Genomic DNA, 57,671 nt, shown 5'->3' with positions numbered 1-57,671 from the left:
CAAAGCCCAGTAAGCGGATCCGAAATAGACGATCGTACAGATAAAGCCCCACGTGTAGAAAAAACCGACGTTGCGTTCGTACGCAACCATATCACCACTGGCGAACATCACGATCAGGGCCAGAACCAACGTCACCGCCAAAGCGATCCAGGCAACCCCTCGCAACACTTTTGACATCAACGAATCGTCGTGAATGGGTTCCCCTTCCGAAAGGGCTTGTTCTGATTGAAATTCCCGGATCGCGTTACTCAACTCTCGCTCGGCGGCTTCTTCAGCCGGGTAGCTTCGTGCCGCGCCGTATCGACTTGCCATGATTGTGTAGAGGACGATCGTGAAGGCCCAAGTCGGAAGGAACAGATAGAAGAACGACATGACTTGCAAATAGTTCAGTCCAAACCCGAGCGCCAAACCAGCCGCCCAGGAAGCGATCGCGGGCGTGCTACGCGTTAGACCGCGATACTTAACCCAATATCGAGTCAACCCGATGCGTGGAAAGAGGAAGTGTTCCGCGAAGACGATTCTACCGACGGGAACGACCAACAACCCAGCGTAGGTCAACAGGGGCAAGATCTGCTTGTAAACAAGGGGGAAACAGGCGATCACAACAGTCGCGACGCCGACAGCGAAAGTGACCTGCTTTCGTGGATGAAAGATGGCTTGGGCGGCCAAACCGGCTCGGTAGAGGTTCGCATTGGCCGTCGTCCATCCGGCAACGATCACGATGACGGAACCCGACAATCCTAACGCTCGATAGGTAACATCGCCGGGGTCGAGTTCAACGATGGTGGATTTGAGCAATACCGCCGTTCCCGCGCCCATAATGCCTGCGGCGATCCATGCGATGTCGTGGCCGAACAGCATTCCCGCACTGGTGCAGAGCCCGTAAACCGTTTTCTTGGCGTACCGCAAGAGTGCCATGTCATCGCGGCGGAGATCACCGTAAAGATCAGCACGTTGGCCGCGTTGTAAAGATCACTCATCGAGTCGCCCGCGATCTTGTGCAGATACGTGTAGAGACTCAGTCGCGTCTGTACGGCGATCGGCGTTGTGATCAGCGTCCAGCTTAGGATCGCAAGGATGTTGCCAATCAGCAATCCGACCAAAATATCCGTCGTCGTTGCACCCAACGCAACAAAAGTCGCACCGATCACGAACTCCGTCGCCGCCACATGTTCGCCCGCGTACAACCCCGCAAAATGCGTCCAGCCGTGCAGTTGTCGGGAGAAACGGAGTGGAGCTCTGCAGAGGTGCAACTTGACAAGGGATATCCCGGTCGACGGTGCGCCAAGGGTGCTACCGGTTCCCGGCGGACGACCGTCCGTCGGGGACTCTTTTCTAAGAGATCATTGGACACCGGAGCCATACCTCCAAAAAACCTCGGGTCTGGGTTCCGCGCGCTTCCGTCGGATGAGCCATATTTATTTACCCCAGTTCGCCCGCTTTCATGCGGAAAAGAAAGACCATTCGAACCACCGTTTTGCACGGTTACCGATAGCAAACGGAGGCGAGCGGCAGAAAAGAACTTACGGTATCGACGGCAAGACGCCACCGACACATTGGCAAACGAATTACCGCTGCTCGCCTCACCAGTCGCCCTCGATGACTTCCCGACCGTTTCGCGTTCCAAGTGCCTGCCAAATGTGCAGGTCGATTGACTCGGTGATTGACGAAACACTGCCATCCAGTTTAGACACGTTCACCAATCCAGTGTGATAGCTTCGCGACGTGATGATCGCGTAAGTCGGGTTGCCCGCAATACCGTTCTTGCCTTCTTGCCAAGAGTTGAAGTCCATCTCTTCGTGCAATTGGCCGTCGTTGGAGAATTGCACTTTGCTGTTGGGAGCAAGCGTCACGGTGAACCCCGTGTGGTGAACACGACCGTCGGGCCATTCCGTGTGACCGGTATTCTTGAATTGAGCACCACTGGCCACGATCGCTTCAACTTCACCCTTGTTGATTGGCATCGCAACGGATGGCGGTCCGCCGTTGCGTTGGTAGGGAGTCCAGGCTTTCACTTCGCCGACGAGCAACGTTTGGCTGGTCCCGTCTAAACAGTCACGAAAGCTCAAGAATGAATTGGGATAGAACATCCCATCGCCGCTCCTTCGGTTGGTCGGGTTGAAGACGAACCAACGGCCAAAGTTGAAACCATAAGTCGTTGGGTACAGCGAAGGCCGTCCGTCGCCAAACACGCGAACTTGATCCGTTCCAGGGTCGCTTGGGCAAGCATAGGTCGGGATTTTCAATCCGTCGATCGAGATTTGATTGTCCCAGGCCAGCGACAGGTCAACCGTCTCGTAGACGTTACCTTGCTCAAGGTAGGGAAGGATGCGGCCATGGACGCCCCACGATCCGTTATTGCCCGTACTGGTGACACTCAAGTCAACGATCGCTGATGGCGGAAATTTCTTAAAGGCACTTTGGTAGTTGTGACATGCCAGCGCGATCTGTTTCAAATTGTTGCTGCACTGCATCCGTCGAGCGGCTTCCCGTGCGGCCTGAACCGCAGGAAGCAGCAAGCCGACGAGAACACCAATGATGGCGATGACAACAAGTAATTCGACAAGTGTGAACGCGGATCGTCTGTTCGGCACGAAGCTCCCTTTCAAATCTGGTTTCTCGATGCGCCGCTCACGCAACTTTCCCGAACCACCATCGCAGGAATCGTGCCAAGGGTCAGCGATCGGCTTCGAGCAACCGTTTTCCGGGCAATGCAAACGGTCCCGTCCAATCGCTTGGCGTTTCTTCCATCGCATGCGACGGATTTTCCATCGCGGCTGTTCTCGCACAATGGTGGTGTGAATCCTTAAACGCACCGCAGAACGCTACGTGAACGTCTTCGTGCTTACGGTATTGATGACGACTCGTAGAATGCACCGGCTAAGTGGCACAGGCTTCCAGACCGTGAGCGGGTGACACACAGGATGGAAGCCTGTTCCACTTACAAACACACCCTCATTTGATTGCTGGTTGTTTAAAAACGGAAGCTGCTTGTTGCGCAAGAGTCAATCGGCAATGATTTGAATTCAAAACGAAGTTTCCCCTCCACACAAAGAAGGAACCAACATGACAAAAGCCGAGACAATCAAGAATCTACAAACAGCACTCTCAATGGAACTCACGGCGCTGCACCAATATCAACTGCACGCTTGTGTGCTCGACGATTGGGGGATGGAGTTGTTGGCAAACAAGATGCGAGAAGAAATGCAAGAGGAACTCGGGCATTCGGAAGAATTCTTGGTCCGTATTCTTTTCTTACAGGGCAATCCAAAACTGGAACTTCAGAAGACACCCGTTAGAGCAAACTCACTGAAGGAGATGTTCGAGACAGATCTATCGGATGAAAAAGAAGCGATTGAGTTTTATACGACCTCATCCATTCAAGCGCATGAGGATCGTGATATTGGCACACGACAGATCTTTGAGAAAATCGCAGTCGACGAAGAGGGGCATGCGAGTTGGTTGGAACTGCAACTCGATCTACTCAAGCGGATGGGGGAGCCAGCGTACATCGCCAAGCACATGCCATCCGCATCCTCATGAGCATGCTGTCCTCCACGCCGCTCACGTTTGACGCTGCGCACTGTCCGATTTCGTGGCATAGGCTTCCGGGCGTGTGGATTCAAAATCACAGGCTGGAAGCCTGTGCCACGGCACAACCCCAGATGTCCACAAGAGTAGATGCGTTGCCGTTCGAGTACATCATCTACGTCGGCGACTTCTTGAAACATCGGTTCAAGGAATAGGCTCGTCGCACATTTCGCCGAAGCAAAAATCAAACGCATCAATGTCTTTTGCCTTCATGCGGGTATCATCCGACGTTGGTACGATGATGGGTTGTCGAACGCGTTGTTGTGAATCGGTCTAGTGTTTTGGCGTTTTGCTATACTTTCTTTCAAGAATACCGGCAGAAAGATCCCAGGAGACGAACTGATACGGAAGGTGTAGCGTATTCACGATCGTGGCTTTGGTCGGACCGCACTGCTTTTTGCTTGCATCTCCCCCACTTGGGCGATTTCGTCGTGGCCCTGTTCCGATATCTATCGATTGCGCTGTTTTGCCTTATGCTGGTGCTCGGGCATGCCCCTGCGTGGTGGCATGTAGTGGAGTGCAGTGAGGGTGTTCACGGACCATCGCCTGGAGGGTTCGAGAGCACGCCCACATGCTGTTGTCATTCGCATGCTTCCTGTTTCGAGCGTCCTGGGATCGCGGACACGAACTCGGACCCCAAGAGTCCTCAGCGATCTGACAAACCGCACGATTCGGATTGCTGCCCGATCTGCCAATCGCTGAGCGCGGCAAGTGGATTTCTATGCCGGCTCGAGTGTTTGCAACAGCAACAGCCCTGTTGTGATTTGGTCGTTGCCGTTTTCTTGTTAGGTGACGTTGTATCGCCACTTTCTTTGCCGCCCCAGCGTGGGCCCCCTGTGATCGCGGTTTGATCTGCAACTCGTAGCCTAGGCTTCCCGCCTGGGAACCCCACAGCACCCCGGCTGGAAGCCTATCTATTGGCTTTGCGGGTGTGTGCGCGTTTGCACGATACACGGTCCGACCAAACCTCGTATCGACGACTCGTGCGCACTCCGCAAGGCTCTTCATCACGCCAGCATTAGACGCTGTCCCCCCACCGAACAAACGATCACACGTACCATGAAAACCATTGAAGAGAAACAGAGAATCCGATCTATCCAACCTCGCTCCGGCTTTACGCTCGTCGAGCTACTGGTGGTGATCGCGATTATTGGCATCCTTGTCGGCCTGCTGCTGCCTGCGGTTCAGGCCGCGCGCGAGGCAGCGCGTCGCATGTCGTGCTCCAATAACATGAAGCAAATTGGCCTCGGCTTGCAAATGTATCACGACGTGTTCCGAAAATTGCCTGCCGGATGGCGTGGCTACGAAGTTGGCTGTGACACATCCCACTGGTTCGGCGTCCCAGGCTGGTCTTGGAGTGCCGCGATCTTGCCTTACCTGGAACAAGCTGCCGTTCAAGATAGCTTGATCCACCCCGAATATCCCATCTCGGACCCGATCAATGATGAGGCACGAGTCGCAATGATTGCAACATACCGTTGTCCATCGGACATTGGCGACAAAACGTTTCAACTGAACGATGGGGGACCGTCGGTCGTGACCGGTATTTCCTTTCCGATTGAGATGGCGACCGGCAACTATATCGGCATGTTCGGCACTGAGGAATTTCACTTGACCTGCAATCCCAGCAGTCCGAAGTACAACGGCGGTGAAGGCAACGGCACTTTTTTTCTGAACCGCCAATGTCGATTTGCCGATATCCTGGACGGTTTGAGCAACACAATCATCGTCGGCGAACGCAGTTCATTGTACGCGCCATCCACCTGGGTGGGTGTCGTCAGCGGTGGAGAACATGGGGTTGCACGAGTCGCGGGGGTCAGCAGCTATCCGCCGAACTCGAAGCAAACGCCAGCACAGTACTTCCATAACTTCAGCAGCCTGCATCCTGGTGGAACGCATTTCCTAAGGGCCGACGGCAGCGTCCGCATGATCACGGAGTTCATTGACGAAGTGGTATTTCATGCGATCAGCACCCGAGCGGGACATGAAGTGTTTACGGAACCTTAACTTACTGGGGCAACACTTCCAGCGTGGCAGCATAACCTAGGCGACGGGTTTGTGCTTGTGGGATCTTTGTTGCCTTATCCTCCGTGCTGGTTTCGATCCCGTACATTCCCGGGTCGGGCCAGTCGATGGAAAACTCGCCGTTCTTATCTGTGGTTAGCCGCATCTCGTCTTGAGTGTTGCGGTGGCGTGTTTCGCCAAGTTCCTGTTGGCCTCTCGCTTGATCCGTTTTGCGATGATCGGCTGGCCAAGTGAAGGGGATTTTGACCAAATAGGTTCTTGTCTACCATGTTTGCCGTCGAGAAGAACTAATCTGATGTCGCATTGCTCTGTGCTAACGACGGACCAGGTTGTCGCGGCACAAGCTCGTTGCGGCGCACCGCGACACTGATGGGTGCGTCGATGCCGATGCTCACCCGTCCGCCCGCGACTCGGGTAATGATGATTTGAACGTCGTCGCCGATCGTGATTCGCTCGCCGACGGTTCGTGATAGCACCAACATGGTTTCTTCCTTGAATGGGGTTTCGCTAAACGGTTTGTAACATAAGTTCTGACGATTGACGCTTGAGTTGAGGGTCATCGCTTGCAGTCCGAGTTGAGCTTGGTGATTGCCAGCCCTACTAACAGACAATGCGCCGTATCATGACATGAGGGGACAAAGGAAAACGAGAGTTTCACGAAATATCCACCTACTCGGATTGCGAATTCATCGGTCGAGCGATCAGATTCAGCGACGCACCGCGGACTTGATCGACGTTCGGCCTCAATGGTGAGGGGATGCCGACAATGGCTTGCGATGCTTCGTCGTGGATCTGCAACGCCTCGACGAGGTCGCTCCAAAGTGTCGATCCATTTTCCTGCGGATGCTCGCGCAATACATTGAGAACGTCACGGATCAATTCACCCGAGAGATCAAGTGCCCGCTTCGCCTGTTCGCTCTTGCCGCTGTAATGATAGGCTAGTGCTAAAGGTGCCTGTACCAGGTATCGGTCTGGCCAACGAGGGTCGGCATCTGCTTCGCGAAGCAGGTTGAGTGCTGAATCAAAATTCTTGTCGCGCAGTTCTGCTAATGCCGAGACGTATTGACACATGTTTCGTGGCAAGCTCTCGCGTGGTCGCCCACCGTCCAAGCGATCCGGTGGCGGACCTTCGCGCCAACCCGGCGGACCGTTGGACTCTGGGCCGGGTGGCCGACCAAAACCGGGCGGGCCATCAAGACCAAGTAGCTCATCAAAACCAAGTAGCTCATCAAGCCCGGGCGGCGGTCCAGGCGGCGGCAGCGACAACCAACTTCGCGCCAGCTCAGCAAGAGCCTGCCGATCCATCGACTCATTGTTTTGATCACTGACGACCAATCCACGTAGCGTCAGCCACTTGGGCTCATCGGGATCCTGCAACAGATGCTGTTGATACTGCTTGCTCAGTCGAGCGAACGCATCATCGTGCCCGGTGTAGAGAAACAAAGCTGGCACTCCCCACCACTGTGGCTGTGAAGTCGAAGCGCCGGTATCCAATGCGAACGCATAATCCCGGGCAGCTTCTGGCAAAAGGTAAATCCGAGCGTAAAGCTGACCTCGTTGCACGCGCGGCAGGAAGAACGTCGGCTGGATCGCAACGGCGGCGCCATAGTCCCGCGCCGCTTCACTCCAGCGACCCGCATCGGCGTGCGTCTGACCGCTAGCGACCAGAACACTGGCCTGCGTCAAGTTCGCTGCGAACTGCTCGACTTCCTGTTTGGCCGCGATCGCTTTCGACATCTGCCACAAGCTTGCGGCAGTACCCACGATCATCGAACAGCCGACCAGAGCAGCGGTGATGATAACGACGCGGTGACGGCGAGCAAACTTCTGGAATTGATACGCTGTGCTGGGCGGTCGCGCAGTGATGGGGTCGCCATCGAGGAAACGACGAATGTCATCGGCCAACGATGCTGCCGAGTCGTATCGCCGTGAACGGTCCTTTTCGAGCGACTTCATGACAATCCAGTCGAGATCACCGCGCAGAGTCGACGTCAATCGTCCCGGGTCAATCCGGCGTTGGTCGGCGATCGTGGAAAGCGTCTTGTTGAGCGTCGAAAGTCGGGTACTGGGTCGTGGCGGCTCTTCTTCGCGGATGATACGGCGCAGTTCATCGAGCCCTGCGGAATCCAGACGATTGCGGTCGAAAGGCGTCGTGCCGGCAAGCAATTCGTACAGCAAGACACCGAGCGAATAGATGTCGCTGCGTGTGTCGATATCGAGCCCGCTCATCTCCGCCTGTTCCGGGCTCATGTAGAGTGGTGTGCCGATCATCGAGTGAAAACGGGTGTAGACGGTTTTGTCGGTCAGCCTTTGTCCAATCGCTTTGGCGACGCCGAAATCAATCACTTTCGCAACAGGCTTTCCGTCGTGCAGCGTGACCATCACGTTGGACGGCTTGATGTCGCGGTGGATGACACCCTTCTGATGCGCATGATGGACGGCAGAGCAAACGTCAATGATCAGATTTAATCGCTCGCGGAGATCCAGTTGCTTCTTGTCGCAGAACTCCGTGATGGGCAGTCCCCGCACGAGTTCCATCACGAAGAAGGGCCGATGGTCGGTGGTGACTCCGGCATCGAATACCTGGGCAATGTTGGGATGGTTCATCATCGCAACGGCTTGGCGTTCGCCCTCAAAGCGGGCAATGACCTCTTTGGATGCCGCGCCCGGCTTGACGATTTTCAGCGCCACTCGCCGCCGAACCGGTTGCTCTTGTTCAGCGACAAAGACGAGACCAAAACCTCCCTCACCAATTTGCTCCATCAGCTTGTAAGGGCCGATCTGCATCCCGATATGCTCGAGCGGACCCTCGCTGAGTTCGCTGGAAAATGCAAAACGGCTCCGGTCACCGCAGATGGGATGATCCAAAAGCGCGGCCGGTCGCTCATGCGCGGCTAACAGTGCTTCGACCGATCCACGCAGAGATGCATCGTCACCGCAGGCGGAATCCAAATAGGCCAGACGCTCATCGAGGTTATCCTCGTCGAGCGCTTGCAGAAAGATCGCGCGTTCAGTGGGATTGGGCATCAAAGTATTCTACAAGAAATGGTAGCGGAAGTCGTGATGACTTTCGATTGTGACTCGAAACTCTTGACGAGTTCCGCTACAGAAACGGTCGAGTCATTGTGGACGTTGCGGCCGTCCCTCTTCGTCTTCGTCAGCTCCGGCTTCGGCATGGTCGGGGCCATGCGGTGGTCGATAGTTTTTGAGTTGCTCTTCTTGCTCGTCTGTTAGCATCGCAGCGAGACGTTTGTCGACGTCGGCTTGCAGTGCGGCAAGGATACGCTTCTGTCGATCGGTTAGGTTAAGCGACTGAGCGACGGATTCGGGCAAGACTTGACCGGGCGTTGGTGGCGGACCCTGAGGACCACCGTCTTGCGGCGGTTGATTCTGAGCTTGCTGGTTGGCTTGTCCGAAGTTGCCAGCTTGCGGAGGCGGGCCACCACCACCGAATGGATTGCCACGACTTTGGTTTTGCAGAACCGCCGTCAATTCCGCCTTCGTCACGCTGCTGTCTCTATTGACATCCGCCAGTGTGAACAACTGAATGATCATCTCCGTAGGCGGACCTCCTCCTTCACGCATCCCAGGAGGTCCACCTCGTCCCGGAGGTTGTGCAAATAGCAGGCTTGAGCTAAGTGCGAAGCCGACGACGACTGAGAATTGAAAGGCACGATTCATGGTTCGATTCCTCGGACAGATTTTCCATGGGCAACAAGTGGTTGACGCTCGATAGACGACCGCCAGCTTGTTAATGCGCCAACGGCAAGGGCAAAGGGCCACGCTTTGCAGAAGTTTTTCGTGAATACTTGAAAAGCCCACAAACAATTAAAAATCCAATGATTTTCAAACGAAACGGGCAAGAGTTTGGCAGATGATGCCCGACAAGTAGTCTGCCGCAACTCCGTTTTCCAGTAGCGGAATTCGTCAGAAGTTTCATCCAACCACTCAGTTTACCGGTAGCGGAACTCGCCAAGATTTTCGGCCAATACGAATTCCCGAAAGTCTTGACGACTTCCGCTACCGCCACGCTTAGTCCCATCTCACCAACACAACAAACAGCGATCCGTCAAAATGAACATTTCCAACTCAATGGCGTCGTTCTCCAGCCAAGCTTCGTCCTCCAATTCGCGGCCGCAAGGTCCGCCGCCAAAGAACGACGAGAAACTCGCATCAGCATTGCAGTCCCTTGGCGTGGATGATTCGACGGCCGCCAATGTGCTCGAACAAGTTGACGAAGCGATCTCGTTACTGAGGTCGGAGTCGTCGTCGGGGGGGACAAGCCGTGCAGCGTTTAAGTCTGTAGTTGATGATGTTCTCGAAGCCAACGGTATCGATTCGGGAGAAGTCGAGGAAGCGATTCAAGCGAGTGGTGTGTCAGGTGCGGGAGGTGTGACGGGCGCAAGCAGTGTGTCAGCTGCGGGTCGGCCATCGGGTCCCGGCGGGCCGTCGGGGGCGGGCCGCCCAAATGGACCACCGCCACCACGCCGAGAAGAGGAGAGCGAAACTAGTGCCGTGGAATCGGCTCTAATCTCCGCTGGCCTGGAAGAGTCCTCGACCGATGAGCTGATCAGCCAGATGATCGAGACCATTCAGGAGTTGACTGCCGAAGCGGGTAGCGATGTTTCCCAAGACGAACTTCGCTTGGCCTTGACCAGTCTATTCGAAGAGAATGGTGTTGATTTTAGTGAATTTGAGCAATCGCTTGGCGAGCAACTCGGATCGGCTGGATCGTTCCTCGACCGTATTGCGTGATCTCATGCATCCAACCAACGTCAACAGACGATTCGGTGGACAAGCCAGGGTCCTGCAGTCACTTCCCAAGTTGCGATCGAGTGAAACCGCCTGAAGGTCTATTTATTCTCGGCTTTGTCAGCAGCGGAAATCGTCGAGTTTAGGAACGCGGGTCGCTCGTCTGCAAACCTCCGTAGCGACATGGAGTGATCCGAGGACGGCGTCTCAGGATCCGTTGCCGCTTGAAAGGCTTCATACGATGTCAACTTTCGCGTATCCGCTTTGACGAGCGGTTCGATGAGTTGTCGATAGTCCTCGACGACCGGACCTAAGTTCTCCCAGACAACCGATTCGCTCGCGATTTGCTGAACGTATTGAAGGTAGCGCTGTTGCAATTCGGGCACCCCCAGCAATCGGCTTCGCAGCGGCATGCGATCGCTATTGATGTCGACCAGCGGATCGACGTCGACTTCGCCGCGAAGAGGACCACCGCCGTGGCCACCCACAAGACTTCCGAAGAAGTCACGGATGAAGCCCGGTTTGCCGCCGGGACCGCCAGGACCGTGCGGTCGATCATCGGGACCCCGTCGACTGTCAGGTCCGGGGCCGGACAGCGCAAAGGCTTCGTTCATGTCGTGCGGCAGGACATGGAATATGCCTTCGTGATCGCGGAACAGGTTGTAGTCACTCGCCCGCGTCCAGTAGCCGTCGTTGTTGGCGAGTACGATGTCGAGCGCGAGGAACTTCAGGGTTTCGTCAATATCAAGCATCGGCTCCAGTGCGGACTCCAACTCTTCGCTTGGTGTCTCGTTCAATGTCTTGCATAACTGCACAAGTGCCGACCAAGCCTTCTTGCCATCGCTCGACTTCATCTCAAACCGCAACTTGTACGGATCCAGATCATCCCCTAGATAACGCAGGCCACCATCCGCTTGCGGGCTGCCGCTGACCTTCCAACGTGTCCCTTTTGATCCGCCGTAGTTTTCTTTCAGGAACTTTTTGTCGAACTGTTGAACATTGTTGTATAACCCCCAGCTTTCGCCATTAACGACCAGGTGGACGAAGTTGGCTTTAGGAGCCGGGATGTATTGGCGAGCGATGTGCGAATACACGACGCTGCTCATCATGGACGGATCACAATGGCAGTTCAGCAGGTTCAACGTCTTGTATCCGTCGATATTTTGGTCCTCGTCGATCATGTCCAACGACACATTGACCGATCGCTTGCCGCCACGCGGAACGTGGTCATACGACGAAGCCCCGCGAAAGTGAACTCCGACCATCTCGTAGGTCTTTCCATCCATGATCATGGTTGCCGGGACATCCACATCGGTTGAATAGAAATCTTCCATCTCAGATTCCCAGTCAACGTTGTCGAATTGCAAGAACACGGTTCGCAAGATGCTGGTGTCGTATAACGGCTTGTCTGGATAGGCATTGACATCACCAACGGCGACCTTCGGTCCAGGCGTTCCCGGCAGCGTCGATTCGCCGTGACCCGGCCCACCAGTTCCACCACCAGGGCCACCTCTTCGGCCTTGATCGGAGGCTATCGCTTTGCGAGCCATCTGACGCTCGTTCGCATCGAGCCAGCCGCTCGCGTCAGCATCGTACTGTTCGAGGATTTTCCGTTCTGTACGGTCCGGACCACCCGGTCCGCCAAAACCAAACAGCACGGGACGCTTTGCAAAGACGATTCCCACTCCCGCAGCGGCCACGCCAACAATAAGAAGCGAAAGAAGTTTCTTTTTCATTTTTCAAATTCTGGAGTTTTTTTGGGGGGGGGGAGGCTGGCGTTCGACTCATAGTCTTTCATGCGCCAAACTTGCTTGGATTGGGCCACCAATTTTGAAAAAATGAAGGTCGCGAATCTCCATCCAATTCGTTCTGCAGCCGCCCCAGACCCGAATTCGCCTGACCACCCGCACAAAGATGCCTAGTGCTTTGTCAATCTTTAGTCTTAGGGTTCGAGGGACCGGAGGGCTCGCGCCCAATACCGCTAAAACCTGTAGCGGAACGGCGCGAGCCGTCCGGTCTCACCCTGATTTTTAATCTGGACAACGCACTAGCAACTCAGCGGTCCCTTCGAACGTGAAGTATCGAAAGAGACGATATTGGTCGTAAGCCCCGCTTGTTGGATTGAGAATCGTTGCCAAAACGGTTCGGCTGATTCAAACAACAATCTGTAACGCGTTTAGGCTTTTGGTCGATGGCTTTCTCGCAGTCAATGGCTTCAATGTCGTTGTTAAGCTGGCTCCTAAAACCGACAGTTGGCGCCGGTGTTCGTTTTCTGGCCGATGTCACAAATAATTCGTAGCGCCACGTTCAATTTTTGGCCCTTTCCTAGGTTGGATGGCGCATTGCCAACTAACGAAGAAAACTCAGCTCCACTCCGTCGTTCAGCAACCCGTAAAGTTGGCCCCCTAATTCGGGTGGTCTCGTCAACTATTGAATTGAAGCCATTGCCACCATGTCAAAATCCCAGGGTCTTTTCAACCGCACACTATCAATACTTGACCGGTCACAGGAGCGTAAACGATCACGCCGCCGTCGGCCATCGCGTCGTCTGCGTGCTGAGGCCCTGGAGGCGCGGCAGATGCTCGCCGGTGACCTCTTCATCAACGAGATCATGGCCGACAACGATACAATCATCGAAGATCCCGATGAAGCGGGAGCGTTTGAGGATTGGGTTGAAATCTACAACCCCACTGCGGCGGCGATCGACCTCGGGGGCATGTACCTGACCGACGACGTGAGTGATCCCATGCAGTGGCAATTTCCAGCTGGATCGTCCGTTGCCGCAGGTGGCTTCCTGTTGATTTGGGCCGATGGCGAACCTGAACAAGGTGACGATCACGCATCGTTCAAGCTGTCGGCAGGCGGCGAAACGGTTGCACTATACGACTTCGACGGTAAGTCGCTGGTCGACTCGCTTGAGTTCGGTGCGCAGGTGACCGATGTTTCCTACGGGCGCTCTCCCGATGGCAGCGCAACGCTCAGCGTGTTAACCACGCCGACGCCGGGTGCTGCCAACTCTGTCGTCGGCGAAGCAAATCTGGCGCCAACCGCCAATGCTGGCGGACCGTACTCCGGCACCACGGCTGACACAATTTCGCTGAGCGGATCGGCGTCAGTCGACACCGACGGAACCATCGCAACTTACGCTTGGGACTTGGATTACGACGGCCAATATGACGACGCGACCGGTGAAACAGCAAGCTTCTCGTCGACGACGGTGGGGACGTTCATCGTCGGTGTCCAAGTGACCGACGATGACGGTGCAACCAGTATCGACACGGGTACGATTACGATTTCGCAGGTTGGAGACGAACCGTCGCCCTGGGATCCGGTCGCAATCGATGATTCGTCGGCGGCGTTCTTTGACGACACCTATGTCCACGAGATCTTGATCACGTTTGAAGATGCCGATTGGTACAACACGCTCTACAACTCACACGCCACCGACGCAGACGACCCATATTTCGAGGCCAGTTTTGTCGGTGACGGAATCGCATTGGACCAAGTCGGCGTTCGCTTCAAAGGGAACTCATCGTTTGACGGCACAGGCATCAAGAAGTCGATCAAGATTGACTTCGATGAATACGATGAAGACAACGACGCATTAACGTTCCAGGGATTGAAGAAGCTTAATCTGAATAACAACTACAATGACCCGACGATGCTGAGAGAGAAGTTATTCTACGATTACGCCTCGAACTTTGTCGACGGTGTCAGCCGCGCGGTTCACACCAAGGTCTATATCAACGGTGAGTACTACGGACTGTACACGGCGGTCGAACAGGTTGACAAGACATTCACGCAAAGCCGATTTGGCGACGACGAAGACGGCAATTTGTACAAAGGAACTGCGGCGGATGACGCCGTGCTTGCGGATCCGCAAGCCGATTTTGGTTCGGACTTGACGTACTTGGGAACGGATCAAGCCGACTATGAAGACTTCTATGAATTGAAGACGAACGAAACCGCGAACGATTACTCGCAGTTGATCGAGTTGATCGATGTGCTCAATAACACTCCATCGGGCGAATTGGCTGATGCGATCGAACCGCTCTTGGATGTCGACAGCACGCTGACTTCGCTGGCGCTGAACAATCTATTCGTGAACTTGGATTCCTACTCTGGCGCGGCCCACAACTACTACCTCTACGACCGTGACGACACGGGACAATTCACTCATCTGTTCTGGGACGTGAATGAATCGTTCGGCACGTTCACTCAATTCGTCGACCGCTTCCAAGACCCGGTAGAAATCGATCCGTTTTGGTTGCCAGTGGGGACACCGATGGGGCCTCCTGGAACGCCGATTGAGGACGAATCGCGACCGCTGGCGGAAAATCTGTGGGCGATCGATGAGTACAGCACTGACTACCTTCGCGATCTAGCGCAGATGCTGGAAGAAGGTTTTGACGTCACCTCCGCCACCGCACGAATCAACGAACTGGCCGATTTGATTCGCGCCGATGTCACAGCGGACCCGAACAAGCAGTTTACGACGGCACAGTTCGAGCAGAACTTGACGACGGACGTGAACGCGGGCATGAGGACGATCTACGGATTGACAAGCTTCATCGAGGATCGATCGACTTATCTCGCTTCCGTTCTAGCAACCTACGATCTGGAACCGGAATCGGTCGAGATCTACATCAACGAGATCATGGCGGACAATGATGCGACGATCGAAGATCCCGACGAAGCGGATGCATTTGAAGATTGGATCGAACTGTACAACCCTGGCACGACATCGGTGGATCTCAGTGGTTTCTATTTAACCGATGACGCTGCCGATCCGACGCAGTGGCAATTCCCCGACGGATCGACCATCGACGCGGGCGGTTATCTGGTCATCTGGGCGGATGGCGATGCCGATCAAGGGGACGATCACGCTTCGTTCAAGCTGTCCGCCAACGGCGAATCGGTTTTCCTCTACAATGTCGACGGAACAACACTGGTTGATTCGATCACCTTTGGTGAGCAGGCGACGGATGTCTCTTATGGCCGTTTCCCCAATGGTTCTTCAACGTTGGTCGTGTTGTCGGCTGCCACTCCCGGAGCCGCGAACACCAACGACGTGATCGAAAATGTCGATCCGAACGCTGATGCCGGTGGGCCATACAACGGAAAAACCGGCGAGATGCTTACGCTTGACGCCTCTGGTTCAACGGACAGCGACGGAACAATCGTTTCGTACGCCTGGGACCTCGACAATGATGGCCAGTACGACGATTTCACGGGCGTGACAGCTACGTACGATGCGACTGTTGCGGGCACCTTTGCTATCGGCGTCATGGTGACCGATGACGATGGTGCGACCAGCACCGATACAGCGATCGTCACCGTTGCCAACAGCGTGGTGGAACCGGGATCGTATGTGATCGTTGACACCGGACAGGAAGACACTTACGACGACAATGGCAATGTCATCGCTGCTCCTGAACCGGGCGAAGCATTCTACGGTCAGGACGGGCAATACGATGGCGTTGAGTTCGCCTTCGAAGAAAACGGCGACGGTACGGTGATGGATCTGAACACAGGTTTGACTTGGCAACAAACACCGTCCGATGTATCGATGAGTTACGAAGAAGCTCTTCAATACGCCAATAGCGTTGAACTGGGTGGATACGATGATTGGAGATTGCCAACGGCGAAAGAACTCTTCTCGCTGAGCAATTTCTCCGAGGGTTGGCCTTACATCGATACCGAATACTTTGACTTGGTTGGTGCCACACAGGGCGGTCCGCCTGAAGGCACTACCGGACCAACTGACGGTGTACCTCCGGAGGACGGGTCATCAGACAGTGCCCCAACTGATGTCCTTCCTCCGGACGGCCCGCCGACAGATGGTGTACCACCTGCAGACGGCGTGCCGCCGGAAGATGCACCAGCCGGCGAAACCGGAGTCAGTAAAGACGAACAATACTGGGCCACCTACTATGTTGGCACGACTCACGGCAACCAAGAATCTGCCTTCGGCGTCAACGCGGCGACCGGCCACATCAAGGCCTATCCAGCGAAAGTTAGCGGCCAATTTGGAAACTACGTGCGTCTCGTCCGAGGCGATATCTACGGTGAAAACAGCTTCGTCGACAACGGCGACGGCACGGTGACCGACTTGGCAACCGGCCTGATGTGGCAACAAGACGACAGCGGCGCGGGCATGGATTGGGAAGACTCGCTGGAGTACGCCGAGAACTTGGATTTGGGCGGTTACGATGATTGGATTTTGCCGGACATCAAACAGCTTCAAAGCATTCTGGATTACACTCAATCGCCCACCGCAATCAACGAAGAAGACCTCGGACCGGCGATTGATACCGACTACTTCGATATCGCTAAGCTTCCCGATGGAACCACCAACACGGATAGCGACTACCCGTACTTCTGGTCCAGCACCAGTGCTTACTTCGGCGGCAACAGCACCGAATACTATTACGCTTGGTATGCATCGTTCGGAACCGCGGTGGACGGCAACGGAGATGACTCCCACGGTGCAGGCGGCGTGCGTTTCGACACCAAGGTCGAAGGCGGCCCCGATGGTGAAGGTGGCGAACGGATTTACAATTTCGTTCGCGCCGTCCGTTACGTCGGCACTGACACGACAACCAACGTCGAGCCGACTGCCGAAGCCGGAGGCCCTTACACGGGAACCGTCGGCGATACGGTCGCGCTGAGCGGGGTCGCATCAGCGGACACCGACGGCACGATCGGAACGTACGCGTGGGACTTGGACAACGACGGCCAATACGACGACGCCACCGGAGTGACTGCGACGTTCGATGCAACGACCGCAGGAGTGTTCACGGTCGGCTTGCAAGTGACCGACGACGATGGGGCGACCAGCACCGACACGGCAATGATCACGGTGGACGCTGTTGTACCTGCCGCCGGACTGAGGGTAACGCCAAGCGACGGCACGACATTGGTCGATGAGAATGGGGCGAGTGACACGATTAGCGTGATGCTCAACAGCGAACCCAGCGCGGACGTTGTCGTTACCGTTACGAGTGCGGACGTCGGCGAAGTGACTGTTAGCCCAACGACACTGACGTTCACAACCGAAAACTGGAGTGTCGCTCAAGTCGTTACGGTGACGGGGATGGCAGACGGTGTCGCCGATGGCAGCCAAGTGGTCGCTTTGACGTTTGCTTCGACAAGTGAAGATCCAGCCTACGCAGCACTCGAGAATTTGACCGTAAGTGCCACGAATGAAAACGTCGAAACACCATCGATTCCCACGCAGGTTTTCATGCCAAACCTGGTTGTCAGGGCTCATGTGATCCCCGCGAGCAGCATGCGATCGGCGATCATCTTTGAGGCGTTCGCTGGTGCGACGTTATCGGTATTTCCTGTCGGCACGGCGTCCGTTAGCGAGATTATTCGAATCGTTGATGAGAATTCGGAGCGTATCGACACCTACGAAGCTGGCAGCACGAGTGTGACGGTCGTCGCGGGGAAACTCTACGCCATTCTCTTCGAGGCACAAGCCGAACAACGCATCTTCACGATTCGTTCGACCTCGGGGAATGAAGCGTTCTCGCCGATCTCGCCAAGAAATATTCTCCTGCCGACAGACACGACCGGGGATGGATTCACAACCGCCAGTGATGCGTTGACTGTGATCAACCACCTCAACAGTGGCGCGGATCAAGTCACGGGAGAGGGCGAAACGATCTCAGCCTCAACCGCTTTGCTCGACGTCAGTGGTGATGACCGAATCTCGGCACTCGATTCTCTCATTATCATTAACGAACTCAATCGTCCAGTCGAGACTTCGTCCAGTGCTGCCGAAGGAGAATGGGTCGATGCGATGATTCCGCAATCGGTAATCGATGGGAGCAACCAAGTCAAAGATGTCGACGACAACGGGATTTTTGACGAACCGCTTGCTCCACTCGCTTTGAAAACGGTTAGACTCGTTAGCGAGCCCCTGCCAAATTCCGGTCTCACCCATGTGCAGCTGGTCGATGAGGTGTTCGGTGCAGACGATGCGGACCATTCGATTTCCGATAACGACATCGATCTGCTCGCCTCGGATCTGTGGCGTAACACGATCTAGACAAGTGCCGAAAGGCGGCACCGCCGCAAACCTTAGCGGTGGCTTCCAGTCGCAGCACAAAACCGACCGCAGCTGGCGGCCACAGCCATGTAGAATATCATCAAACGTAGCCACAAAGGAAATCGAGAACTGACATGAACCGCTCGCTGACATTCGCCCTATTGACGCTCTGCCTTTCGCTATTCAACCCATCCAACGCAGCCGATTGGCCTCGGTTTCGCGGAAGCGATGGCGATGGGATGGGTACTGGCTCAGCGATCCCACTCACATGGAGTGAGACGCAAAACATGGCCTGGCGAACACCGTTGCCTGGACCCGGTTCTTCGTCGCCTGTGGTTTGGGGAGACCGTGTTTTTGTCACTTGCTATTCGGGCTACGGAGTCGCTGGCAAAGAAGGCGGTTCGAAAGAACAGCTACAGCGGCATTTGATCTGCGTGAAGCTGTCCGACGGCAAGATTCTTTGGCAAAAGACGGTCCCCGCCGAAATGCCCGAGGATGAAAGCCAGGGCTACATTACCGAACATGGATACGCCAGTAGTTCGCCAGTGACCGACGGAGAACAAGTTTTTGTTTTCTTTGGCAAGACCGGAGTCCTCGCTTTTGACCTGGAAGGGAATGAGCAATGGCGAGTCGATGTAGGGAAGGAATCGAGCAATCGTCGTTGGGGATCCGCCGCCAGTCCTGTGTTGTATAAAAAAATGGTGATTGTGAACGCTTCGGAAGAGAGCCGCGCGATCATCGCACTTGATAAGAAAACGGGCCGCGAAGTTTGGAAAGCGGAAGCCGATACGCTCGAGCTAGCTTACGGAACGCCGCTGCTCGTGGAGTTGCCGGATGCCACAACCGAGTTGGTGATCTCCGTGCCAGGGGAAGTATGGGGGTTGAATCCAGATACGGGCAAACTGAGGTGGTTTGCCGAAACAAACTTGACTGGCAACATTTGCCCGTCGGTCATTGCCAAGGATGGAATCGTCTACACTTTCGGAGGCTACCGTTCAGCAGGAAGCCATGCGATTCGTGCCGGCGGAAAAGACGATGTCACCGACACTCACATGGTATGGTCCAGCCGCGAGAGTTCCTATGTCGCGACTCCACTTTTGCATGAGGAATACCTCTACTGGATCGACGATCGCGGCCAAGCCCATTGTCTTGATGCGAAAACCGGCGAATCCGTCTACCGCGAGCGTGTTCGTGATTTGAGCGGCAGTGGTAGACCCGTCTACGCATCACCCGTATTGGTTGGTGACCGATTGTATGTGGTCAGCCGTTACGACGGCACATTCGTTCTACCGGCAAAACCATCCTTCGAGATCCTGTCTACCAATCGCTTCGAATCGGATGAAAGCGACAGCAGCGGAACCCCCGCGATCACCGGCGATCGGATGGTGCTCCGGTCAGGCCGCTATTTGTATTGTGTTTCAGATAATTAGTGGCGGATTCTGAACGTCGCAGCAACAAGTCTTTTGTAGGGCTGGATGACGTGACCTCGCGAGCACTTGCTTGCGGCAAACTCGCGTAGCCCAGCGGGACAGCGCCACTTTGTGGACGATTGACCGTAATTTTCCGAGTCGATCTCGGACTGAGCGTCAAGTCGCTAGCCGCCGGTATTTCATGGTCCTAACCGGCGGCTAGAGCATTTCCATAAAACACGTAGGTCCGGTTCCCACCGGACTGCCTCGATTCGGCCGGTAGGAACCGGCCCTACATCCCATGTCAATTTTTGAAAGGCTCTAGCGTCTTGCCGCTCATAAAGTGGCGCTGTCCAGCTAGACGACGCCGCCTTGTGAAAAATATCAGCAACGAACCGTTCGGTGCTCAAAACCCGTTTTTTCCTCGAAGGAGTTTAACATGAAGCGAACCTTGTTTGTAGCAACCTTGCTGTTGGTCGGTACGACAACCCTCGTCGCCCTTGCACAACCGCCCGGTGGTCGTGGAGCTGGCGGTCGTGGCCCTGGCGACGGACCCGGCGCCGGTGGACCGAGAGATTCTGGTGGCCGTGGCCCAGGAGGTGGAGGTCCCGAACTCGGTTCGAGACCCAATCCGATCCTGGAGGCACTGGATGCGAACGGCGACCATGAAATTTCAGCGGAAGAAATTGCAGGCGCTTCTGCGGCGCTCAAGAAACTTGACAAGAATAGCGATGGCAAGCTGACACGTGAAGAAATGCATCCCGAACTGGATGGCGATCGCTCAGGTCCTCCACGCGAAGGCAACCGTGCCGGCGAACGTGAGATGCGTCCCGGTGGTCGGCCCGAGGGAACGGAGGGTCCGCGAATGCGACGCGATGAGGGTGCTCGCGGCCCAGGAGGACCTGGTGGGCCCCCAAATCCCGAGCAGTTCGTTGAACATGCCATGCAGTTTGATGCCGATCAAGACGGCAAGTTGAGTAAAGTCGAGCTGCTGAAGTTCGCAACGGAGTTTGCAAAACATCAGCCACCGGGCGATCGCCCCAACGACAGTCGTGCCGATGACAGCCGAACGGATGACAGTCGACCCTCGCGTTCAAGGCGTCCTGCTGCTGAGTAAGAAGCAGCCAAGGCGAGGCGGCGGTCGATGTCGCCTTCGGTCGGTCCCAAGGTTGGATGTCATCAAGGTTCAATGGTCAAACCAAGCTGATGGATGTCCACGGTGCGAGATCTCAGCGAAGTGACCCCAAAGCGGGCGACCCGGCGCAATTTCCTCGCGGGCGCGGTCCGCGAGGGGATGTGATTGCGATTTACGATAGGGTTCGCCCCGCACGTGGGGGAAACGTGGCGCTGTCCAGCTAGGGTCGCGCCGCGGCGAAGTCGCAGAGCGCACCCTAGGTCACCGACTCAGGAGTTCGCCGCTTTTTTTCCTTCACCGAGAGAGACAACCTACGACTGGTGGAACAAATCCAAACACCGATCTTCATGCTCATCGAAAACTTCCAACCGATCCCATTTGCTCTTCAACTCATAGGCCTTCGAGCGATCCTCTGTGCCTTGCTGAAACAGCAATTCGATTCGCCGCTCGTCTTGCTGGGACAAAACTTGATCCTGCTCTGGCGTCAGAATGCTGAATAACGAAAGAACCCAGAAACAGCGGTACTGCAGTAAAAGTTGCACCTTTTGATCAGATTCGTGTCGGCGCGCAAACCTTGTCGTCGCAATGGATTGGTGCTAGTTTGACCAATCTTGGCCTTACAAAGCGTCTGTTTCAATAAGGGTGCAGCATGATTCCATTCATAGCGTGGCAACTTGTCACGCGATGGCGAATCGTCGCATCGGTTGTCATCTTGATCACGGCTGTCGCTGGGATGGGCATGGCGAAACTGTCGTTCGACGTTTCACCCAATGCAATCTTCTCGTCCGACAACCGCGTGTCTCGAGAATTGGACGAGTTGTATCGTGACTTTGGTCATGACGACAACGACGTGGTTGTGATTCTCGAGGCCGAAAATCTGTTCACCGTCGAGCATTTGCAGCAAATTCGACAACTTCGAAACGACCTCGCCGAAATCGACGGCATCAGTCAGGCTGCCAGCGTTTTTGACCTGCGCCGGCGAGGCTCTGTCTTCGCACCCCTTATCCCTCCGTACATGCTGCCCAATGCTGACCTGGATCAGCTACGAAGGAGTGTGATGCGACATCCGATTGCGGCAAATCAACTGGTATCGGACGATGGTCGCATGATGATGCTCTGGCTTCACGTCGAGGGAGATTCGTTGCCGCTCTCAAAAGTGATCGGCGTGGTGGATCCGGTTCGCAATTGCACAAAGCAGTTTGAGAAATCGACGGGAATCGATGTGTTACTGGCGGGGCATTTGACGGTTCGGGCCGAGACGTTGGTGACGTTGCAGCAATCGATGACGAAGGGCAGCTTGCTATCAACGCTCATTGCGGCCGCAGTTGCTTTCTTGCTGTTTCGTGGCTTGGTTCCAATCGTCCTTTGCTGCGTTGGTCCGGTTATCGGTGTCTGCTGGACGCTAGGAATGATGGGATGGACAGGTCAGCAGATTGGTGGGTTGGGCACCGTTTTGCCAACCTTGGTCATCGTGATCGGGGTCGCCAACTCGGTGCATCTACTGTTGGAGACGAATCGCCAGTTGCATCGCGGGCGATGCCCAACGAGCGCGACGTTTCAAGCACTCGTGCGAGTCGGCCCCGCCTGTCTATTAACATCATTGACCACAGTGATTGGCTTTGGATCACTTGTCTTGTCGGAAACCTACAGCGTGAAGCAGTTTGGATGTTGCGCCGCGTTAGGATCGGCTCTTGCCCTATTGGCAGTGGTCTTTTTACTCCCAGTATTGATGCAATTCGTGAACTCGGCTGAACTTGAGCGACATCATTCAACGACGGTTCACCACTTTTCCGTGTGGATGAATCGCTTGGCCGATTTTCCAATCCGACATGCTTGGTTGATTGCGATTCCAAGTATTGCCGTTTGCCTGTTGCTACTATGGCCAGCGTTTCAACAACGACCTGACATTATCTGGACCGAAACGCTCGCCAACGACTCGGATGCAACGGTTGCCATGGCACACGCAGACCAATCCATGGGTGGTGCCTTGCGTGCATACGTGGTGGTTGGTTGGCCTCAGGATGCCAGCTTTGCAGATTCGGAAACAATCGCGGTCACCAAGGAAGTTCATCAAGCGATCGCGCAAACCGAAGGGCTTCGGGGCGAATTTTCGGTTTTAAATCTTCTCGCTTCCTTGCCCGGCAAGAGTATCGAATCACGATATCGATTGTTCCAGCGACAACCCCCGTCTCAGCAGCATCGACTCGTAAGCGAATCAAGTCGTCGATTGGTCGTGAGTACATTGGTGCCCAATGATGGCGCCGCAGCGCTGGGTGACCGTATCGTTCGCTTGGAATCGTCTCTTGCACAGATTGCTCGGAAATATCCTGGTTATTCGCTTCATGTCTCAGGTACGGTGGTCGCAGCTGCTCGAAACATGCGTGCTTTCATTGGCGATTTAGGGAAAAGTCTCGCTGCCGCAGGGATTTTCATTTTCTTTATCTTGGCTTTCGCCTTTCGTTCTCTGCGAATCGGGTTGATCACCACCGTTCCCAATGCCTTTCCATTGCTGGTAACGGCGGCGGGCTTGGTGCTGTTGGGCTACCCACTTCAAATCACATCGGCACTGACCTTTTCGCTATGTTTGGGGTTGGCGGTCGACGATACCATTCACGTGATCACTCGATTCGAGCAATTTCAAAAACAGCCGGGAATCGAATGTGAGCAGGCCGTTCGTGAGACGGTTGCTCATGTTGGCCCAGCGTTGGTGATCACCACGGGGATTCTGATCAGTGGTTTTGCTGCGATGCTCGTCAGCCCAATGCCTGGAATCCAAATGTTCTCCGTTCTGAGTTGCCTCATCATGGCAACCGCATTTCTCGGGGATATGATCGTCTTGCCCGCGCTCTTAGTGTTGTTTGCCAAACGCTCCCCATCACTCGACACCGTACGTGCCGACCAAACACCAACGAAGTGAACAAGATGATCTCTGGAACTGGGATCGAGTGTTGCACTCCAGCGGACAAAGAGGGGAACTCGAATACCGCCCTCGTAGACCTGATACTTGGTCCCACGTAGATTCTGAGTGCAGAAAGAAAGGATGCGATTGGTGACGACGTACGAAATCGATGGCGCGTTCCGTGAGGTCGTCCGTCAGGTACTTGTCTTTGACTGGCAGAGTTTCCCCTTGAACATCAAGTGTGTAATCGAAGTAGGACAGCACCCGCGAGCCATCAAAGCCCTGGAACTCATCAAAGCCTCGTGCAAGTGGGTGAAAGCCTTTCCCGCGTCCGATATGCCATTTGCCAACGAGGCCCGTCGGCCTCAGCCTTGCAAGATTCTTACCATCCGACGGACTTCCAAGTCCGTCAAAAGTCGCGTCGGACAAGAATGTCCGTCGTACGAATGCAAATTGGCTTCTGCCGTTCCTCCAACTTGAAAGCGCCACTTTGAAGCGGGAACGTTGCAAATACAAGCTCGAAGCGCAAGCGAGTGGGTTTTGATGTAAGCGATTCACTCGCTTGCGCTTCGAGCTTGTATGAAGATGAAAGTGGCGCTGTCATCGGCCCATCACTCGAGTCCCTTTCGAATCAGTCTCAATTTGCTGGCCGGATTGGGAACAATCACCTGATAAGCCCCTCCCGATAGATTCCGTCCCATGGGGGCAGTCTTTGTTATGAGTACTTCGACATTACCAACGACTTCGTATATTCTGAACTTCTTTTCGTCGAACTTCGGGATTGCCAAGTTACCCGCGCTCGTACCGGGAATCGTAAAAAAGTTTGTCTGATATTGGTCGGTGTATTGGATCAACCTTAGCTTTTTGTCACTATTCCCGTATATGGATTTGATGGCTGAGCTTGAGTTCAGTCTCTTTACAAGCACGGTATCCGAGAAGTCGATTCCCTTGATGTAGTCGTTCATGACGGACTGCTTCAACCCGCCCTCAAACTGACGAATCTGATCACCATTTCGAATGAAGAAACCGATCACGTCATCCAACTTCCTTAACACTCCATCCGGTTTCTGGCTCCAGCCCAAGACCTTCATGTAGTACGAACGATTCTTAACAAGCTGACCAAGTTTGGAAACCTGACCTTTCGCTCCCTTGGCGATAACCGCCATGAACGCAGTAACGCCAACGACTGCAATGAAGTTGGCCAAGTGGGCTGCCGCGCGATCCAGATCAGCCGACGTTTTGGCTGACGAGGTGATCCTGACACAGTCGTAGAGATCACGCGCGGCCGAGAAAACTTGCCAGCCCACGAGGATGGCGCCAACGACCAACAAGATGATGTCCACAATAAAACCGACACCAAAGTAGTGCGAGGCGGCCCACGCCGCGAGCACGCCAGCCGTTATTGCAATGTTCGTCGGCGTGAGGATTGCAACGAACTCTTCCCGAATCTCCCCAGGAAGCTTTGCAGCCGTCAAATACAACACCCTTTCAAACCGATCTTCCAGGGACATTCGCTCGATGTTCGTGACGCGCCCAATCGGACCCGGCAAAGGACTCTGCGTCCGCACGAGCGTCCCGTCATCTATCATGCAAATGCCAGCGTTTCGAATCGGTCCCGGAATTCTACTGCTCATGCTTTCTCCTTCAAATGCGGCTTAGGCAGAACTCATTCCCTCGCCCCAACGACGGCGTGGGTCATCCGTCACGCGCGGTTGACCTTCCATTATACCGCGTCTAACTGGCAAGAAACTATCCAAGATTGTCGGATCAGCGAAGTAAAGCACCAATGACGCAAAGAGTCGCGTGCAGATTGGTGACATTTGTCCCCGATTCAATGCGGTGATCATTATCGTGGAGGGCAAGTAAAAGCCAATTAATTGCCGCTTGCGAAGCGCAGCCACTCAAAAGCAGAACCGATCTCACCATCCCAGTCATCGCGTTCAAGTGAATCCGTCATGGGTCGGCAATCGCGTCACCGTGATCTCCGAATCATGGCGTGGTCTTCCAGGTGCAGTGTGGGAGGGCAACCCTTTAACCTTGTGTCAACGCATCGACAAGGCGATCAAACTCGCCATCGTCCGTGAACAATGCCGAGGATAGCGGGGTTCGTTTTCGTGGCCCGGAGAGATGCATCTGTTTTACGAAGCCCAAGTCGGTTGTGCGAATGAATGAAGACCAGCTTGCTAGGTTGAGACGCAAAGCAGAGGCAGGCAACACCGACGCAGCATACCGGATAGGGATGTATATTGCATGGTTCCCCAAAACAGCAATCGAGAACTACGGGTTTCGTGAATTGGATGATATTTATTGGCTACGAAAAGCAGCGGATCAAGGGCACGAAGAAGCATTGCAATACCTGGATGTATTAGAAAATGGTGGAGAACCGGGGTGAAACTGCGAGCGCGTCGGGCGAACTCTAACTGGCCAGCGCCACTTTGGAGCAGATTGGGTCAAGGAACTCGGCCAAGGCTATTCATCGATCGTCGTCGATGACAACCGTGCTTACACGCAATATCAATCGCTCGCCGGACATTTCCTGCTGTGTGTCGACGCCGACTCGGGTGAAACGTTGTGGCAACACCGCTATGATTGGCCGTTCGGTCCTGTTAGAACGACGTCATCAACGTCAAACGAGGCCGGGTCGACTGGCTCGGCGAACCACACTCGTACATAATCCATGTCATTGATCGATGATGTGGCCGAAGGTGAAGATCTGACGATTTGTGGTCCAGGTGCAATCTCAGTGGAACTCGCAATGGCTTGTGCAGACTCTTGTTGGGTTGAGGGCGCAATCAACTCAGAACCATCGCGGCCCAATATCGAATTTGCTGACAACAGTCGTCGGTCTTCGAGTGATTCGACCAGAGCACGCCGAGTGTGCAGTCGCCGATTCGAATGGATCGATTTCAGAGCGGTCCGTTTGCGGCGTTGTTGTTTCGATTATAGGAATTTGGTGAACATGATGGACTACCTTTATTAAACAGGAACTTTTGTTTTGTAGGTTGTCCGTTTGCGTCACCGAATTTCGGCCTATAATGCAAACGGCCATGTTTCCATCGGCACGCAACAACGAGCCGCATGGGGGATGTCTTGCCCGGCGAGGGTTATGATTGTCGTCGTGGACCTCGCCGGGCGTTTTCTGTATCTCGGGACCTTAAGGTTCTTTCATAGGTAAAACCCCTTCAGGGTTTGGGGTGTTGTGGGTTGGCAGACCCAGGGTGCGCTCTGCGGCTTCGCCGCGTCGCGACCCTGGGCTCCGGAATGAAACGCCGTTGGCGTAAGGAGTCACGAGTGTCATTTCCGCGACACAGTTGAGTCCCGCCGTCCAGCGTCGATGCAAAGCCACGCTCCGTACTGCGACGCGGTTGAATTCCGTGTTGCCGCATCGATGCGATGCCGCATGCATGACAGCGACACGATTCGATTCCGTATTGCCGCATCGATACGAAGAGGTGTTCGTTACCGCAAAGCGATTCGATTCCGTATTGCCGCATCGATACGAAGAGGTGTTCGTTACCGCAAAGCGGTTCGATTCCATAGCCCAGGGTCGACGCGCAGCGCCGCACCCTGGGTTCCGGTCACGATCAACGTGTCCGTACGCCGTAGGTGTTCTACAAAGACAGCCAAGCCATAGGACATTACGATGGGGCATTGATGGGGTCATTTGTAAAACCCCTTCAGGGTTTGCGATGGGACGCGTGCGGTAACCCAGGGTGCGCTCAGCGGCTTCGCCGCGTCGCGATCCCGGGCTCCGGAATGAAACGCCGTTGGCGTAAGGAGTCACGAGTGTCATTTCCACGACACAGTTGAGTCCCGCCATCCAGCGTCGATGCAAAGCCGCGTTCCGTACTGCGACGCGGTTCGATTCCGTATTGCCGCATCGATGCGATGCCGCATGCATGACAGCGACACGATTCGATTCCGTATTGCCGCATCGATACGAAGAGGTGTTCGTTACCGCAAAGCGGTTCGATTCCATAGCCCAGGGTCGACGCGCAGCGGCGCACCCTGGGTTCCGGTCACGATCAACGTGTCCGTACGCCGTAGGTGTTCTACAAAGACATCCACGCCTACGGACATTACGATGGAGCCTCGATGGGTTCGTTTGTAAAACCCCTTCAGGGTTTGCGATGGGACGCGTGCGGTAACCCAGGGTGCGCTCTGCGGCTTCGCCGCTCTCGCGATCCCGGGCTCTGGAATCCAGCGAGCTTGCCGTGTCGACTTAAGGTGTCTCCTCCGCTGCATTCTCTTGTGATTCATTGACAGTTACCTCATCGCGTGGCTTGCTGCTATCCAGCAAACGCTCTGCCTCGGCACGGACAATTCCTAGTTCCAAGTGAGATTCGAATGCGTATTTCGCGTGTTTTCCGGCTGGTACCCCAACACATTCTGGTCGGACCACGCATTTGCTCGACCAAGGAAATCGTGAGCTGCGAGATGGTTTCCCAGTTTGTAGCGAATCATTGCGAGATAGCACCAATACTCCGCTGCGTCCAAGTCTTGGGTACTTTCCCTGTAAGCAAGCGTTTCTTCCATTGAGTGAAGAGCCTCCTCCAGCCGACCTGCTCGGTAGTAGACTGCGCTGAGGCATTCCAAGCACTTTTGATTTTGGGGAAGCTGATCAACCAACCTGTTGGTCAACGACAGCAGTACCGAGTTATCTGGCAATCGTTTACGGCAAGCAACCGGTCGTGGCGATGATGCACGAGGCAGCCGCATCGTACCATGGCGAAAACTTGTACCCCAGCGACGAACGGCCTAACGCTGACCCGCATCTCCGATGGCGTGGGAGGGGGCCCGAAGCAATCCGGGCCCTATCACGATTGTGCTGGTTCGCTGTCACCGCTGAGCCTTCGGCATGCCCTCAAGACCAGAATCCCCGCAATGACTGTGGTCAGTGAAGGCAACGTAGAAGCAACAAAATACAGGAGGAACCGCTTCGTTGTGAATAGCAGATCGCGGCGACTGGCCCTTTCGAGAGAGCAGAAGCAGGCAACGATGCAGCCCGCAGTTGCCAGAGTGAGTGAGTAATCAGCAGCACCGAAGAGGCCATGCCATTGAGGGTACGCTGAAAGGTTTCACGTTCGCTCAAGAAAGAGGTAATAGGAAGAGACGACAGCGACGGAAGCAGTCAGGACAAATAGGGTTCGGAGTGGAAAACGCATTGTCGAGCTAGGTGTCCAGGGAACGGCCCGCGTCACCGGGGACCGCGAGTTGACTGTCCATTTGTGAAACCGAACCAACGGGCCTCCGCGTGCACGTGATGGTGATCTGATCTAGCGCGGCGGCAACCCGGCCCCAGCTTGAGTAAAATCATAGCCCGATCTCGCCCAGCCTTCAATTACTTTCGCTTCGATCACCTCAATGTGGCCATCACGAAACAAGTAGTTTGCCGTATCCCCTATGTGACGACTGTGGGCAATATAGGAATCGACGATTGGGAGAAGAAGTCCAGCGTCAATGTTCGTTTGTGTGAACCAAGTATCGGGATTCATGTCTGGGGGAGAGTTCGGGTTCTCGACGAGTGGAGCGCCATTGTGTTCGAAGAAATCTATCGTTGAATGCGTGGAGTTGCGGACCAATGGATCGTTGTATGCCGTAAGGTTCCGGAAGAAACCGAGCGCGTCGGGTGAATCCGGGCAGAAGTTCGCCCGAGATCCGACGAACTTTGCGTTGCTAAAGTGGAGTTGCCTCAAATTGCTCGCGCATTCAGTTCTGCGTGCAGTGGCTCGAGCGGACTGCACCGCTGGCAGAAGTAAGGCCATGCTGATTGAAATGATGGTGAAGACGACCAGTAGTTCAATCACCGTAACGCCGCGATAAGACTTATTACGGATCATAAGTTGCGAGTGGATTTCAGTGGGGTAACAATAGCCGTCACCTGGGACGAACGAATGATCTTCCATTGGTAAAGCCGCGCAAGCCGTCCTCGGGTGCACGGCCTGGTTCTGGCTTTCTTTCATGCTCGTGCTCAGCATCGCGGTGCTCGTGCTCGTAATCGATCGCCACTGCATAGTCTACCGATGACTCGGCGATTGCGTCAAATCTCAACGCCATCCGAGTCAACATGGCTAGGACCCCGTCCGGTCAAAATACTCAGCGACGTCAAAATGCTATAAAACGCTGGTTTTCAAGCGACGGCCCTTCTTTTATCTCAGGCGACAACACTCGTTCCTCAGGGCAGCCCCGTTCTTCGCAATCGTTAACACCGGACCTGCAGCAACGCTAGCCCGACTTCCCCAGTTGCGGGCATTTAGAACGTGATTTGCGGGGTCAGTGGTCCAATTCTGTCACTAAATCGGTTTTGTGTATTCTAAATGCCGACTCCGAGGCATTGAGTTGTACGTGAGCTTTCCAGAGTTCCTCGTCGCTCCAGTCAAGCACGTTCGTGCGAAGCAGATAGCATCCTGCGCTCAAGGTTGCCCAGTCGTCGTTTATCTTGTTCTTACTATATCGCAGTTGCGCAGCGCCGTTGTCGGAGGCTTCAACGGTCACGTCAAACAAGCGAGCCGCTCGAGTGATTTGACCCAGAAGGCGGCCTACCTCGCGTTCGACCTATTGCACATCACGACGTTGTTTCCTGCATCGATCTGCCATCGACTTTCGACGCTGCTCAAATCTTCGCTTCGCTACGACGAATGATCGCTTCGTCTTTCTTGAGCCGATCCTGACTACGGCAAAGAATGAACATCTCGCGATCATTCTGAGTTGAAGCGGGCGGAGATTCTTCACCGATTTGCATCGCGTCACTATCGCATTGTCCTGGGACTTGGCATAGTTTGACTTCAATTCCATCGCGGATCGTTCGCCAGTCATTTTTCACAAGCGCGGAAGCAACACTCTTCGTGAAGACTCTCTAAGCATCGCGGGATTAATAACGAAGGTAGTGGACGAGGCCACGAGTCCTGCAACCCGGGACTCGTGGCCTCGTCCACTACCAAAGTCGTCACTTGTTGTTCACGCGATGCTTAGCGATGACTTGGATGCTGCTATCCGTGTTCATAAACCAAGTTCCTCTCCAGCGTACTTCAAACTCGCCAATACGTTTGCGGATTCGAGATCAAGTTGCTGCCGGTCCGTCAAGTCGCTGACCTGCGGAGCCTGTGTCGGGTATCCTGCCGCCATGCTTGTGAGATACTTCTCGTCACGTACCGTCATGCACCACAGATCAATCTCGCCCGGATATTTCAGATTCGCAGCAAGGACATCGATATTGTCGAAGCAATGATATTGATCTTGGTATGCCAGTGGTCTGGCGTGGCGTTGCCGACGACTTCAATGTCGTCTCTTTCCAGCAGCTTTCGGTAATCCTGATAAACATCTGGGCGTACGCCGATTTTCGCTTCGATCGTCGCTGCGGCCCGCTCGGCCTCAGGCAGATCAACGTCACAGATTGCGACCAGATTGGCGCTACGTCCAAACTGATGCCAAGCCATCGAAGTACCTCGCCCGCCCGCACCAATAACGGCAGCGATGGGGCGATCGTTTTGGGCACTCTGTGCCGTGGCGGAAGATGGAAAGAAGGAGGGAACGGATAACGATGCGGCGGTTGCACCGATCCATTGTCGCCGGTTCAGAAGGTTGGTCATTTTTGGCTCCATGACGTTGGACAGGCTTCCAGCCTGTCATGGGGGTAGTGATGACAGGTTGGAAGCCTGTCTCACGTCAGGAATCGCGTGAAATATCGCCCTACGGGTGCTTTTCGTGCCAACTCAAAATTCTTGCTTCCGACTCAAGGGCTTCCGGTGGAATTTTGGTTGGCTTGATGGGTGAGGTATCGAGTAATTCACTTTCGGGAATTTCACGAAGTTTGATGTTGCGAAACCAAACGGGATGGCCGTGATTTTGAAGCACGAGGGGTGCCCCGCGGTCGGTCAAATCCGTCCCGCCCCCGCGTCGCAACAGCTCCACGTTGGCTGCCCATTTCGGATCGCTGTAGTTGAAGTCAATCACCTTCTGACCATTGAGCCAGTGTTGGATCACCGTATCCTTGTAGATCATCCGCGATGAATTCCAAAGACCGACCGGTTTCGTTGCGTCGTGCGAAGGCGCCATGCAGAAATACAACGAGGCGGCACTGGTTCTTGGATTCTTACCGTCACCATTTCCGGCATTGTCCAAAATCTGGTATTCGTACAGCCCCGGTCGGCAGGTGACACCGCTGTTGCTTCCTTCGGCGACTTTCCAATCGAAACGGAGTTCAAAGTTGTCCGGAATCCTCTTCGTCCGATAGACAAGGCCGCCGCCTTGGGTCGCGAACGCGAAGGCATTATTCTCGACCTTCCAGCTACCGGGGTTTTTCCATCCGTCGAAGTTGACTCCATTGAATAGCCGTTCAAATCCAAGTTCGGCTTCTTCAGGCGTCAGCGTGTTAGGAGGCATATGATTTCTAGCGGGTGTTTGAATCCACTGCTCCCACCGGCCCACCAAACCACGCAACACCTCGGGGTTCTCCGCAGCGACATCGTTCCTCTCCGTGCGGTGGCCCTGCATGTCATACAGTTCCCAAATCTCGATTGGGATCTGTACACGGTACCGCGAGTCTTTGGAAAGCCCCTCGCGAGCAACCGCCTTCCATTTCTCGGTCCGAACGGCTCGATTCCCATTCATCTCGAAAAACAACGTATCACGCGGCAAATTGTCCTTGGCGAAGGTGGGAAGCAAACTGAGTCCGTCGAGCGATTCCGTGGCCGTAGCAGCCGATGTCGGAGAAACCGAGATCGTCGGCGACAATCAATACGATATTCGGCCGCCGCGATTTCGGCTCTGCCGCATTGCCAGAGGAGATCGCCATCAGCAACAGGATTATTGCTGCAATTGCAAGTATGGCAGAACCGCTGAGGAACGCAAATCGTCGCTGATGGGTGCCCTAGCTTATCCAATGCATGCCATTGTTTAGGCGTTCAGCGCGTGGCAACTTACTCATCTTCTTTTCTTTGTCAGTGTTCATTAGCGTTCATCGGCGGTTTCACTCCACCGTCCGATGCCCTTCTGGTCACACAGTCGGCGGTTTCACTCCACCGTCCGATGCCCTTCTGGTCACACAGATCGCAACCGAATCTCACCCTGGACAGCCTGCCCCAGCGGAACCGGTTTCCGCTTCGGATCAAAATATCCCGACATAAATGTCTCCGACGGGCCGTTATCAACTTCCGCGATCAACCATTGAATCGAATCGCCGTCAACATAGCATCGGCTGTGCTGGTCACCGTCCGATACCAGCTCGATGCCCACGCCGTGGTTGTCGGTTAAACGAGCTGAGTGGACGTTATGCTTGGTGCTGCGGAAGTCGGCTGGCACCGGTGGCCAATCAAGCGACATCGGTTTGTCCATCAATTTGTTTTCGGCCGCATCACTGGGGGGCTCCTGATCTGACATTGCCACAGCAAACTCATCCCAGCTATCTGGCTCGGCCGCGGTGTTCGAAGTCACAACGGCAACGACTAGAGTCACCGAACAGAGAATTTTCAAGAATGGCAACTGGTCGGCGTCCATTTCTCAGAGGGGCAGGCAACAGGGGCGGGGGGCTCTATAGGACGAAACGTACGAGATAAGGTTTGTTTACCATGGAATTTGGACGCTTTGCAGCAATTGTTAACGGGTAGCTTTCAAGCTATTCGTACGTATCTAATAAACCCCCGCCTTAATCGCCCAGAAAGATGCAAACTCGAAAGGATGCCATGATGGTATCACCACCACCAAAAAGAATTGTACTTGTCCTGCAGGTTGCCATTTCGGTCGTCAGCGTTGGAGCCAATCGATTGTGTGCTGACGTGCCTGCTCAGATCGGTGGCGGTAACATTGAGATCAACCTGGACAAAGCAGAAGCAAAATTCAGACGCTCCAGACGGTGAGGGCGGGGATGTGCCGAATCCCTATTTCGCCAGAGCACTACGGCTTGGAGACCGGAGAGCCGAAACCCGAACAACTCGACAATGTCATCCTGATGGCCCATCGCTACAGTATCGAGCCGATCTTTTTGTTCGAGTACTACACACGATGGCACACAGCATTGGGCGGACGCGATCGTTGGGAAGTGATCGGCAGCGCGTTCGCCAAACGATTTGGGCCGAACAGTCCATGGCTTCGTTCGCAAGGAATCCAAGACTGGGGCGTGCGATTCTACAGTGCGATCAACGAACCGACTTGGAAATCGAACAACCCGAATCCGATTCCCGCCGCGGATTATGCTGCAGCGCTCGAAGGATTGGCCGACGGTATTCATTCGGTTGATCCAAAAATGATGGTTAGCCCAGGCGGTTGGATTGAAGGATCCCTTCGTCATGGCGAGCACGTTTACTCGAAAGCCGCCGCACCGCTTTTCAACAATGGCAAGCTGCACGCAATTTGCATTCATCGCTACTGGGACGTCGAGTATATCCCCATGAAGGACCGTTACGATTGGTCGCTGCAGAGCCAATTCGAAGAAGTCAAAAAAAGGGCCGGGATCACGGCCAATGTTGCGTTCTGCACGGATGAGATGAACGTGAAGAAGCGTGAGATCACCGAAAACGAGGCGGCGAGAGATTTGCTGACCGCCCTATGGGACGCGCTCGGCGTGGTTGGAAACGATGGCGAGCGAGTGACCGCGTTTGTCATGCCGTGGAACCTTTTTAACCTCACGACCAAGGATGAGCACTACGGTTTGTGTAAACAACTTGATCCCTGGACGCCGACTGCGCGCGGCAAGGTGTTACAGCTTGTTTGCGAGCTTACCGAAGGAATGAGTTTTGTCCATCGTGATCCAAAACAGCGGGGCATGCTCGTCCTAGAAGGCAGCAATAAGAAGTTGTGGGTGTGGCAGAACCGCATGGCGTGGACCGAGTGGCGGTGGACTGATCACTTATTGGCGAGCAAATGATAAACCCGGTGAAGCACCTGAGTTTGAAAGAATGAAACTACAGGCATTGAATCTCCAGTTCGAAGAGCCCGTGTTAGTCGATTTGCTCACCGGACGTGCCTACCAAATGCCGCGGGATACATGGAGGCCTACCGGGCAAGGAACCCTGTTTGAAAACCTGCCTGTCTATGATTCACCGCTGATTGTTGCCGCTCATAAAGTGGCGCTGTCCAGCTAGAGAAACGAAGATGTCGACCGCAGATACCGTTGTTTCGTGCGCCGACGGTTTCTTAACGTTTCGTCTGTGACGAGCGACTCCAGAGCGCGGGTGAAGACGCGTGACGACATTCGCATGGTCAATAGCACTGCGACGAAGCAGAGCAACATGATGACAGGCAGACCCCTCCATAGAAAGATCATGATGCTGCGGGCCGATTCTTTGGTGCCGCCTTGAGAAATATGATGCTGAGTGAATTTGTGTTCCACGTTGTTAGGGAACGAACGAAGGTCTTTTTCCCACTTGCTGAGATCCCAGTCGGCTTGCTTTACCGCACTGTGAATGATCTCAGTCTTGACAACGCTGTCCAACACGATCAGCCCGAAGCCAACCACGATCGCAAGAATAGCAGCGGTGAAGAGTAACTCACCGTAAAATCGCGATACGGAACCGAGTTCTTTGGTGACATACCGCAGACGAAATCGGCCTTTGGAGCACTTGCAGTTCTCGAGGATCAGTGCTCGCACATCCGATGGCATCGCAACAATTGCCAGGATGATCATCAAGGCGAAACAGCAACCATAAAGTGCCCAGATCATTACTCTGCTCCGATGAAAGCTTGTCCCGTGCTTCAGCGAAATTTGCACGCGTCTCACATTGTAAGGGCGCCCGGTCACGCATTCAACTGGCTGGTTCACCCACGGTGTCCAACGAGATCACGCAAGGCCTTGCCAAGCTATCAGTTGCAGCAAATCCCTGGACGGCTAGAATGGATGCGGTGCGAGGCGCAGCGGTCGGTGAATCCTTTCTCACTTCTTCCGCATTTGTTTCAGATCACAATTACCTGCTGCTACGATCCGGGGCGTGTGACTTCGCAAATCAAAGTCTGGACGGATTAGCAAGTTTCACCCGACACCCAGATCAATGACAATCGACCGTTTTTCACCTTGAAAGTTCGATCATGCTCAATCGCAGGAAAGTGCTGCAAGGAATCGCAGCCAGCAGCGGTGCTACGTTTGCCGCCTCGCTAACTCCCAAACGTCTCTTGGCATCGCCCACTCGCAAGGCGGTTCCAAAGCGTATTGTCTTCTTTATGCAGAACCAGGGCTTTGATCCAAAGACCTGCATTCCGGAAGGGATGAAAAGCAGCGGCTCCCTGGCGAATGCCAAGCTTCCCGAGCCTATTGGTGCACTCGAACCTTACAAGGACCGGTTGCATATCATCAACGGTTTGCACGGCATCCACACCAGTCCCTCGCACAGTGCGTTCTTCGGCGCTCTCGGCGGCTATCGCGGCAGCGACGGTGTGCCGCCCAGCGCATCGACGATCGACTATGAACTGAGCAAGGTTCTGCCACAGACGCTTCTGCCTCATCTATGCGTCGGCATGGACTCGATTGAGAACATGAAGACCAAACCGACGATTGCGACGCTGTCGGCTAGCGGCGCCGGTCAGCCGATCTTCATGCATTCGAATCCGAATCATCTTTACCAGATGCTGTACGGCGGCATTTCCTCCGGCGACATTCGACTCCAGCACGAGGCCCGATCGAGTGTGTTGAATCAGGTTGAAAAGCTGGCCGCCACTAAGGGGCGATCGCTTCCAGCGCCAGACCAGCAACGTTACGGACAATACGTCCAGGGCTTCAAGGAGGTCAACGGTCTGCGGACGCGTCTCGATACGGTTGCCGATCACTTGCGAAAATTTGCTCCCACGGTTGACGAGCGATACACCAAGCCTGAGTTCGAAACCGATTGGCACGATGTTCTGCTGGACCTCGGCATTTCGGCGCTCACATCGGGAATCACCAACACGCTGACCATTGGCTCGGGTCGTGGCGAGATTTTCGGTGCCTGGAAGGGATTGGGCATCGATCAACAGGGACACAATCTTGGGCACATGGATCAGCCCGGCAATCCGATTTGGATCAAGATTCGTCAGTACAACAGTCGCATGCTGGTCCGAATCATGGAAACGCTGGAAAGCGTGCCCGAAGGAAGTGGCACCATGATGGACAATACGCTGATCGTCTACACCAGCAACAACGCGGACAAACAGCACACCAACGGCGCCAACTGGCCCTTCATGCTTTTGGGCAACTTCGACGGCACCATCAAGACCGGTTGCTTCACGCAACTCAGCGGCAAACGCCCCATCAATGCGCTCTACACCACGCTCCTTCACGCAGCCGGTCAGAACTGTGAACGGTTCAACATGGACGACAAAATGGCCAAGAAGTTCGACGTCGGTACCGGCCCCCTCAAGGAAGTGCTGGTATGAGCAAGGTCCGATTCGTTCTGGTCATGACGCTGTTGTGGGCCCCGCTGTCCGTGGCCCATGGCGAGACTTACACGCCCGGTCAGACGGTCATCAAAGATTTTGGCCGCTTTGCAAATACTTTTCTGGCAAATTATTGCGTCGACTGTCATGGCGAGACAGACCCCGAGGCCGACCTTTCGCTCGAAGACCTGGGTCCGGTGGATGAAGTCAACGCCGGTACCTGGCGAAGCGTTTGGGCACAGGTCACCTTAAAAGAGATGCCGCCCAGCGATATGGAGCAACCAGAGGTTATCGAGCGGCTAAAGATTTCAGACGGCATCGTTGATGAACTGAAACGTGTCATGCATGGACGAGGTGGGTTTCGCGATCACCTCGATCCCAACAAGGGTAACTTCGTCGATCACGAGTTGCTATTCGGTCAGCTGCCTGATGGCATCAAGCTTCAACCGACATCTTCTCCGGCGCGTATTTGGCGTGTAACCCCTCAGGAGCACATCACGCGTCTGAACGAATTGATCAACACGGAGCCGGAGTTCGATCCGGCAAAGCCAGGCCTTCGCACTCATGGCGATGTCGTCCCCACCAATCACGGTGGTGAACTGAAACTCTACTTTGGTACCGATCGCATCATCCAGTGGCAGGGTGGGACGGTCGCCTATGCCACATCCGTCAAGAGCGTTCCTGCGGTCCTGTCTTCGGCACGCACTCATGGACTGGAAAACTACCCCGACTTCTACACGGTCAATAGCGCCGAAGCGACTCAGATTATGGGTGTTGCAGGCGACATCCTTCGCTACATGGCGGATGGTCCGCTGAGTATCGCCCAGCCTTATCAGATCACGGACGATCCCAAATCCATCGCGGACAAAATGAAGGGCGATCTTCGAGGCCTGCCCACAAGCCTGGTCTACAGCACAAAGGTTGTGCGTCCGTTGACGCCGGTCTTTGAGCTGATGAAGGAAGACGGCGTGACCGACGAACGCCTGCGCGGTGCGGTAGACTACCTTTTCGAAGCACTAGCTTTTCGGCCGCCGAACGAAATGGAGTCGGACGTTTACTTGACGATCGTTAAGCAATCGATTGAGAAGCTTGGCAAGAAAGACGGAGCCGTGCTGGGGCTGTCATCCATCTTCCTGGATCGTGACGCGCTCTTTCGACCGGAACTGGCCGAGAACGGCAAACCGGATCAACATGGCCGCGTTATGCTGCAAGATTGGGAACTGGGCATGGCAGTGAATCACGCGCTGCGATACATCAGGCCAGACGAAGCGTTGCGCAAGGCAGTCGTCGAAGGACGGATGCGCACTCGCGAGGATGTGAACCGCGAAGTGCAACGTATGCTGGCCGACGATCGCATACGCAAGCCCCGCATCCTGCGCTTCTTCCGTGATTACTTCGACTACGACCTTGGCGGCTACATCTGCAAGGACACGAAATCGTTGGCGGATACGGGAGTGAGCGCAAGGGGACAGTCCTACTACGGTGCCATGTTCGACGCGACGGCAAGTACCGATCGTTTGATTGAACTCATCCTGCAAGAGGACCAGGATGTGCTGAAACAGTTGCTAACAACCGACAAGGTCGTGGCGACGAATGCAGATCGTGTCTACTTCGGCCGAAAAAGTACCAAGGAAGAGAAAGCAGCATCCGTTGCCGCAGCGAAGAAGGCGGCGGCCGAAGCGGCAAAGAACGAGGTGGCCAAGCTGCAAGCCTGGAAGGACGCAAACCCGGGAAAAGAACCACCCAAGCCAGAAGTGAAGAGACAGGCCAACATCAATCACAGCGTGACGGAGGCAACGCTAGCAGGTCCGAAGGTCTATGCCCGCGTAAGCCGACGCAGCTTCGGAAACGGATCGATGAAACCAGAACGCGTGTTGGCGATGGCCCCCGAAGGCGAGCGGTTGGGCATCCTGACCCATCCCAGTTGGCTCGTTTCCCACTCCGACGCGATGGACAATCACGCCATCCGCCGCGGCCGATGGATTCGCCAGCGGTTGCTTGGTGGCGGCGTTCCCGATGTGCCGATCACCGTGGACGCAATGCTTCCGGATGAGCCGCACAATACACTGCGTGACCGGATGCGGGTCACCCGAGAAGACTATTGTTGGACGTGTCATGAGAAGATGGACCCGCTTGGGCTTCCGTTCGAGATGTACAACCATGCCGGCTTGTACCGATTAACGGAACTGGACAAACCCGTTGACACGTCAGGCGAGATCATTGATTCCGGCGAACCCGCTTTGGACGGCAAAGTCGCTGACGCCATCGAGTTGATTCGAAAAATTGCCGCAAGCCAACGTGCCGAACAGGTCTTCGTCCGCCACGCCTTCCGATTCTGGATGGGCCGCAACGAAACGCTCAACGACGCGCCCGTGCTCCAGGAAGCGCACCGCGCCTACAGAGAAAGCGGCGGCAGCATGAAAGCGCTGCTCGTATCATTGCTCACCTCCGACGCATTTCTGTACCGCACGCGAAGTTAGCAACCTGCGGGAAATACGAGAGCCATGTAGGGCCGGTTCCCACCGGCCACGGGCGTTGGATGCACGGTTCGGTCGGCCACGAACGCAAGCATGGCCGGTGGGAACCGGCCCTACCTCGCTTTGCCGACACGGCTTACCAGAAAAGCGAACTTCGACACGCACCGGGACAGTTTTTCGCGATAGAATGATGGCGTTCGAAGACATTTTTGAGTGATGCCGTTCCTACACAACGATCGTCCCCCGTGACACATGCTTGAGTTCACCTGGAGTTTATGATGCAGCGTTACCTTCCTTTGCTTCTTGCTTTCGTCCTTTGCTTGGCTGGTCTCTCACCGGTGGAGGCGGCGGACCCTGCCTTTGGAAAGCAGCCCAATATTATCCTGATCATCACCGATGACCAGGGATACTACGATTTGTCAGGTCACGGAAACCCACACTTGGCGACTCCGAATCTGGATAAGCTGCGGGAACAGAGCCTACGGTTTACGCGTTTTCAAGTCAGTCCAACCTGCGCACCGACCCGATCTGCGATCATGTCAGGTCGTGCGCCATTTTATGTCGGCGTGACACACACGATTCTGGAACGGGAACGGATGAAGCTTGGTGTGCCAACGATGCCTGAGATGCTACGCGACGTGGGTTACACCACCGGGTTGTTTGGCAAATGGCACTTGGGCGATCAAGATCCGCACCGTCCCGATCAAAGAGGGTTTGACGAGGTCTTCATGCATGGCGCCGGTGGGATTGGCCAGTCTTACCAAGGCAGCTGTGGCGACGCGCCGGGCAACAAATACTTTGATCCGGCAATCCTGCACAACAATACATTCGTCAAGACCCAAGGATTCTGCACCGACATTTTCTTTAACCAAGCGATGACTTGGATGGAAACACAAAAGGGCAAGAAACCATTCTTCACCTACATCACGACCAATGCACCCCATGGTCCCTTCATCGCTCCGGATTCGTACAAGAAGAAGTTTATCGAGGCGGGAATGCCGGATAGCACGGTTGGATTTTACGGGATGATTGAAAACATCGACGACAATGTCGGCCGATTAACAGCGAAACTGGCTGAGTGGGGAATTGAAAAGGACACGCTGTTGATTTTCATGACAGACAATGGGCCCTCTGCATCCAACTACAATGGTGACCATAAAGGCAAGAAAGGCAGCGTCGATGAAGGTGGAACGCGTGTGCCAAGTTTCTGGCGCTGGCCGGGCGTCCTGGAGCCCGGCACCGATGTGGATCGACTTGCCAATCACTACGACATACTGCCAACCCTTGCTGCGATTACCGGCGGCATGCCAAAACAGCAGGATCAACTGCATGGCAAAAGCCTTGTGCCATTGCTGAAAGATGCGGATTCACCTTGGGAAGATCGTTACCGCGTATTCCACAAAGGGCGGTGGCCGATCGGTGAAGCTGCGAATTCAAGAGAGGATGGCTTTGCCGTTCGAAATCAAAGGTTCCGACTTGTGGGTCGCGGTCAACTTTACGATATGGAAAACGATCCGTCCCAAGAAACGAACGTCATCACCGAGCATCCCGAAGTCGCCAAGGCGATGAATGCGGCTTACGACGAGTGGTTCGACGGTGCGCTACCCAACATGGTCAACGAAGACGCGCCGCTAACCGGGCATAACACGTTCCATTTGATGTACTGGAAGCAATACGGAATGGAAATCCCACCGGTGAAGGTGCGCGAGCCAGGGACGCCGAAACCGAAACGAGCATCGAGAAAGTAGAAGTAGGCAATTCGTATTAAGCTGCTTCTTCATCGTTTGAGAGTAAGGGAAAAGGGGCCAAGAGGTAAATTGCGGTTCGAAATCGAGTCTGCCGCAGCAACGCTTGATCGCCGTTTTGATGCCGGTCCGACGCACCGTCAGTCGCTAACAGGAGCTATCTTTTGAAACGGTTTTCCCTTCGAATGCCACCTCAATTCGGTGTCGGTATTTCCGAGTCGCAAATCTCCTCAGGCTACAAGCATTATGAAGAAACACGAATGGCGTGAAACCACCGACGAGGGCAAGATTCGCCTCGTCACCGCGACGCAACACGCGGGGAAATGGAAGCTCCGATCCCGGCTGAAGTCGGATACGGAATGGACCCAACATCCGGTCATTCCGCTCGAAGACCTCGAAACACTGCATGAACTGATCTCGAACAAATACCAGCGCAAACGTGTACCATACGAGCACGTTCTGGAACTCGATGCCCTGATTGAAGCTGCGAAGGCCCGAAAGTAGCGTGAGCGGCTTGCTGACGTTATCAATGCGAGCCGTGTTCAATGCCGTATCCGTACTCGGGCTGACACTTTGCCAACGGGCACATTCCGAAGAACCGCCTGAAGTGACCATCATAAGCGACCTTGTCTATGGCGAAGTCGATGGTCACCAATTGAAGCTCGATCTCCATCTTCCCAAAGTGGAGCCAGCACCACCCTTGGTCGTCTGGATTCATGGTGGAGGGTGGCGGGGTGGATCAAGAAAGAACCCGAGAATTCATAAAATCACCGAAGCTGCCCATAGCCATCCGAGTGATCAACCATCCCATGACCGAGATCGGACGATTTACCAACCGTTCAGCTGGGCAATTCGCCCCAGGATTCCGATTCCATATTGCCCATCGCGGTTGCCTTGTTGGTCGATGTACTTCTTAACCAATGGCAGAGCGGGTTCGCCCATCCAATCCAACACATTGTGAAGCATGGTTGTGTTGGATCTCTTCGACTCGTCTTGGAATAGCAGTTTGTCCAAGCACGCCAGCGCATCGTCGGTCTCCCCAAGCTTGACGAGTGTCCAGGCGGCCATCATCCGCACCTCGTGCGATTCGTCTTCGAGGGCCTGTTCCAAAGTTGCCGACGCGCGAGCGGCATCATCGCCCAACAGGTGCAAGCCGACGACGGCCCACCAACGCATTCCCTCGTCCTCGTCCGACATGCGATTGGCGAAGGTTTCGAGGTTGCCGTTGTCTCGAGCCAAGGCAAGATCGGCAGCGTCCAGATAGGTCTCCAACGGGTACAGTTCTTGGTTTCGGACCATCTCGTATATCGTCAGACCATTCGCCGCAGCGCGTCGTTCTCGCATCTTCTCGGGCAACAAGCCGGAATCGAAAAGCTCGAGTTGCCGCCTTCGTAGTTCCGCTTTCAACTCGGCGATCTTATCTTGCTGTTCGGGATCGTCGATCAAGTTATGGACATTGTCAAAGTCCGTCGCGTTGTCGTAAAACTCTTCCGATACGCGAGGCCGAAAGAATCGGCCAGTGATTTCGTTTGTTTTGCCTTCGCGATGATGCTGTTCCCAAGCGGGCGTTAGCGGAGCCTTCCAGATGTATGCCAAGTGTTGACCGGCGGGAGCGTAAGGCATGTAGTTCTTGTGATAAGCGAATCGCTCGTCGCGGATCAACCTGACATGATCAAGCCGTTCATCAGCTCGTTCGCGAAATCCAAGGTGATATTGAGGTGCCGCTTCCTGGTTGTCGCCAAGAAAGATCGTGCCTTGAAAGGTTGCTGGAATCTCGGCACCGGCGAGGCTCAACCAAGTCTTCGGCATGTCGACAAAGCTGACGATACGGTCAACCGTCGTGCCCGGTGCGTCTGCGGGGTAAAGGTGCTTCAGCTTCTCGGGGATCCGAACCACAAGCGGGCAGTGAATGCCACTTGAGTAGAGAAAGCGTTTGCTTCGAGCCATCACTCCGCCGTGATCGGAATTGTAGATGATGATGGTGTCGTCATATAAACCATCCTGCTTCAGTGCATCGAGCGTCTCTTTGACCTTGCGATCCATGTTCTCGACGGCTGCGGCATACTTCGCATAGTTTTTGCGAATCACCGGCAGATCTGGGTGGTAGGAAAAGAGCTTCATCTTGGCTGGGTCTTTGGGCGGATTCTCGACATCGCCGTGAGCGCGGCTCTCATGGCTGTCCGTGATGTTCACGACCGCAAAGAACGGCTGGCCCGGCTTGCGGTATCGCCAACCATAAATGGACTGACCCTTTCCGCCTTTGTAGTCCCAGCAATCTTTGTCCTCGCGACCTCCGATGTTGTAATCAGTCTTACCAGGATTGGATGTGTGATAACCGGCTGCTCTTAGCAAGTCGGGGTAATACGGAATCTTATCGTGCGGAATCGCGTTGCGACTACGCATGGGTTGCGTGCCGTTGGAGATCCCGTACATCCCCGTAATCCAACAGGAACGCGTCGGAGCGCACACTGCCGCGTTGTCGAAACAATGAGTGTATCGAAAGCCTTCCTGCGCGAGCTGGTCGATCGCGGGAGTGTGTGCATTCGTGCCTCCGTAACAGCTGACCCAAGAAATCCCGTTATCCTCACTGGTGATCCAAAGAATATTCGGACGATCGTGTTCGGCGGCCCCTCCCGCAGCTTGACAGAACGGAACAAGGAGAAAGACGATTGCGCAAAGCCGTACCACGCGTGACCGTAGACTGGAGCAAACGGTGCTGTTTCTGTGACGGTGGAGATCCAAAATTCAATCCTAGTGGCGGGTGAAGCGTTGAGGAGGCAAGCGACATTTTCATTGAAACACGCAAAGCAGTCAAGGATCGCCATGCAAAAGGAATCCACCAATGGTGCCATCCATGTCGCGGACGTCATTGGAACGGTTAAAGCGGTTACCAGCAACGGTGCCATCCGGGTCGTCGATTGTGCCGGCGTTTCAGCCCCATGAGATCAAGTTGTCGCCGGGTAATGCGGAGGCGGCGTGTCGCGAGGGTGTTCGGCTTACGCTCACTCAGGGCGAAAAACCGCTCTGGGTGTTTGTTGATCGTGGCAAGGGGCCGGCAATCGAAACCTCGCTGCTGCCGCATTTGTTGTTCTGCCACAAGTGTGATCCGTATACCGAGTATTTCCGCCGCATGGTGCCGCGGAATTGCCTGGGAAATGATCGGCATGGTCCGCACGATGCGCGTCTTGAAGGATCATCCGCGCACGAAGGAACTGGTTCCCAGCTTTGTGAAGCTCGCCTCATGGGCGATGAAATACCAACGCCAAGATGGACTGTGGGCCGTGTACGTCAAGCGGCCCGAACTGATGCAGGACACGGCGGGCTCCGCAGGGATTGCGGCAGCGTTGGCAATCGGATTTCATCAGGGGTGGCTCAGCGATGCCGCACGGAAATCAGCTGAGCAAACGCTGGCGGGTCTGATGCCGCACCTGACGCCCGACGGGTTCTTGAGCGGCGTGGCCCAGTCGAACAAAGGAGGTTCTGCCCTGCAAAGTGGCAACTATCGAGTCATCTATCAAATGGCGATGGAACTGATGGGGCAATTGGTTGCGGCGTTGAAAGTGTAAGTCGGCGAGTGGTTGACGAAGGGATTCGTGACCTCGTCCACTACCACCAACCCGAAAATTTCAATGGGATGAAGCACTCGCTTGGAAGCGAATGCCGTTCATTCCGCGCTGACGACTGGGGCCAGATAGATGTTCTTGAATTTGACCGCCGTATGATCTCCTTGAAGATAGATCGGTCCGGATGAGGATGGATCGGTCTTGATGGCACCAGCGGTGGGTCCGTCGATGGGTTGATTGTCGATGACTTTGGTTCCGTTCAAGACAACGGTGACGTGCCGGTCCACCAGTGTGATATCGTAGGTTTGCCACTGACCTCCCGGATTTCCTGCCTGGGCCGACGGAGCGATTCTTCCGAAGATCGCGCCGACTCCCTGCAGTCCCTGCATCCTGCTATCGCGGTCGACCACTTGCGCCTCATACATACCTCGCAAGTAAATGCCGCTGTTGCGGTCTGCTTCAACGAGAAACTCGATGTGTAGCCAGAAGTCTTCAAACTCGGCTTCTGTCCTCAGGTTGGCGTGGGATCCCGTCGGGCTGAAATCCGTCTTGGTCGTGGTGTTGACCAACATTCCATCCTGAGCGCTCCAGCCATTGATCTTGTCGGATTCATAGGGACGCCAACCGGTGAGATCTTTTCCGTTGAAAAGTGAAATCGGATGTCCGAATCGAACCTTCGATAGATCTGGCGCCGATTTTGTCATTGGTGGAACTCGTTTTCCCGTAAAACGAATCTCCTGGCCCTCTCTGCCATCGTTGGGCGTACGAACGAGCACGCCATCAAGCTTACCCTTGGTCAGTCCAACCTCCACGTTCCGTTGGGTGTAAACCTTACTTCCATTGGACTTTCGTTCCGGTTTCAACGAAAACTTGATTCGCCCATTCGTCACCTCCGCGACTTCGTAAGGGCCGTCCGGCCCGATGTAAATTCGCATCTGAACAACCGGGCGTCCTTCCTCTTCGGCGACACGCATCCAGGCGGGTTCACCGGATTCCAGATCCAGTGACCAGAAACCCAACAAGTCTTTGGGGACCGACTCTGCTTTCAAGGCAGATGTCGAGGCCATCAGTGACAAGCACGAGATGGCGAAGGTGGTGACAAGCACGGTTCTGTTGATGTGGGTCATGATGAGCGAGGGTTTGTTGGAGTTCGTTAACGGTAAAAGTACGGTGGTTGTTGCGACCTGGGGCGATCCTGCTGACCGTCGATGCTGCTGACCGTCGATCCTGCTGACCTTCGATGCCGCGGATCCTTGACGACGGGATCGAGAGCGTTCCTCCCTCGAAAATGCTCGATCATCATCTGCATCAGGCGTTTCACGATCAACGGAGCGTCATCCGACAAGCTTGTCGTTTTTGCAAGGTCATTTCGGTGAACATCATGACGACGGTACAAGACGACGACTTCGCGACCCATCCAAAGGGAATCGTGGTCTCCGTCCCATTTTGCATGATTTTTATCAATGGATTCTGCAATCCATGCGGTTCTGAGCCTTTTTCGAAGAAAATCATCCAACTTCTCGCGTTACCTGCGATTACCTTTCCATCAGTAAAACGCTTTGACGCTGGCAGTTGGTAACTTTTTCGTATAGCCTCGTCACTGCGCAGGTCGCCCTCAGCATACTCCATCGTTATGGTCCATCCCCGGCTACCACGCGAGTTTCTCTGCGATGATAGGCGGGCAATCGTCGAAGCCGTTCGATCATTGTGCCACGGAGCGTGATGCGCCCGGTTTGAGTAAGATGACAAAAAAACACAGGAATTCACCCATGAACCGACGAGGCCCTTCCCGCAAAGGAATCTCTGAGATGTCCGTCAACCCACGCCTCCGCTTCGTCTCGGCCCTATTCGTTTGCATTGCCCTGCTGGCTGTTTCGCATGCCCCCGCCGGCCAGCCGCCGACGCTCAGCGCCGAAGGCCAAAACGAGCAGGCTCTTCACGCGTATCTTTTTGACAAATTTCTCGAGGGGCGCAAGGCCGTCTATCAAGGCAATGGCCGTGATCGTGGCCTCAAAGAGCTCACGATTCTCGAAGAGCAAAAAGAGATTCGTGACGGTGACGAACTCATGCTTCCCGAAGGGACGGAGCGCATCGCAGCCCTGTTCCGCCACTTTGGTTTCCATGGCGAGAACCTGGACCGAATCAAAGAAGTCCATATCTTCCCCTTTTCGCCGGACAAGGCGCCTCCGCGAAGCATCCAGGTGAAAGAGTTTTATCGCGTCCAGATGCCGTCGATACCGCTTGCCGACGAGCCGTTTGAGTCGATGAAGATCCGATTCTTGATGAAGGAAGCCGATGCGGTTTGTCGCATCAACGATCTCGTGTTTTACGCTCAAAAGGCGATTCCACCTGAATTCGACAGCATCCCTTATCGCGACCTGGGGTCGGAGTTTCCTCGGCAACGAGTTGAGGTTCGCATCGATGTTGATCATGAGCTCTCGATCGGGGGAACGACCGATTTGCAGCGGGACCGTTGGTTTCGGATGCATGAAACCCCAGGCACCCATCACGAGTCGCTTGAGAAGTGGGCCGCGGAACGAGGCTTTCTACCAGGACGGGGAGCGTTTAAATTCAATCCGGCGCTCACCCGCGGATGGGGAAAGGGGGAAACGCTGAAGGAACGAGAAGATCAACCAGGGGCGGCGGACCTGACCTTCTTTGATCGTTACGACGCAGGGGAACGACTGCGCCGGGCGATCCCGCTGTATCGCGAGAAGCCCTTTGCCTGCTGCTTTAATGATTGGCCCGAGTTCATGTCGGTCCCGTTGGTTGGCCGCGGGACACCGCGAACGGAGCACTTCAACGATGCAGCAGAACTCGCTGGGGCCTATGTCGCCGACCAGATCAAAGACGCCGGTTACACGGCCGCTTGGTGGGAAGTGAAGAACGAAAGCAGCGTCCAATCCGAATGGGCGCATCATTGGCAGGAAAAGGATGGTATCGACGGTTGGGGCTTGCTCGCCGATTTCCATAATCGCGTTGCTGAATCCGTTCACACGCGTGCGTCTGACATCAAAGTGGGTGGTCCTTCCTCGGCTTACATGCAAGTCCAAGTTCAAGACTTTGGGCTGTTCCGAAATCAAGCCCGCTTTATCGAAGAGACGCGTGGGCACCTCGATTTCTTTTCACACCACTTCTATGAGAACGCCTTGATGCTGGGGGCTCATGAGCGGCGTGGGATGGGGTATTCCAATTACTTGCTGGGAAGGTATGAAGCGATCCTCGACATGCTGAGGGCTCACATGCATAAAGTCGATAACGTTTTGCCGATTCTAATTACCGAATGTGGTTCGCTACAAAACGGGCGGAAGCCATCGGACAATTGGTTGCGATTGTACGCCTGGAACGCGTACCTGACCAAGTCAATGCAACGGCCCGACCAAATCGACCTTTTCGTGCCATTTATCTTCCTTCAAATGTCTTGGAATCCGTATAGTGGCGACGCCGCATTCACACCCAAGGCGGACCGCAAAAGTCACAGCACGTTGGGAGACTTCGAGCCGACCACCATTGCCCACTATTTCGATCTCTGGCGAGATTTTGACGGCCATCGACTGCCTGTGGCGTATGAACGCGACTGGTTGGATGTCGTCGCCGTCCATGATGGGGAGCGGGTTTCATTGGCGGTGACGAACATGGGCGGTCGACAAATTGCGATCGACCTTTCGGGCTTCGCGGACCAGGCTGGCGCAACGGACGCGAGCCAAACGCGTCTAAACTATCACCAGGGGCAGGTGGTCTTCGAGCCAGAGCACCCAGTGGACGTGGCCGCCATTCCAGTGGATGTCAATGAAACGACCGTTATTCGGCTTCGGCTGCGTCAGCGGATCGATCCGTCGGCAATACTTCAACAGGATCGTTGGTATGCGGTCGAGACGGCTGTCGCAAGTGATGGCGAACCCTTGGAGTTTCAAGTCGATGTCGAGCGTGCCGATACCGTCGAATCTGCTCGGCTCATCATCGGTGTTCATCGCGCAGGGGGCGTGACCCAACCGTTGGTGGTCGACTTGAACGACGTGCCGATCGTGGTCGACATGGGGGACGCCAGTGAATTCTCGGAGTTCTTTGCACCCTTGGATGCATCCGTTTCAACGTCGATGCTCCGGCATCGCAATCGGATCTCGATCAAGGCACAACCCGGGACGACGATTACGTCTGTACAACTTGTCACGCAGCGTCCTCAAGTGTCCCTGCACAAAACAGCACCGTGAGCGTTCATGCAAAACGTAGTGGACCGTCAAGGTTAAAACGGCGAGTTGGGACGTAGTGGACTTCGCCAGAAGGTGAACCACGTTTTGGCGAACGTGGCTACGTTTGAAGCGTACATCATTGTTCAAAATGCTCTACTAACACGGAAACAACTCGCGTAGTGCTTTTACCAGTCCACTTGGTAATCGAGGACTCGTCCATGAGGAATTGAATCGAGCGGGGCACGCCCGGTTGAAGATGTCACCTTTTCAAATCGAGTGGATCAGACTCACTTACTTGTCTGCATTAAATCCGAATGCGGGTTTGCCGGTGAGGTCCGTGCTGGTGATGGTCGGACACCAATACCGTTCGATGTGCATGGTAACCAACCGGTTGGCAACAAAGTGATCCACATAGGGACTGCTGCGGTGATTGTACATCGTATCGCTTAGGTCGCGCATGAAGACGACGTTTTGTCCCTGATAGACGAGTTGGCGAATTGAAAAAGGACGCCCAAGCACACACATGTTCATATGCACGCCCATCACAATCACATTGCGAATCCCACGTTGCTTCATCAAAAAGTAAGCTTGGGCATCATCGCAAATCGCATCACCTTCATGAATCTCGATGCTGTCGATTTGACGGGTCCATGCTTGACGCGTCTGACAAGCAGGATCGCAATCACATCCGCCATCGGAATCATCAATGGGCAACGAGGGCTCACGTGATGGATCGATGTGGCACCACGGTTTGAGTGGGATAGTGGTTTCGACCGGTGGGGCTTCTTGGGCAAGTTTTCGCATCGGTGTCCCTTCGTAAAAGTCGACAACCGAGCTGGGGCAATGAACGATGAGTACGCCTTGTGCTCGCGCCCGCAATAGGACTTGGTTCATGTGGGGTGCCATTTCGGCAACACGTTCCGATGCACCCGCACACCAATGTTTGTCCCACATGTCGCAGACAACGATTGCCGTCTCCTTTGCCTCCCAGTTCAACGTTTCCGTTTTGGATGCGAAACTCGGTCGCTCGGCGTTTCCCGTGTTGACCTGACTGCGTGCGTGCAGGCTTAGGGTGTCCGCACAACAAGTTGCTGTGACCATGCAACTCACCATGATCACGATTGCGAGGAGCCTTCGACGTAAGGTCGTGAAAACCATCACGCGGATGGACGCGGGATACCGCAGGGGATCATCAAGAAACATCATTTACATCCTTTGCAAAGAAAGGGACCCGCAACGTTGGAACGAGTCAGTGTAGCAGGCTCCATCTGCCGCAGGGACAAATGGGGCGATCTCGAAGGGTCCGGCGTAGCCGCATCCGCTCTACGAGACTTCGAACATCGCAGAGCACCACTTCAAGTAAGAACCTATCCGAAAAGGGGTCTGACCCTTTGTCGACCGACGTTTCGATTGCTCAATAACTCGTTGTTTTCCAATGGAATCGCTACCGATACGCCCAGACCAAGAGAGGGTCAGACCCCTTTTCGGATAGGTTCTAAGCTTTTCAATCGCCATACCGATCAAGCAGCGCCTCCGGCACTCGCTGCAGTCTTCCCTCGCGATCGATCACAGCCAACGTGACCGTTGCATCGACCAGCGTTTCCGCGCCTCGAGTGATACGGTACTCGTGAATGATTTTTGCCGCCGTGACTTTTGCAATTCGGGTTTGAACCGTGATCACATCGTCATACATGGCCGGTTTACGGTAGCGGCAATCGACGCGAACGACGACGACCAATTGGCCCGCCGATTCCATGTCGCGGTAGCAACCGCCACAAGCTCGCAGTAACTCCGTCCGCCCGATCTCGAAGAAGCGAAGATAGTTCGAATGATGGACGAACCCCATCGGATCAACTTCATCGTAGCGAACACGAAGTTCAATGGAATGTTCGCGCACGGTCGGATCTCGTTTTGCAGGGGGGGCAGGTTCTTCGGCTAAAGCATTTCAAAAATTGACATAGGATGTAGGGCCGGTTCCTACCGGCCGAATCGAGGCAGTCCGGTGGGAACCGGACCTACGTGTTCTATGGAAAGGCTCTAAAGCCTGAACTCCAGCGCACGTTGGAGTTATAGCCTTCAGGCGATCTTGTCTTGCTGTCTTCTGACATCTGACTCTTGCGGCTAAAGCCTGAACTCCTGCGCACGTTGGAGTTAGAGCCTTCAGGCGATCTTGTCTTGCTGTTGTCTGTGATCTGTCTTCTGTGATCTGTCTCTTGCGGCTAAAGCCTGAACTCCAGCGCATCACTCCTTCTTCTTCCGATCAGCCTCTTCTCGATCTGCTGCGGCTTGTCGGTGCTGATCTGCAATCTCTTTCTCATCGATTGCGTCGTAACACGTGGCAAGTGCTTTGTGTGCTCCGAGCGCCAGAACGTCGACCGCAAGTGCACGCTCTAAATCGGGAATCGCTTTGGTGTATCGCTCCAGCTTCGCCAAGATCTGGCCGCGTGTTTCGTAAAAATGGGGTGACGGGTCTTTCGTTTGTTCGATCGCCGATTCAGAGATCTTCAGCGCTTGCTCCAAGTCGCTTCCTTCGCGTGTGGCGATGGCAACCGCTAGATTGTTCAAGATCGCGCCACTGTTGGGCAGCATCTCAGCGGCCAATTTTAAATGCCGCTCGCCCGATTCGTTATCGCCTTTGACCAGTGCCGAAGTGCCCTCGATAAAATGGCCGATGCCTGGCGACGCGCCGCTTATCAACGCATTTCGAACCTTCCGAATCTGTTCATCATCCTCATTTGCCACTGCCAACACACGGTCGACAACAAGCGATAACACTCGAGGGTTGTTCGGCGCATGCTGAAGGGCCAGTTGCAACTGTTGCAACGAACGAAGCTCGTCTTGCTTTTCATCCTTGGTTGGATTCGCCTCACGATACAGCAAATAGGCGACAATGGCATCGCCCATCGCCCCCTTTAGCGTTCTTAGATCCTCGGGCGTTTTCGCTCGGCTCATCGCAAGATTGACGGTTTGGACCGCGTCCCGATGCCGGTTCAGAAAGATCTGGCACTGTGCCACCGCCAACGAAATGGATGCGTTGGTGGGCTCTTCGGCCGACAAATTGCTGACCAACTCAAGCGTTTTTTCCGCCAAACGCTCGGCCTGCCCCTCTTGCCCTAATTGCCGTGAGATCGCCGCGGCCCGCAAACCTTGCATCGGTTGTACCGACGCCAACTCAGCCAACAACGGGATCGCCGCCTCCATCCGTTCGTTGGCGAGCAAGAAGTTCGCGTACAGGTTGGTGATCTGCATGTCCTTCGGCGATTCCTCGTGAACCAATTTTAAAATGCGACCAAGCTCGGCCTGTTGCTGCGTGTCGAGATCCGACCATTTGCCACCAAGGTAGACATTCTGCAGCAGCCATCGTGCCGCTTTGGTATTGCGCCGCGTGACCACCAAGCGACGCATGATTTGCGATGCTTCCTCTCGTTCGTCCTGTGCGTCTCGTGCCAATCCCAATCGAAACATCAACTCAGTGTCTTCGGGACGCTCTTTCAGTTGCCGCCGAAGGACCAACTCGGCCGTGGCAAAATCATCGACTTCCCATGCCGTCTTGAACTGGCGCCCCATCAACGAACTTCGCCAGCTGGTTGCGTCCGAATAGGCGACCATGCCGGTGACAAACAACACGACCAGCAATAGCAGTGCGGGGATCGCTTGCGGGGCATACTGCCACGGAATCGAAACGCTCCAAGCCTGTATAAACTGTGTCATCCAGCGTGCCCAGCGAAGCGGGCTCAGGTAGTGTAGCACGTTCATTATTCTTTCTCCCCGTCTGCCTGCTGAGCTGGATTGACTTCGAGCGAATCGATATCAATCGGCGCGATTTCTGAATCGACCTCGTTCAATTCGACATTGCTTCCCTTCAACGAGGTGACCTCCGAATTCTTCATCACCGCCGGAATCAAACTTGGATCCTGCTCGCGAATCGCCTTGGCGACGTTGTGCCGCGCCATTTGGAAACCTCGCTGCAATCCCTCCAGCTCCTTGCGGGATAGCTTTCCGCGGGCAGCATACCAAAGCTGGACCATCACCAAGTCCTGTTGATCAACAACACCATACAAGTCCAAGCGACTGAGGAACCGTGATCCGTAGGCCCCCAAATTCGAAGGAGCGGCACAAATCGAACCATCCTCAAAAACCGCTCCAAAAATCAAGTAACCGTAGCTACCATCACTCCGTTTGAACTTTGCCGTCACATACGACTCCTCATCCGTGGCATTCTCATCCACACTCTCATTCAGATCCAACAATTCTGTTTCCTCAGAAGTGGAGTCGTCATCCTTCTTGGTTTTTGCCCTTGAATTGCCGGCTCCAACCGTGGCGAGCAGCGCCGCGGCTTCCGCCTCCTCTTCCTCAAGCGTCTTCAGCGGAGCGACCACTTCGCGATCAACCAATTGCCATTCCATACCCTCGTAGCAAATACACAATTCATGCCATCCGCTGTAGGTTTGGCTGACAACAAACTGGCCATCCAATTCGTTGAACTTACAGGTCCAAACATCTGAGTTTTGCCCCAGTCGCGGGTCGGATCCGCCACGGACGGCTCGGTGTTCGTAAAAATCCAAGTCGCCAATTTTGCCACTCAACATCGTCGGTTCTGGTTGGTAAATCACGTGCTCTTTCAGCAAACTGGCCATCGGCGTTTCAATACTCGCACGGGACGCCTGGATCGACGCTCCGACCAAAACAAGCACAACGACCGCGATGCACGAGGCCAATACGGTACGGTTGCTGAGTAGCGATTCGACTTTCTTTCGTCCAATCCAACTTGATTCCGGTGTCGCCTTCATCGGCCGGACATCGTCATCGCGGACGTAGGCACCACGCGAATAGTCCACTCGCGAATCGGTGTCCGCAACAAAGTAATCCCAAACACTCAGAATCGGGTTCGACGACATATCGTCACCCAAAATCGAAGCGGGATGGAGGAAGAAAACGACCAGTCGGTCGAATGACAAAAGCATCAAGCCAGCAATTACCAATGCGGCATAGCCGATCACGTCATGGCTGAAGCCGCTAGCCAAATCGATTCCCCAAAAGAACTCGGCTACCGCCACCGTCGTCACACGAATCACGTTACCCGCGATTGCCAAAATCACGGCGATCAACAAGTAGAGCGGCGTCAGCCACAAGCGACGACGATAGTAGGCAACAATCACCGTAGCCAAGAAAGCCAGTGTAAAGACCGATTGGATGCCGCTGCAAGCCTCCGCAACAAACAACTCGCGATCGGCCAATTGAATCACGTTTCCCTGGACGGCATGCGTCACGCCAACGACGTCCAACAAAACACTGGCCATCCGTGTGGTCATGCCCTGTAAACGGGTCACCAACAATTGATCAAGTCCGACCGGCAACCGGACCAACATCAAAAGCGGGATCGAAAGGCCCAGCAACGTGGCATCGTTTTCACCCGATTGGGACCAGAAAAAGGCGGCCCCGATCATCACAAATCCAACCGCGCCGAGCCAAGTGGAACTCGTCAGCAGGCTGAACAGAATCAAGAAAACCGCCACGGCAACCGTGATCCAAACGGCCGTGTTGCGAGGTCCGCAAATCGGTGATTCCCGGTCCATCCGTGTATACGCCAAAACACCAACCGCCAACATCGCAAACGGAAAAAACTGGTAGTGCTCCAGTCGCCACATGCCAATGAAGTAGGGGATCAGCATGGGGATCGAAATCAAGGCAAGCCCACCCCAGAACCAGACCCAAACGGACCAAAGTCCCGCATCTGTGTCCGATTGGGAAACGTCAGCCGAAGTGGATTCAGAAATCGTGCTACTCATCGCAGTCGAAGGAAGGGTTGGAGTGTTGAAGTAGGTGGAGGTCACGCTTCAGCGTACCACACCAATCTAAGTTTACAGCATAAGTTGCAGTCCAGGCTTTAGCCGACACTTCTTGGGCGATTTACTGTAATTTTCCGAGTCAATCTCGGACTGAGCGGCGAGACGCTAGCCGCCGGTATTTCATTGTCCTAACCGGCGGCTAGCGCCTTGCCGCTCATAACGTGGCACTGTCCAGCTTAGCATCGCGTGAACAACGAGTGACGACTTTGGTAGTGGACGAGGCCACGAGTCCCGTGTTGCAGGACTCGTGGCCTCGTCCACTTCTATGAAATGTTTGCTGCTGTCAAGTGACTGTTGTGTTGGGGTGGTTGTTGATTGAGTTTGCGTTTAAACGATCCGGTTCCCCATTCTTCTATCCGAGCTCTGATGGCCCAAGTGCAGCACCAACGCGGATCCTCAATTGAGGATAATTCGCGGCGTCCAGCAAAAAGTCCAGTGGAGTTGCACACAAAACCAACCCGTCAATGCATGCAAAACGCAGGAGTTATGTGGTACAACGAGCCCGAGCGGGAGGGGTTGTTTGAAGTACTCAGGCCGCGAGGAACGCAAGAAGAAGTGGCGCGAGTTTCCCGCTTGCGTTACCGATATCGCTAGCTGGGAGAATGTGCTAGCGCATCATCCCGTCTTGCTTTTGGGGTAGTGAAAGTCGCCAAGAGTTTCGGCCGTCCCCGGAATCACCGAAAGTCTTGACGACTTCCGCTACGGCCCAACCCCAATTCCTGGTGTGGATGAAGCGTTAGTCGACATTCACGAGTTCGACGATGAAGTGAAGGTGCGAGTGAGCAGGAATGGAACCTGGGGATCCGCGTTCGCCGTAGCCGAGCTTTGAAGGCACCCACAATTCAATCATTCCCCCCTCACCAACGAGTTGCATTCCTTCCGTCCAACCCGCGATGACATTTCGCAAAGGAAAGGTTGTCGGTTCACCTCGCTCATAGGAGCTGTCGAACACTTTTCCACTATTCAGCCAGCCGCGATAGTTGACGGTCACCGTGCTGGCGGCCGTCGGTTTCTTGCCATCGGAATTTCTTAGAATCCGATACTTCAGTCCTGAATCGGTTGCCGAGAACTCTGTCGCGGCATCCGCATCCATTGCACCCGTTCCAGCTTGAAGTTCAGGCCTGTCGACAAACGTGATTGATTTCCATCCCGCTGTTGTGGCATCCGATTTTGCCAACTCCGAGGTAACCAGCTCTGGGGATGGTAGCTCCGAAGAAGTGTTCGGACTGGGTTTTGCAGTCGAGCGACACCCCGGAACCAGCAATACGAGGCTCAATAGACACCACGGCAACCCATTCATCATTGCTGTTCCAACGCTCCAGTCTCGCATCCATCCAATATCCCATCGGAAGCGAAGTTTGCCTCCATTCTTCGGTGGGGAGCTTAGCGAATACAGGCCTGTCTCGAAAGTCCATAATTCGTCACCCTTGCTTTCACACCGAAGTTCACTCGACGCACTACCGCTCTCGCGTCTACTATTTGGGGTAATCATTCTCGCTCAAGATCGCGGTGACCGTCTTCGTGGTCGAAGCGACACAACGGCGACATTCGAGGCCGATCGACCGGCCTGCGGCGTCCAGGCCTAAAGCCTCGTATTCCAACGACTCAAAAGCCGGACAACGCCTGAAAGGGAGGGGGCTGGATGATTGAAAGTCCGTTGCTTACGGATCGAAGCTTTGGGGTTTCCCGCACCGTCTCACGTTATGAGATTTGATGCCGACGATGGAGAGCGAAAATTTACCGGTAAACAAGATTGCATGGGCAATCACGATCGATTAGGTTAAACAGGGAAAACGATTAGTTTGGAGACGATTTCACTCCGGGTGCGTTGACCATCAAGGGTGTCAACATGACTGGTTCCCCGCTGTTGTTCTTGAACGTCATGGCTGAAGCCATGATTTTTAACGATGCCGATCGATCATCCCAATGGTTCTTCCAAGGCTCGTTTGATGACATTAACTACGATACCTTCGACGTCTTGACCTCCCCGGCGTTAGCGGATACTTCGCCAACTTGGAAATCAGAGACCGTGGGCGGCTTGATCCCGCTTGGAACCGGGCTTCCCGATAATGGTGTCTTCTATATTCGGGTTCTTGGAGATGATGCGGGAGGTACTGGTTCCCGGGATGAGTTCGCGCTGAACAATCTTTCGATCACCGCAGTCCCCGAGCCTTCGTCCTTCTTTGTCTTCTGTGGCCTTCTCGGCATCGGTGCGGTCACACGCACACGTCGCCCTCGCGTAGCGGTCGATGTGTCAGCCAGCCGCAAGTGAAACTCTCTTCTCGGTTAACGGCGACGTCTTGACGGCTCACATCGCCCCGCACCGTTTCGCTCTTTCTGCCTCAGCCGAGCGCGCTCGTGGTCCAAATATTGGGTTCCACTTCAATGCGCCAAGGGAGAATCCGAGATCCACTACATCAGGTTAAATTGTCACTGTCTCGTTAGCATCGCGTGAACAACAAGTGACGACTTTGGTAGTGGACGAGGCCACGAGTCCCATGTTGCAGGACTCGTGGCCTCGTCCACTTCTATGAAATGTTTGCTGCTGTCAAGTGACTGTTGTGTTGGGGTGGTTGTTGATTGAGTTTGCGTTTAAACGATCCGGTTCCCCATTCTTCTATCCGAGCTCTGATGGCCCAAGT

45 protein-coding genes (1 of these 45 running past the window's edge) are annotated in these 57,671 nt (G+C 54.7%); 18 read left to right on the top strand and 27 right to left on the bottom strand.

Annotation, left to right across the window (positions count from 1 at the left end; genetic code table 11):
- A protein-coding gene (locus Poly41_RS35800; protein WP_231615974.1) for a hypothetical protein crosses the window boundary here: on the bottom strand, positions 1 to 918 show its 5' portion. It extends 213 nt beyond the left edge of the window; the window shows 918 of its 1,131 coding nt (coding positions 1-918); its start codon is at positions 916 to 918; its stop codon lies off the left edge, out of view.
- Positions 919 to 1,583: 665 nt separating this feature from the next.
- Positions 1,584 to 2,594, bottom strand: a complete 1,011-nt coding sequence (locus Poly41_RS26845; protein ID WP_231615973.1) for a DUF1559 family PulG-like putative transporter — start codon at positions 2,592 to 2,594, stop codon at positions 1,584 to 1,586.
- Positions 2,595 to 3,066: 472 nt separating this feature from the next.
- Between Poly41_RS26845 and Poly41_RS26840 the strand changes: the two genes are divergently transcribed.
- A complete protein-coding gene (locus Poly41_RS26840) occupies positions 3,067 to 3,543 on the top strand; it encodes a bacterioferritin (protein WP_146530456.1) in 477 nt (158 codons plus the stop codon).
- A 1,107-nt stretch (positions 3,544 to 4,650) separates the two neighbouring features.
- Positions 4,651 to 5,598, top strand: coding sequence for a DUF1559 domain-containing protein (locus Poly41_RS26835; protein ID WP_146530455.1), 948 nt, complete (start codon positions 4,651 to 4,653; stop codon positions 5,596 to 5,598).
- Between the two features lies 1 nt (position 5,599).
- On the opposite strand, the gene Poly41_RS35130 is transcribed toward Poly41_RS26835, so the two are convergent.
- The 4 genes from Poly41_RS35130 to Poly41_RS26815 form a co-directional block, all read right to left on the bottom strand.
- Complete coding sequence (locus Poly41_RS35130) at positions 5,600 to 5,866, bottom strand: DUF4198 domain-containing protein (protein WP_231615972.1); 267 nt, start codon at positions 5,864 to 5,866, stop codon at positions 5,600 to 5,602.
- Between the two features lie 37 nt (positions 5,867 to 5,903).
- Entirely contained in the window at positions 5,904 to 6,227 is a 324-nt protein-coding gene (locus tag Poly41_RS35125) for a carbon storage regulator (RefSeq protein ID WP_231615971.1), read from the bottom strand.
- Between the two features lie 58 nt (positions 6,228 to 6,285).
- Complete coding sequence (locus Poly41_RS26820; protein WP_146530454.1) at positions 6,286 to 8,643, bottom strand: serine/threonine protein kinase; 2,358 nt, start codon at positions 8,641 to 8,643, stop codon at positions 6,286 to 6,288.
- Positions 8,644 to 8,736: 93 nt separating this feature from the next.
- Complete coding sequence (locus tag Poly41_RS26815) at positions 8,737 to 9,297, bottom strand: EF-hand domain-containing protein (protein WP_146530453.1); 561 nt, start codon at positions 9,295 to 9,297, stop codon at positions 8,737 to 8,739.
- A 393-nt stretch (positions 9,298 to 9,690) separates the two neighbouring features.
- Between Poly41_RS26815 and Poly41_RS26810 the strand changes: the two genes are divergently transcribed.
- Complete coding sequence (locus Poly41_RS26810; protein WP_146530452.1) at positions 9,691 to 10,371, top strand: hypothetical protein; 681 nt, start codon at positions 9,691 to 9,693, stop codon at positions 10,369 to 10,371.
- Positions 10,372 to 10,469: 98 nt separating this feature from the next.
- Here the strand turns inward: Poly41_RS26810 and Poly41_RS26805 are convergent, their stop codons facing one another.
- On the bottom strand, positions 10,470 to 12,104 hold the full coding sequence (locus Poly41_RS26805; RefSeq protein ID WP_146530451.1) for a CotH kinase family protein: 1,635 nt from the start codon (positions 12,102 to 12,104) through the stop codon (positions 10,470 to 10,472).
- Positions 12,105 to 12,946: 842 nt separating this feature from the next.
- Here Poly41_RS26805 and Poly41_RS26800 point away from each other — a divergent pair.
- The 3 genes from Poly41_RS26800 (at position 12,947) to Poly41_RS26790 (ending at position 20,950) form a co-directional block, all read left to right on the top strand.
- On the top strand, positions 12,947 to 18,424 hold the full coding sequence (locus tag Poly41_RS26800; RefSeq protein WP_197231665.1) for a CotH kinase family protein: 5,478 nt from the start codon (positions 12,947 to 12,949) through the stop codon (positions 18,422 to 18,424).
- Positions 18,425 to 18,558: 134 nt separating this feature from the next.
- Positions 18,559 to 19,854: an outer membrane protein assembly factor BamB family protein gene (locus Poly41_RS26795; protein WP_146530449.1), complete on the top strand. Its 1,296-nt coding sequence runs from the start codon at positions 18,559 to 18,561 to the stop codon at positions 19,852 to 19,854.
- 418 nt (positions 19,855 to 20,272) lie between these two features.
- Positions 20,273 to 20,950 carry a hypothetical protein gene (locus Poly41_RS26790; RefSeq protein WP_146530448.1) on the top strand — a complete coding sequence of 226 codons (678 nt, stop codon included), beginning with the start codon at positions 20,273 to 20,275 and terminating at the stop codon, positions 20,948 to 20,950.
- A gap of 329 nt (positions 20,951 to 21,279) precedes the next feature.
- Here the strand turns inward: Poly41_RS26790 and Poly41_RS26785 are convergent, their stop codons facing one another.
- Entirely contained in the window at positions 21,280 to 21,510 is a 231-nt protein-coding gene (locus Poly41_RS26785; protein WP_146530447.1) for a hypothetical protein, read from the bottom strand.
- 107 nt (positions 21,511 to 21,617) lie between these two features.
- On the opposite strand from Poly41_RS26785, the gene Poly41_RS26780 reads away from it, so the two are divergent.
- Positions 21,618 to 23,885, top strand: coding sequence for an efflux RND transporter permease subunit (locus Poly41_RS26780; protein WP_146530446.1), 2,268 nt, complete (start codon positions 21,618 to 21,620; stop codon positions 23,883 to 23,885).
- Between the two features lie 593 nt (positions 23,886 to 24,478).
- Here the strand turns inward: Poly41_RS26780 and Poly41_RS26770 are convergent.
- The gene (locus tag Poly41_RS26770; RefSeq protein ID WP_146530445.1) at positions 24,479 to 25,501 is read right to left on the bottom strand and encodes a hypothetical protein; all 1,023 of its coding nucleotides are present in this window, start codon (positions 25,499 to 25,501) and stop codon (positions 24,479 to 24,481) included.
- A 530-nt stretch (positions 25,502 to 26,031) separates the two neighbouring features.
- Here Poly41_RS26770 and Poly41_RS26765 point away from each other — a divergent pair.
- Together Poly41_RS26765 and Poly41_RS26755 are read left to right on the top strand one after the other, a co-directional pair.
- A complete protein-coding gene (locus tag Poly41_RS26765) occupies positions 26,032 to 26,259 on the top strand; it encodes a hypothetical protein (protein ID WP_146530444.1) in 228 nt (75 codons plus the stop codon).
- A gap of 942 nt (positions 26,260 to 27,201) precedes the next feature.
- Complete coding sequence (locus Poly41_RS26755; RefSeq protein WP_146530443.1) at positions 27,202 to 27,501, top strand: hypothetical protein; 300 nt, start codon at positions 27,202 to 27,204, stop codon at positions 27,499 to 27,501.
- 85 nt (positions 27,502 to 27,586) lie between these two features.
- Here Poly41_RS26755 and Poly41_RS26750 read toward each other — a convergent pair whose 3' ends face one another.
- The 8 genes from Poly41_RS26750 to Poly41_RS26715 form a co-directional block, all read right to left on the bottom strand.
- Positions 27,587 to 27,874, bottom strand: coding sequence for a hypothetical protein (locus Poly41_RS26750; RefSeq protein WP_146530442.1), 288 nt, complete (start codon positions 27,872 to 27,874; stop codon positions 27,587 to 27,589).
- Between the two features lie 319 nt (positions 27,875 to 28,193).
- Positions 28,194 to 28,403 (bottom strand): hypothetical protein, encoded by a 210-nt coding sequence (locus Poly41_RS26745; protein WP_146530441.1) that lies wholly within the window; start codon positions 28,401 to 28,403, stop codon positions 28,194 to 28,196.
- 740 nt (positions 28,404 to 29,143) lie between these two features.
- Complete coding sequence (locus tag Poly41_RS26740; RefSeq protein WP_231615970.1) at positions 29,144 to 29,845, bottom strand: type II secretion system protein; 702 nt, start codon at positions 29,843 to 29,845, stop codon at positions 29,144 to 29,146.
- Positions 29,846 to 30,480: 635 nt separating this feature from the next.
- Positions 30,481 to 30,690, bottom strand: a complete 210-nt coding sequence (locus Poly41_RS26735; RefSeq protein WP_146530440.1) for a hypothetical protein — start codon at positions 30,688 to 30,690, stop codon at positions 30,481 to 30,483.
- Between the two features lie 176 nt (positions 30,691 to 30,866).
- Entirely contained in the window at positions 30,867 to 31,025 is a 159-nt protein-coding gene (locus Poly41_RS34410; RefSeq protein ID WP_197231664.1) for a hypothetical protein, read from the bottom strand.
- A gap of 29 nt (positions 31,026 to 31,054) precedes the next feature.
- Positions 31,055 to 31,456 carry a Gfo/Idh/MocA family oxidoreductase gene (locus Poly41_RS26730; RefSeq protein WP_197231663.1) on the bottom strand — a complete coding sequence of 134 codons (402 nt, stop codon included), beginning with the start codon at positions 31,454 to 31,456 and terminating at the stop codon, positions 31,055 to 31,057.
- A gap of 100 nt (positions 31,457 to 31,556) precedes the next feature.
- Positions 31,557 to 32,600, bottom strand: coding sequence for a 3-keto-disaccharide hydrolase (locus tag Poly41_RS26725; protein ID WP_231615969.1), 1,044 nt, complete (start codon positions 32,598 to 32,600; stop codon positions 31,557 to 31,559).
- A 306-nt stretch (positions 32,601 to 32,906) separates the two neighbouring features.
- Positions 32,907 to 33,320, bottom strand: coding sequence for a hypothetical protein (locus Poly41_RS26715; protein ID WP_146530437.1), 414 nt, complete (start codon positions 33,318 to 33,320; stop codon positions 32,907 to 32,909).
- A gap of 409 nt (positions 33,321 to 33,729) precedes the next feature.
- Between Poly41_RS26715 and Poly41_RS26710 the strand changes: the two genes are divergently transcribed.
- Positions 33,730 to 34,728: a hypothetical protein gene (locus Poly41_RS26710; protein ID WP_146530436.1), complete on the top strand. Its 999-nt coding sequence runs from the start codon at positions 33,730 to 33,732 to the stop codon at positions 34,726 to 34,728.
- Positions 34,729 to 34,759: 31 nt separating this feature from the next.
- Positions 34,760 to 34,945: a hypothetical protein gene (locus tag Poly41_RS26705; RefSeq protein WP_146530435.1), complete on the top strand. Its 186-nt coding sequence runs from the start codon at positions 34,760 to 34,762 to the stop codon at positions 34,943 to 34,945.
- Here the strand turns inward: Poly41_RS26705 and Poly41_RS26700 are convergent.
- Complete coding sequence (locus Poly41_RS26700; RefSeq protein WP_146530434.1) at positions 34,942 to 35,523, bottom strand: hypothetical protein; 582 nt, start codon at positions 35,521 to 35,523, stop codon at positions 34,942 to 34,944. The genes Poly41_RS26705 and Poly41_RS26700 overlap by 4 nt on opposite strands.
- Positions 35,524 to 35,885: 362 nt before the next feature.
- On the opposite strand from Poly41_RS26700, the gene Poly41_RS26695 reads away from it, so the two are divergent.
- The 4 genes from Poly41_RS26695 (at position 35,886) to Poly41_RS26680 (ending at position 41,931) form a co-directional block, all read left to right on the top strand.
- Entirely contained in the window at positions 35,886 to 37,205 is a 1,320-nt protein-coding gene (locus Poly41_RS26695) for a DUF1552 domain-containing protein (RefSeq protein ID WP_146530433.1), read from the top strand.
- Positions 37,202 to 39,685 carry a DUF1588 domain-containing protein gene (locus Poly41_RS26690; protein ID WP_231615968.1) on the top strand — a complete coding sequence of 828 codons (2,484 nt, stop codon included), beginning with the start codon at positions 37,202 to 37,204 and terminating at the stop codon, positions 39,683 to 39,685. The genes Poly41_RS26695 and Poly41_RS26690 overlap by 4 nt, the downstream gene beginning before the upstream one ends.
- A 317-nt stretch (positions 39,686 to 40,002) precedes the next feature.
- Positions 40,003 to 41,430, top strand: coding sequence for an arylsulfatase (locus Poly41_RS26685; RefSeq protein ID WP_197231662.1), 1,428 nt, complete (start codon positions 40,003 to 40,005; stop codon positions 41,428 to 41,430).
- 243 nt (positions 41,431 to 41,673) lie between these two features.
- A complete protein-coding gene (locus Poly41_RS26680) occupies positions 41,674 to 41,931 on the top strand; it encodes a hypothetical protein (RefSeq protein ID WP_146530431.1) in 258 nt (85 codons plus the stop codon).
- A gap of 22 nt (positions 41,932 to 41,953) precedes the next feature.
- Here the strand turns inward: Poly41_RS26680 and Poly41_RS26675 are convergent, their stop codons facing one another.
- Both Poly41_RS26675 and Poly41_RS26670 read right to left on the bottom strand, forming a co-directional pair.
- Positions 41,954 to 42,145 (bottom strand): hypothetical protein, encoded by a 192-nt coding sequence (locus Poly41_RS26675; protein WP_146530430.1) that lies wholly within the window; start codon positions 42,143 to 42,145, stop codon positions 41,954 to 41,956.
- Positions 42,146 to 42,255: 110 nt separating this feature from the next.
- Entirely contained in the window at positions 42,256 to 44,115 is a 1,860-nt protein-coding gene (locus Poly41_RS26670; protein WP_146530429.1) for a sulfatase-like hydrolase/transferase, read from the bottom strand.
- 251 nt (positions 44,116 to 44,366) lie between these two features.
- Here Poly41_RS26670 and Poly41_RS26665 point away from each other — a divergent pair, with 251 nt between their 5' ends.
- Positions 44,367 to 44,993 carry a glycoside hydrolase family 88 protein gene (locus tag Poly41_RS26665; protein ID WP_146530428.1) on the top strand — a complete coding sequence of 209 codons (627 nt, stop codon included), beginning with the start codon at positions 44,367 to 44,369 and terminating at the stop codon, positions 44,991 to 44,993.
- 98 nt (positions 44,994 to 45,091) lie between these two features.
- Here Poly41_RS26665 and Poly41_RS26660 read toward each other — a convergent pair whose 3' ends face one another.
- Both Poly41_RS26660 and Poly41_RS26655 read right to left on the bottom strand, forming a co-directional pair.
- Positions 45,092 to 46,117, bottom strand: coding sequence for a 3-keto-disaccharide hydrolase (locus tag Poly41_RS26660; protein WP_231615966.1), 1,026 nt, complete (start codon positions 46,115 to 46,117; stop codon positions 45,092 to 45,094).
- A gap of 26 nt (positions 46,118 to 46,143) precedes the next feature.
- On the bottom strand, positions 46,144 to 46,407 hold the full coding sequence (locus Poly41_RS26655; protein ID WP_146530427.1) for a hypothetical protein: 264 nt from the start codon (positions 46,405 to 46,407) through the stop codon (positions 46,144 to 46,146).
- Between the two features lie 391 nt (positions 46,408 to 46,798).
- On the opposite strand from Poly41_RS26655, the gene Poly41_RS26650 reads away from it, so the two are divergent.
- Complete coding sequence (locus Poly41_RS26650) at positions 46,799 to 49,201, top strand: beta-agarase (protein ID WP_146530426.1); 2,403 nt, start codon at positions 46,799 to 46,801, stop codon at positions 49,199 to 49,201.
- Positions 49,202 to 49,471: 270 nt separating this feature from the next.
- On the opposite strand, the gene Poly41_RS26645 is transcribed toward Poly41_RS26650, so the two are convergent.
- The 5 genes from Poly41_RS26645 to Poly41_RS26625 all read right to left on the bottom strand — a co-directional run bounded on the left by Poly41_RS26645 (position 49,472) and on the right by Poly41_RS26625 (position 56,332).
- Positions 49,472 to 50,386, bottom strand: a complete 915-nt coding sequence (locus Poly41_RS26645; RefSeq protein ID WP_197231660.1) for a hypothetical protein — start codon at positions 50,384 to 50,386, stop codon at positions 49,472 to 49,474.
- A 298-nt stretch (positions 50,387 to 50,684) separates the two neighbouring features.
- Positions 50,685 to 51,077, bottom strand: a complete 393-nt coding sequence (locus Poly41_RS26640; protein WP_146530425.1) for an acyl-CoA thioesterase — start codon at positions 51,075 to 51,077, stop codon at positions 50,685 to 50,687.
- A gap of 344 nt (positions 51,078 to 51,421) precedes the next feature.
- Positions 51,422 to 52,936 (bottom strand): tetratricopeptide repeat protein, encoded by a 1,515-nt coding sequence (locus Poly41_RS26635; protein ID WP_146530424.1) that lies wholly within the window; start codon positions 52,934 to 52,936, stop codon positions 51,422 to 51,424.
- Positions 52,936 to 54,969 carry an exosortase U gene (gene xrtU / locus Poly41_RS26630; protein ID WP_146530423.1) on the bottom strand — a complete coding sequence of 678 codons (2,034 nt, stop codon included), beginning with the start codon at positions 54,967 to 54,969 and terminating at the stop codon, positions 52,936 to 52,938. Before xrtU ends, Poly41_RS26635 begins: the two co-directional genes overlap by 1 nt.
- Positions 54,970 to 55,765: 796 nt before the next feature.
- Positions 55,766 to 56,332 (bottom strand): FKBP-type peptidyl-prolyl cis-trans isomerase, encoded by a 567-nt coding sequence (locus tag Poly41_RS26625; RefSeq protein ID WP_146530422.1) that lies wholly within the window; start codon positions 56,330 to 56,332, stop codon positions 55,766 to 55,768.
- A 546-nt stretch (positions 56,333 to 56,878) separates the two neighbouring features.
- Here Poly41_RS26625 and Poly41_RS26620 point away from each other — a divergent pair.
- Complete coding sequence (locus Poly41_RS26620) at positions 56,879 to 57,301, top strand: hypothetical protein (RefSeq protein WP_146530421.1); 423 nt, start codon at positions 56,879 to 56,881, stop codon at positions 57,299 to 57,301.
- Positions 57,302 to 57,671: the final 370 nt, after the last annotated feature.

The sequence above is a fragment of the Novipirellula artificiosorum genome (assembly GCF_007860135.1).
Classification (GTDB): Bacteria; Planctomycetota; Planctomycetia; order Pirellulales; family Pirellulaceae; genus Novipirellula_A; species Novipirellula_A artificiosorum.
This window is presented reverse-complemented; position numbering and strand designations above follow the sequence as displayed.

What these genes read in the sequence shown, in the direction of transcription:
- Poly41_RS26840 (WP_146530456.1), top strand. Translation starts at nt 3,067, where the DNA reads ATGACAAAAGCCGAGACAATCAAGAATCTACAAACAGCACTCTCAATG.
- Poly41_RS26835 (WP_146530455.1), top strand. Translation starts at nt 4,651, where the DNA reads ATGAAAACCATTGAAGAGAAACAGAGAATCCGATCTATCCAACCTCGC.
- Poly41_RS26820 (WP_146530454.1), bottom strand. Translation starts at nt 8,643, where the DNA reads ATGCCCAATCCCACTGAACGCGCGATCTTTCTGCAAGCGCTCGACGAG.
- Poly41_RS26815 (WP_146530453.1), bottom strand. Translation starts at nt 9,297, where the DNA reads ATGAATCGTGCCTTTCAATTCTCAGTCGTCGTCGGCTTCGCACTTAGC.
- Poly41_RS26810 (WP_146530452.1), top strand. Translation starts at nt 9,691, where the DNA reads ATGAACATTTCCAACTCAATGGCGTCGTTCTCCAGCCAAGCTTCGTCC.
- Poly41_RS26805 (WP_146530451.1), bottom strand. Translation starts at nt 12,104, where the DNA reads ATGAAAAAGAAACTTCTTTCGCTTCTTATTGTTGGCGTGGCCGCTGCG.
- Poly41_RS26800 (WP_197231665.1), top strand. Translation starts at nt 12,947, where the DNA reads ATGCTCGCCGGTGACCTCTTCATCAACGAGATCATGGCCGACAACGAT.
- Poly41_RS26795 (WP_146530449.1), top strand. Translation starts at nt 18,559, where the DNA reads ATGAACCGCTCGCTGACATTCGCCCTATTGACGCTCTGCCTTTCGCTA.
- Poly41_RS26790 (WP_146530448.1), top strand. Translation starts at nt 20,273, where the DNA reads ATGAAGCGAACCTTGTTTGTAGCAACCTTGCTGTTGGTCGGTACGACA.
- Poly41_RS26780 (WP_146530446.1), top strand. Translation starts at nt 21,618, where the DNA reads ATGATTCCATTCATAGCGTGGCAACTTGTCACGCGATGGCGAATCGTC.
- Poly41_RS26770 (WP_146530445.1), bottom strand. Translation starts at nt 25,501, where the DNA reads ATGAGCAGTAGAATTCCGGGACCGATTCGAAACGCTGGCATTTGCATG.
- Poly41_RS26765 (WP_146530444.1), top strand. Translation starts at nt 26,032, where the DNA reads ATGAATGAAGACCAGCTTGCTAGGTTGAGACGCAAAGCAGAGGCAGGC.
- Poly41_RS26755 (WP_146530443.1), top strand. Translation starts at nt 27,202, where the DNA reads ATGCAAAGCCACGCTCCGTACTGCGACGCGGTTGAATTCCGTGTTGCC.
- Poly41_RS26745 (WP_146530441.1), bottom strand. Translation starts at nt 28,403, where the DNA reads ATGGAAGAAACGCTTGCTTACAGGGAAAGTACCCAAGACTTGGACGCA.
- Poly41_RS26740 (WP_231615970.1), bottom strand. Translation starts at nt 29,845, where the DNA reads ATGCTGAGCACGAGCATGAAAGAAAGCCAGAACCAGGCCGTGCACCCG.
- Poly41_RS34410 (WP_197231664.1), bottom strand. Translation starts at nt 31,025, where the DNA reads ATGACGGTACGTGACGAGAAGTATCTCACAAGCATGGCGGCAGGATAC.
- Poly41_RS26730 (WP_197231663.1), bottom strand. Translation starts at nt 31,456, where the DNA reads ATGACCAACCTTCTGAACCGGCGACAATGGATCGGTGCAACCGCCGCA.
- Poly41_RS26710 (WP_146530436.1), top strand. Translation starts at nt 33,730, where the DNA reads ATGTGCCGAATCCCTATTTCGCCAGAGCACTACGGCTTGGAGACCGGA.
- Poly41_RS26705 (WP_146530435.1), top strand. Translation starts at nt 34,760, where the DNA reads ATGAAACTACAGGCATTGAATCTCCAGTTCGAAGAGCCCGTGTTAGTC.
- Poly41_RS26700 (WP_146530434.1), bottom strand. Translation starts at nt 35,523, where the DNA reads ATGATCTGGGCACTTTATGGTTGCTGTTTCGCCTTGATGATCATCCTG.
- Poly41_RS26695 (WP_146530433.1), top strand. Translation starts at nt 35,886, where the DNA reads ATGCTCAATCGCAGGAAAGTGCTGCAAGGAATCGCAGCCAGCAGCGGT.
- Poly41_RS26690 (WP_231615968.1), top strand. Translation starts at nt 37,202, where the DNA reads ATGAGCAAGGTCCGATTCGTTCTGGTCATGACGCTGTTGTGGGCCCCG.
- Poly41_RS26680 (WP_146530431.1), top strand. Translation starts at nt 41,674, where the DNA reads ATGAAGAAACACGAATGGCGTGAAACCACCGACGAGGGCAAGATTCGC.
- Poly41_RS26675 (WP_146530430.1), bottom strand. Translation starts at nt 42,145, where the DNA reads ATGAATCCAGACGACCAAGGGTGGTGCTGGCTCCACTTTGGGAAGATG.
- Poly41_RS26665 (WP_146530428.1), top strand. Translation starts at nt 44,367, where the DNA reads ATGAGATCAAGTTGTCGCCGGGTAATGCGGAGGCGGCGTGTCGCGAGG.
- Poly41_RS26660 (WP_231615966.1), bottom strand. Translation starts at nt 46,117, where the DNA reads ATGACCCACATCAACAGAACCGTGCTTGTCACCACCTTCGCCATCTCG.
- Poly41_RS26655 (WP_146530427.1), bottom strand. Translation starts at nt 46,407, where the DNA reads ATGGGTCGCGAAGTCGTCGTCTTGTACCGTCGTCATGATGTTCACCGA.
- Poly41_RS26650 (WP_146530426.1), top strand. Translation starts at nt 46,799, where the DNA reads ATGTCCGTCAACCCACGCCTCCGCTTCGTCTCGGCCCTATTCGTTTGC.
- Poly41_RS26645 (WP_197231660.1), bottom strand. Translation starts at nt 50,386, where the DNA reads ATGATGTTTCTTGATGATCCCCTGCGGTATCCCGCGTCCATCCGCGTG.
- Poly41_RS26635 (WP_146530424.1), bottom strand. Translation starts at nt 52,936, where the DNA reads ATGAACGTGCTACACTACCTGAGCCCGCTTCGCTGGGCACGCTGGATG.
- xrtU (WP_146530423.1), bottom strand. Translation starts at nt 54,969, where the DNA reads ATGAGTAGCACGATTTCTGAATCCACTTCGGCTGACGTTTCCCAATCG.
- Poly41_RS26625 (WP_146530422.1), bottom strand. Translation starts at nt 56,332, where the DNA reads ATGATGAATGGGTTGCCGTGGTGTCTATTGAGCCTCGTATTGCTGGTT.
- Poly41_RS26620 (WP_146530421.1), top strand. Translation starts at nt 56,879, where the DNA reads ATGACTGGTTCCCCGCTGTTGTTCTTGAACGTCATGGCTGAAGCCATG.